This window comes from Leeuwenhoekiella marinoflava DSM 3653, assembly GCF_900129005.1.
In the GTDB taxonomy this organism is placed as follows: Bacteria; Bacteroidota; Bacteroidia; order Flavobacteriales; family Flavobacteriaceae; genus Leeuwenhoekiella; species Leeuwenhoekiella marinoflava.
Window position 1 is genome coordinate 115,344 of the sequence record NZ_FQUN01000004.1, and the last position, 57,671, is coordinate 173,014.

50 protein-coding genes (2 of these 50 cut by a window edge) are annotated in these 57,671 nt (G+C 39.1%); 32 read left to right on the forward strand and 18 right to left on the reverse strand.

What is annotated here, in order from left to right:
- On the forward strand, positions 1-600 hold the end of the coding sequence (gene gyrA / locus BUB91_RS02665; RefSeq protein ID WP_073096625.1) for a DNA gyrase subunit A. It extends 1,941 nt beyond the left edge of the window; 600 of the gene's 2,541 nt are visible here — the last part of the coding sequence; the start codon falls outside the window, past its left edge; the stop codon is at positions 598-600.
- Positions 601-628: 28 nt separating this feature from the next.
- Positions 629-1,894: a tetratricopeptide repeat protein gene (locus BUB91_RS02670; RefSeq protein ID WP_073096628.1), complete on the forward strand. Its 1,266-nt coding sequence runs from the start codon at positions 629-631 to the stop codon at positions 1,892-1,894.
- Between the two features lie 83 nt (positions 1,895-1,977).
- On the opposite strand, the gene BUB91_RS02675 is transcribed toward BUB91_RS02670, so the two are convergent.
- From BUB91_RS02675 to thrA, 8 genes are all read right to left on the reverse strand, one after another.
- Positions 1,978-3,276, reverse strand: a complete 1,299-nt coding sequence (locus BUB91_RS02675) for an amidohydrolase family protein (RefSeq protein ID WP_073096631.1) — start codon at positions 3,274-3,276, stop codon at positions 1,978-1,980.
- Between the two features lie 2 nt (positions 3,277-3,278).
- Complete coding sequence (locus tag BUB91_RS02680; protein ID WP_073096634.1) at positions 3,279-6,251, reverse strand: amidohydrolase family protein; 2,973 nt, start codon at positions 6,249-6,251, stop codon at positions 3,279-3,281.
- An 89-nt stretch (positions 6,252-6,340) separates the two neighbouring features.
- Positions 6,341-7,414: a DUF3810 domain-containing protein gene (locus BUB91_RS02685; RefSeq protein ID WP_073096636.1), complete on the reverse strand. Its 1,074-nt coding sequence runs from the start codon at positions 7,412-7,414 to the stop codon at positions 6,341-6,343.
- A 7-nt stretch (positions 7,415-7,421) separates the two neighbouring features.
- On the reverse strand, positions 7,422-8,231 hold the full coding sequence (locus tag BUB91_RS02690) for a sugar nucleotide-binding protein (protein WP_073096639.1): 810 nt from the start codon (positions 8,229-8,231) through the stop codon (positions 7,422-7,424).
- 37 nt (positions 8,232-8,268) lie between these two features.
- Positions 8,269-9,351 (reverse strand): glycine cleavage system aminomethyltransferase GcvT, encoded by a 1,083-nt coding sequence (gene gcvT, locus BUB91_RS02695; RefSeq protein WP_073096641.1) that lies wholly within the window; start codon positions 9,349-9,351, stop codon positions 8,269-8,271.
- Positions 9,352-9,405: 54 nt separating this feature from the next.
- On the reverse strand, positions 9,406-10,704 hold the full coding sequence (thrC, locus tag BUB91_RS02700) for a threonine synthase (protein ID WP_073096643.1): 1,299 nt from the start codon (positions 10,702-10,704) through the stop codon (positions 9,406-9,408).
- A gap of 87 nt (positions 10,705-10,791) precedes the next feature.
- The gene (locus BUB91_RS02705; RefSeq protein WP_073096646.1) at positions 10,792-11,721 is read right to left on the reverse strand and encodes a homoserine kinase; all 930 of its coding nucleotides are present in this window, start codon (positions 11,719-11,721) and stop codon (positions 10,792-10,794) included.
- Positions 11,722-11,732: 11 nt separating this feature from the next.
- Positions 11,733-14,171: a bifunctional aspartate kinase/homoserine dehydrogenase I gene (gene thrA, locus BUB91_RS02710; RefSeq protein WP_073096649.1), complete on the reverse strand. Its 2,439-nt coding sequence runs from the start codon at positions 14,169-14,171 to the stop codon at positions 11,733-11,735.
- Positions 14,172-14,500: 329 nt separating this feature from the next.
- Between thrA and BUB91_RS02715 the strand changes: the two genes are divergently transcribed.
- Positions 14,501-16,033 (forward strand): bifunctional ADP-dependent NAD(P)H-hydrate dehydratase/NAD(P)H-hydrate epimerase, encoded by a 1,533-nt coding sequence (locus BUB91_RS02715; protein ID WP_073096652.1) that lies wholly within the window; start codon positions 14,501-14,503, stop codon positions 16,031-16,033.
- A gap of 95 nt (positions 16,034-16,128) precedes the next feature.
- Here BUB91_RS02715 and BUB91_RS02720 read toward each other — a convergent pair whose 3' ends face one another.
- The 6 genes from BUB91_RS02720 to BUB91_RS02745 form a co-directional block, all read right to left on the reverse strand.
- Positions 16,129-16,644, reverse strand: coding sequence for a DUF6787 family protein (locus BUB91_RS02720; protein WP_073096655.1), 516 nt, complete (start codon positions 16,642-16,644; stop codon positions 16,129-16,131).
- Positions 16,645-16,688: 44 nt separating this feature from the next.
- Positions 16,689-17,120 carry a DUF6146 family protein gene (locus BUB91_RS02725; RefSeq protein WP_073096658.1) on the reverse strand — a complete coding sequence of 144 codons (432 nt, stop codon included), beginning with the start codon at positions 17,118-17,120 and terminating at the stop codon, positions 16,689-16,691.
- A 95-nt stretch (positions 17,121-17,215) separates the two neighbouring features.
- Positions 17,216-17,851 carry a DUF937 domain-containing protein gene (locus BUB91_RS02730; protein WP_073096661.1) on the reverse strand — a complete coding sequence of 212 codons (636 nt, stop codon included), beginning with the start codon at positions 17,849-17,851 and terminating at the stop codon, positions 17,216-17,218.
- Positions 17,852-17,969: 118 nt separating this feature from the next.
- Positions 17,970-18,923 (reverse strand): D-2-hydroxyacid dehydrogenase, encoded by a 954-nt coding sequence (locus BUB91_RS02735; RefSeq protein ID WP_073096664.1) that lies wholly within the window; start codon positions 18,921-18,923, stop codon positions 17,970-17,972.
- A gap of 31 nt (positions 18,924-18,954) precedes the next feature.
- Entirely contained in the window at positions 18,955-20,019 is a 1,065-nt protein-coding gene (gene serC / locus BUB91_RS02740; protein WP_073096667.1) for a 3-phosphoserine/phosphohydroxythreonine transaminase, read from the reverse strand.
- 277 nt (positions 20,020-20,296) lie between these two features.
- Positions 20,297-21,358, reverse strand: a complete 1,062-nt coding sequence (locus tag BUB91_RS02745) for an acyl-CoA reductase (RefSeq protein WP_073096670.1) — start codon at positions 21,356-21,358, stop codon at positions 20,297-20,299.
- Between the two features lie 140 nt (positions 21,359-21,498).
- Between BUB91_RS02745 and BUB91_RS02750 the strand changes: the two genes are divergently transcribed.
- From BUB91_RS02750 to BUB91_RS02765, 4 genes are all read left to right on the forward strand, one after another.
- Positions 21,499-21,849 carry a 4Fe-4S dicluster domain-containing protein gene (locus BUB91_RS02750; RefSeq protein ID WP_073096673.1) on the forward strand — a complete coding sequence of 117 codons (351 nt, stop codon included), beginning with the start codon at positions 21,499-21,501 and terminating at the stop codon, positions 21,847-21,849.
- Between the two features lie 162 nt (positions 21,850-22,011).
- A complete protein-coding gene (gene ychF / locus BUB91_RS02755) occupies positions 22,012-23,106 on the forward strand; it encodes a redox-regulated ATPase YchF (protein ID WP_073096676.1) in 1,095 nt (364 codons plus the stop codon).
- A gap of 1,807 nt (positions 23,107-24,913) precedes the next feature.
- A complete protein-coding gene (locus tag BUB91_RS20890) occupies positions 24,914-25,057 on the forward strand; it encodes a hypothetical protein (RefSeq protein WP_164917814.1) in 144 nt (47 codons plus the stop codon).
- A gap of 200 nt (positions 25,058-25,257) precedes the next feature.
- Entirely contained in the window at positions 25,258-26,208 is a 951-nt protein-coding gene (locus BUB91_RS02765) for a Fic family protein (RefSeq protein WP_073096681.1), read from the forward strand.
- Positions 26,209-26,304: 96 nt separating this feature from the next.
- Here the strand turns inward: BUB91_RS02765 and ltrA are convergent, their stop codons facing one another.
- Positions 26,305-27,576, reverse strand: coding sequence for a group II intron reverse transcriptase/maturase (ltrA, locus tag BUB91_RS02770; protein WP_073096684.1), 1,272 nt, complete (start codon positions 27,574-27,576; stop codon positions 26,305-26,307).
- 681 nt (positions 27,577-28,257) lie between these two features.
- Here ltrA and BUB91_RS02780 point away from each other — a divergent pair.
- The 4 genes from BUB91_RS02780 to BUB91_RS02795 all read left to right on the forward strand — a co-directional run bounded on the left by BUB91_RS02780 (position 28,258) and on the right by BUB91_RS02795 (position 30,440).
- Positions 28,258-28,509, forward strand: a complete 252-nt coding sequence (locus BUB91_RS02780) for a type II toxin-antitoxin system ParD family antitoxin (RefSeq protein ID WP_073096690.1) — start codon at positions 28,258-28,260, stop codon at positions 28,507-28,509.
- Positions 28,502-28,801: a type II toxin-antitoxin system RelE/ParE family toxin gene (locus BUB91_RS02785; RefSeq protein ID WP_073096693.1), complete on the forward strand. Its 300-nt coding sequence runs from the start codon at positions 28,502-28,504 to the stop codon at positions 28,799-28,801. The genes BUB91_RS02780 and BUB91_RS02785 overlap by 8 nt, the downstream gene beginning before the upstream one ends.
- Before the next feature lie 195 nt (positions 28,802-28,996).
- Positions 28,997-29,221: a helix-turn-helix domain-containing protein gene (locus BUB91_RS02790; RefSeq protein WP_073096695.1), complete on the forward strand. Its 225-nt coding sequence runs from the start codon at positions 28,997-28,999 to the stop codon at positions 29,219-29,221.
- 754 nt (positions 29,222-29,975) lie between these two features.
- Complete coding sequence (locus BUB91_RS02795) at positions 29,976-30,440, forward strand: hypothetical protein (protein WP_073096697.1); 465 nt, start codon at positions 29,976-29,978, stop codon at positions 30,438-30,440.
- A gap of 225 nt (positions 30,441-30,665) precedes the next feature.
- On the opposite strand, the gene BUB91_RS02800 is transcribed toward BUB91_RS02795, so the two are convergent.
- Positions 30,666-31,073, reverse strand: coding sequence for a glyoxalase (locus tag BUB91_RS02800; RefSeq protein WP_073096700.1), 408 nt, complete (start codon positions 31,071-31,073; stop codon positions 30,666-30,668).
- Between the two features lie 416 nt (positions 31,074-31,489).
- Between BUB91_RS02800 and BUB91_RS02805 the strand changes: the two genes are divergently transcribed.
- Both BUB91_RS02805 and BUB91_RS02810 read left to right on the forward strand, forming a co-directional pair.
- A complete protein-coding gene (locus BUB91_RS02805) occupies positions 31,490-32,848 on the forward strand; it encodes an NAD-dependent succinate-semialdehyde dehydrogenase (RefSeq protein WP_073096703.1) in 1,359 nt (452 codons plus the stop codon).
- Positions 32,849-32,944: 96 nt separating this feature from the next.
- Positions 32,945-33,415, forward strand: coding sequence for a GNAT family N-acetyltransferase (locus BUB91_RS02810; protein WP_073096706.1), 471 nt, complete (start codon positions 32,945-32,947; stop codon positions 33,413-33,415).
- 45 nt (positions 33,416-33,460) lie between these two features.
- Here the strand turns inward: BUB91_RS02810 and BUB91_RS02815 are convergent, their stop codons facing one another.
- A complete protein-coding gene (locus BUB91_RS02815) occupies positions 33,461-33,763 on the reverse strand; it encodes a DUF3861 domain-containing protein (protein ID WP_073096709.1) in 303 nt (100 codons plus the stop codon).
- A gap of 24 nt (positions 33,764-33,787) precedes the next feature.
- Positions 33,788-34,774, reverse strand: coding sequence for an aldo/keto reductase (locus tag BUB91_RS02820; protein ID WP_073096712.1), 987 nt, complete (start codon positions 34,772-34,774; stop codon positions 33,788-33,790).
- 462 nt (positions 34,775-35,236) lie between these two features.
- Here BUB91_RS02820 and ilvD point away from each other — a divergent pair, with 462 nt between their 5' ends.
- The 19 genes from ilvD to BUB91_RS02910 form a co-directional block, all read left to right on the forward strand.
- The gene (gene ilvD, locus BUB91_RS02825) at positions 35,237-36,919 is read left to right on the forward strand and encodes a dihydroxy-acid dehydratase (RefSeq protein ID WP_073096717.1); all 1,683 of its coding nucleotides are present in this window, start codon (positions 35,237-35,239) and stop codon (positions 36,917-36,919) included.
- 6 nt (positions 36,920-36,925) lie between these two features.
- Positions 36,926-38,662, forward strand: a complete 1,737-nt coding sequence (gene ilvB, locus BUB91_RS02830; RefSeq protein WP_073096720.1) for a biosynthetic-type acetolactate synthase large subunit — start codon at positions 36,926-36,928, stop codon at positions 38,660-38,662.
- A gap of 2 nt (positions 38,663-38,664) precedes the next feature.
- Positions 38,665-39,192 (forward strand): acetolactate synthase small subunit, encoded by a 528-nt coding sequence (gene ilvN, locus BUB91_RS02835; protein WP_073096723.1) that lies wholly within the window; start codon positions 38,665-38,667, stop codon positions 39,190-39,192.
- Positions 39,193-39,226: 34 nt separating this feature from the next.
- Entirely contained in the window at positions 39,227-40,726 is a 1,500-nt protein-coding gene (gene ilvC / locus BUB91_RS02840) for a ketol-acid reductoisomerase (RefSeq protein ID WP_073096726.1), read from the forward strand.
- Positions 40,727-40,844: 118 nt separating this feature from the next.
- Entirely contained in the window at positions 40,845-42,110 is a 1,266-nt protein-coding gene (ilvA, locus tag BUB91_RS02845) for a threonine ammonia-lyase IlvA (protein ID WP_073096729.1), read from the forward strand.
- Positions 42,111-42,192: 82 nt separating this feature from the next.
- Complete coding sequence (locus BUB91_RS02850) at positions 42,193-43,788, forward strand: NADP-dependent glyceraldehyde-3-phosphate dehydrogenase (protein WP_073096732.1); 1,596 nt, start codon at positions 42,193-42,195, stop codon at positions 43,786-43,788.
- 152 nt (positions 43,789-43,940) lie between these two features.
- Positions 43,941-44,078 (forward strand): hypothetical protein, encoded by a 138-nt coding sequence (locus BUB91_RS20895; protein ID WP_164917815.1) that lies wholly within the window; start codon positions 43,941-43,943, stop codon positions 44,076-44,078.
- Positions 44,079-44,173: 95 nt separating this feature from the next.
- A complete protein-coding gene (locus BUB91_RS02855; protein ID WP_073096735.1) occupies positions 44,174-44,824 on the forward strand; it encodes a GNAT family N-acetyltransferase in 651 nt (216 codons plus the stop codon).
- A gap of 46 nt (positions 44,825-44,870) precedes the next feature.
- Positions 44,871-46,058, forward strand: a complete 1,188-nt coding sequence (gene argG / locus BUB91_RS02860; RefSeq protein WP_073096739.1) for an argininosuccinate synthase — start codon at positions 44,871-44,873, stop codon at positions 46,056-46,058.
- The gene (gene argC / locus BUB91_RS02865; protein WP_073096742.1) at positions 46,055-47,032 is read left to right on the forward strand and encodes an N-acetyl-gamma-glutamyl-phosphate reductase; all 978 of its coding nucleotides are present in this window, start codon (positions 46,055-46,057) and stop codon (positions 47,030-47,032) included. The genes argG and argC overlap by 4 nt, the downstream gene beginning before the upstream one ends.
- Positions 47,033-47,196: 164 nt before the next feature.
- On the forward strand, positions 47,197-47,997 hold the full coding sequence (proC, locus tag BUB91_RS02870) for a pyrroline-5-carboxylate reductase (protein ID WP_073096745.1): 801 nt from the start codon (positions 47,197-47,199) through the stop codon (positions 47,995-47,997).
- On the forward strand, positions 47,997-49,130 hold the full coding sequence (locus BUB91_RS02875) for an aspartate aminotransferase family protein (RefSeq protein ID WP_073096750.1): 1,134 nt from the start codon (positions 47,997-47,999) through the stop codon (positions 49,128-49,130). The genes proC and BUB91_RS02875 overlap by 1 nt, the downstream gene beginning before the upstream one ends.
- Before the next feature lie 207 nt (positions 49,131-49,337).
- Positions 49,338-50,333, forward strand: coding sequence for an N-acetylornithine carbamoyltransferase (locus BUB91_RS02880; RefSeq protein WP_073096753.1), 996 nt, complete (start codon positions 49,338-49,340; stop codon positions 50,331-50,333).
- Positions 50,323-51,135 (forward strand): acetylglutamate kinase, encoded by an 813-nt coding sequence (argB, locus tag BUB91_RS02885; protein WP_073096756.1) that lies wholly within the window; start codon positions 50,323-50,325, stop codon positions 51,133-51,135. The genes BUB91_RS02880 and argB overlap by 11 nt, the downstream gene beginning before the upstream one ends.
- Positions 51,135-52,199 (forward strand): M20 family metallo-hydrolase, encoded by a 1,065-nt coding sequence (locus tag BUB91_RS02890; RefSeq protein WP_073096758.1) that lies wholly within the window; start codon positions 51,135-51,137, stop codon positions 52,197-52,199. Before argB ends, BUB91_RS02890 begins: the two co-directional genes overlap by 1 nt.
- A gap of 122 nt (positions 52,200-52,321) precedes the next feature.
- A complete protein-coding gene (gene argH, locus BUB91_RS02895) occupies positions 52,322-53,620 on the forward strand; it encodes an argininosuccinate lyase (RefSeq protein ID WP_073096763.1) in 1,299 nt (432 codons plus the stop codon).
- A 187-nt stretch (positions 53,621-53,807) separates the two neighbouring features.
- A complete protein-coding gene (locus tag BUB91_RS02900) occupies positions 53,808-54,185 on the forward strand; it encodes a hypothetical protein (protein ID WP_073096766.1) in 378 nt (125 codons plus the stop codon).
- A gap of 159 nt (positions 54,186-54,344) precedes the next feature.
- Complete coding sequence (locus BUB91_RS02905) at positions 54,345-55,427, forward strand: efflux RND transporter periplasmic adaptor subunit (protein WP_073096768.1); 1,083 nt, start codon at positions 54,345-54,347, stop codon at positions 55,425-55,427.
- Positions 55,428-55,452: 25 nt separating this feature from the next.
- Positions 55,453-57,671, forward strand: partial view of an efflux RND transporter permease subunit gene (locus tag BUB91_RS02910; protein ID WP_073096770.1) — the 5' portion only. 988 nt of this gene lie beyond the right edge of the window; 2,219 of the gene's 3,207 nt are visible here — the first part of the coding sequence; its start codon is at positions 55,453-55,455; its stop codon lies beyond the right edge, outside the window.

Below are 57,671 nucleotides of genomic sequence, written 5' to 3' on the forward strand. Positions count from 1 at the left end.
GATGAGTTACTTGCTGCTAAACTTACAACAGGAGATAGTCAAGTGATGCTAGCGGTTAAATCTGGTAAAGCTATTCGTTTTGAAGAAGAGAAGACCAGACCGATGGGTAGAAACGCATCTGGTGTGCGTGGCATAACTCTTGAGGATGATAATGATGAAGTGATAGGAATGGTAGCTGTGAATGATTCAGAGTCTAATGTTCTCGTTGTTTCAGAAAATGGTTATGGTAAGCGTTCTCTTGTTGAAGATTATAGAGTTACGAACCGTGGAGGTAAAGGAGTTAAAACAATTTCTATTACTGAAAAAACCGGAAATCTAGTTGCAATTAATAATGTGACAGATGAAGATGATTTGATGATCATCAATAAATCTGGTATCGCAATTAGAATGGCAGTTTCAGAATTAAGAGTTATGGGGCGTGCAACACAAGGTGTTCGTTTAATTAATCTTAAGAATGGAGATACCATTGCAGCAGTTACTAAAGTCAAGAAAGATGAAGATGATATCGAAGTTGATGAAGACGGAGAAGTAATTGTAAAAAGTACTGAGAATACAGACAATCCAAATATTGAAAAACCTTCTTCTGACGAGGAAGAATAATTAAAGTCGAATATAAATTTAACAAATAATGAAAACTAAATCTTTATTGCTTGCGGCACTATCGTTTAGCGCTGTTACTTTTGCGCAGAAAAGAGAGATAAAATCTGCCGAAAAAACAGTCGAATCTGGTAGTTATGCCGAGGCACAAACTGAAATTAATGGTCTTGAAAGTATGATGGGCCAAATGGATGAGAAAGAAAAAGAATACTACTATTTTGTAAAAGGTAGAGCATATTTAGGAGCAGAAGAGAATAAAAATGCTGATGATCTCCTTAAAGCGATGGAAGCTTTTTCAAAAGTTAGCGAATTCAATGATGGTGGTAAATATGGTGAGGAAGCTTTAACTTATAAGCAAACTGCTATGAACGCTGTTATTTCTTCTGCAGTAGATGATCAGAATGCTCAAAAATATGATGCAGCAGCTACTAAATTATATACACTTTACACGTTAACACCTAAGGATACGTCTTACCTTTATTTTGCAGCTTCTAACGCTGTTAACGGTCAGAACTTTGATACGGCATTAGACTACTACGGTCAATTAAAAGATTTAGGGTATACGGGTATCGAGACTAAATACACTGCTAAGAATAAAGAAAGTGGTGAAGTAGAGAGTTTTCCTTCTGAACAACAAAGAGATTTATTTGTAAAATCTGGTACCCACGAAGATCCTAAAACTGAAGTTACGGAGTCTCGTTCTGGTGAAATCGCAAAAAACATCGCCCTAATTTATATCCAAGAAGGTAAAAATGAAGAAGCTTTAGATGCAATTAAAGACGCGTTAGCAGAAAACCCTGATGATGATGCCTTATTGCGTTCTGCTGCTGATGTATACTTGAAAATGGGTATGACTGATGAGTATGAAGCTACTTTGAATAAGGTAATCGCTAAAGACCCTAACAATCCTGGTCTTTATTTCAACTTAGGTGTTGGTGCTGCAGATTCTGGTAACACAGAGAAGGCTTTAGGATATTATAAAAAAGCTCTAGAAATTGACCCTAACTATTCAGGTGCGAACTTAAACATAGCTGCATTAATGTTAGGTCAGGATAAAGAGATTATTGAGCAAATGAACTCTTTAGGAAACACTAAAGCAGATAATAAGAAGTACGAAGAACTTAAAGATAAGCGTTTGCAGCTTTATAAAGATGCTGTTCCTTATTTAGAAAAAGCAACTTCTGGGGAAACTCCAAATATCGAAGCTGTACGTACCTTATATAACATCCATGTTCAGTTAGGTAATGATGAGGAAGCTAAAGAATACAAAACTAAATTAGATGCTATGCAAGGCTAATAATTAGTTTAATAGCTTAAAATTTAAAAAGTCCGATTCAATGTTGAATCGGACTTTTTTTATGTTTGAAGTTTTAAAAGAATCTATTCTGTTCTTTCATACTTTTCCATATAGCGTTTCCAAAGTTCGGTTTGATGTGATTCAAGACTGATGCTTCTTCCGTTTATGAAGGCGTATGTAATATTGTTACCCATCATTTCTAAAGCGTTTCCGGTGCTTACAAAAAGTGTAGCATCTTTACCAGCTTCAAGTGTTCCCAATTTATCGCCTAGACCTAAAATAGTTGCTGGATTCTTTGTGATAAGTTGTAAGGCATCTTCAAAACTTAAACCGTGTGCAGTTGTTTGTCCGGCATAAAACGGAATGTTACGCGATTGCCAGTATTCACCACTATTACCTAAGGCTACTGTAACGCCTGCGTCAACTAATGTTTTAGCCATTTTAAATGAAATGTCATAAGCGTCATCTTCAGCTTCAGGAAGGCTGTGTACACGAGCTAAAATCACAGGGACATCAGCTGTTGCGATTTGATCGGCAACTTTGTATGCGCGGTAGGCACCAACTAAAACCACTTTATTCAAATTCATTTCTTTTTTGAATTTCAATACATCTAAAATTTCCTTTTCAGAATCTACATGCACATAAAGGTTTTGTGTTCCCTCTAAAACATCTTGCATTGCTGCAAACGGTAAGTTTTTAATAGAAGCATCACCAGATTTATAAGCAGTAGACTGCACCATAAAATCTTTCAACTCGGTGATGTCTGATGCATACTTTTTATTAGGGCTATAACCGGGGTCTTCACCTAACCACCAGCGACCACGACTGTAGCTGTTTGGCCAGTTAAGGTGAATACCATCCCCTCTTTTAACCGCAGCATCTTCCCAATTCCATGCATCTAATTGTACAACTGAAGATTCTCCGGAAATTGTTCCTCCTTGAGGGACAGCTTGCGCGATAAGCACTCCGTTAGGACGCATACTTTCAACAACCTTAGATTCTGCATTGTATGCAACGATAGCTTCGATATGTGGATTGTATTCGCCAATCTCGTCTTGATCTTCAGTAGCCCGTACCGCAGAAATTTCAACAAGACCTAATGTGGTATCAGGAGCTATAAAACCCGGGTAAACGTGTTGCCCGTCTATTTTTATGATTTCACCTTTTAAAGGGCGTTTTGTAGTCGTCGCATCATAAACACCTGTAATCTTTCCGTCGGTGATAAAAATGAGACTGTTTTCTATTACTTTACCATTACCTATGTGAGCGAAACCTCCGGTAAGCGTGATGTCTCCCCTTTGTTTAGGAGCTGGTGTTTGTTGTGCTTGCAGGCTAAAAGCTGCAAATAAGAACAGTATATATAGTTTTTGAGTTGTTTTCATAATCAGTTTAAGGTTTCTAATGTGTCACAATCTAAACGCTGTTTTTCTTCTTTTTTGGCAGGCTGCGTTTTTAAACCTTTGTTTTTAGCACCAAGCATCATCGTGGTCAATGTGTTCTTTTTCTCTGCTACTTCTTGCTTCAGTTCTTTGTCTTTCTCAATATCAAAATAAACAATACCTTCAACTAAAGTCTTCTCAGCTACAGCGCTTACAGACATTGGATGCGTAGACCATAGAACAAGATCTGCGTCTTTACCTTCTTTGATACTACCGGTGCGACCATCAATATGCAGCATTTTTGCTGGATTTAGTGTAACAAATTTCCAAGCTTCTTCTTCAGGTACGCCGCCATACTTCATTGTTTTTGCAGCTTCCTGATTCAATCTGCGACTCATTTCTGCGTCATCACTATTAATTCCTGTTAAGACACCTTGACTCCACATAATAGCAGCATTATAAGGTATCGCGTCATTTACTTCATATTTGTAAGCCCACCAATCACTAAACGTAGAACCGGCAACGCCATGCTCTGCCATTTTATCTGCAACTTTATAGCCTTCGAGAATGTGTGTAAACGTGTTGATTCTAAAATCAAAACTATCAGCAACTTTCATCAACATATTGATCTCACTTTGAACGTAAGAATGCGAGGTGATAAAGCGTTCTGCATTTAAGATTTCTGATAATGTTTCCAGCTCATAATCTTTACGGAAAGCTTCTCCACTGCTTTTCTTAGTTTGGTATTCTCGAGCCCGTTGAAAATAGTCTGTAAACATTTGTTGAACTCCCATTCGGGTCTGCGGAAATCTGCTATAGCTTCCCCAATTGGATTGTTTTACATTTTCACCTAAAGCAAATTTGATAAACTTGGCTTCGTCTAAAACCATTTCATCAATACTAGAACCCCATTTGAGCTTCATTACCGCAGATTGACCGCCTATTGGGTTGGCAGAACCATGAAGTAATTGTACGGTTGTAACACCGCCCGCAAGATCCCTGTAGATGTCTAAATCGTCAGGATTTACAGCATCTTTCATACGAACTTCAGCTGAAGAGTTTTGACCGGACTCATTAATTGAAAACGCAGCGATATGCGAATGTTCATCTATAATTCCGCTGGTTAAATGTTTTCCGGTTGCGTCAACGACCATAGCGCCACCGGCACTAAGATCTTTACCAACTTTTGTGATTTTACCATTTTTGACCAAAACATCTGTTTCTTCAAGAATACCTGCTTCTTCATTGGTCCAAACTGTAGCATTTTTAAATAGAATAGGTTGAGCTTTTGGTTTTTCTTCATAACCGTAAGCAACATTAGGATAGGTGAGGGGCATAACAACAGGAGGTATTTCTTCTTTCTCGTCGTCGTCTTTTTCGTCTTCCGTTTCTGAATCGGCTTTTTTAGTAGCTGTAAAAGTGGTTTCTGTTCCATTAGGAAGAATGGCTTTTCCGCTCCAGGGGGAAGTAGCGCTTGCTTGAGTGATGATGCGCGTGTATTCTTTTGCTTCGGAATCTGTTCCGGTAATCATAACATTCAACCATCCGTCAGCATAACTAATTTTAGAGCCTAATTTTGTGTCACCGCTTTTTACGGTTACCGAAGGTTTTTCGGTAGATTTAGAAATAGTCATCTCATAGGTTTTGCCGCTTAGGTTTAAGGTATAGCTTCCATCAATATCAATAACTGAAGCATCTTTAATGATGTTTTGAGAACCTTGAACCCAGTTTTCATAAACTATAGATTCTTCATCAAATAGATTTCCTGAAGTTATCAGGAGGTTTGCCCAAGCTCCTTGTTTTAAAGCTCCCAGAACGTCAGATTTCCCCAATAACTCAGCGGGTACAGTCGTTAATGCTTTTAAAGCTGTTTCTTCTTTTAAGCCATATTTAAATGCTTTGCGAAGCATTGGGAATAAATCATCTGGAGATTTAAGGTCATTTGTTGTAATTGCAAACTTCAATCCGGCATCTTGTAGTTTTGCAGGATTTGTAGGTTCTTGATTCCATTCAAGCATTTGGCTTAAACTAACATAATCTGCCTGATACGGGTCTTCTACATCATAAGCATCTTGAAAATTCACTGGGATAATATAAGAAGCTTCAGTAGCTTTAACTTCGTCTATGCGCTTGTACTCGTCACCACCACCTACGATGATAAACGGAACTCCGGTTTCTTTAGAAAGGCTGGCAATGCGCAAATCATCATAAAGGCCGTCGCCCACAAAGATCTGCGGCAGATCCATATTTGCGTTTAAAGCCTCGAGTGAAAGGTCACGTGTATCTACATTTCCTTTTGCATACCAATCTGCATCTACAAAGACCTGTCTTATAAGTGCTGTAGCTCCCATAATAGAACCTGGATACGATTGTGGCGACAAGTTGCTTTTATCAAAAGAAAAGAATTGAGCAGAGCGGGTGTCTATCAAACGCTCTGCTGTATTCCCGTCAGAATTTAAAGCTACAAGAATACCATTACCTCGTGCAAGCCCATCTGCTTTGTGCGAACTCACAACGCCAAAACCAGCTTTCAATAAATCTTCAGCGGCTTTGCTGTCGTATTCAAAATCATTCAGTGCATTTGTTTCAGCACGTATGTGGTCATTCCAGTAATAACCATCACGTGTCGGTTCGTATTGTGGACTGCGACCGCCACCTTGTCTTTTAGGAACTTCAATCCCAAAGGTGGAATATAGTTCTACAAATGATGGGTAAATGTGTTTGTCTTGAAGATCAATTACAACCGCATTTTTAGGTGCTTTTACAGATTTGCCTATCGAAACTATTTTGCCGTCTTTAATAAGAAGGCTTCCATCTTTAATAGTTTCTCCCGGAGAAGGATGCAAAGTTGCATTGTTGAAGAGTGTGTAGTTGGTGTTGATGGTTTTTACTCCATCATTTACCGGAAAATATTCTTGTGCTGAAACCAAACAGAACATGAATAATAACCATCCGGTGCAGAATAGTTTTTTGTTCATAATTTAACTTAATTTAAGAGTTTCTTCTAAATTAAGCGTTGGTCTGATTCTTTAAGGCTTTATAAGGGAAATTAGGATATTTTTAACGCTTAGAGGACTTGAGAATTTCCTTTGAAGTAGTTTACAAGTAAGGCCACAACATAGCTATAGCTCTGCATACCGGCAGGTTGATTGTTTGCCTTGAGATAACCGCCGTAAAATTTGGCTAAAAGTGGCTCTAAAGGATTTTGGTATTCAATCCAAAAATCTCTGGACTGCCGATAGTTTGCAATGATACCTGGTCGTATGTTTTTGGTGAGTAATTCGCCGGCATTTGGATTACGAACATACACGTCGTTTAAACAATAACGCAAAGCGAAAATACAACCCGAATATTGAAAATAGGGGTTGGGATTATTGGTAGTTGCCATTACTGCTATAAAGTTGGCTTCATTTTCCTTAGCAAATCCCAGTTGATGTGCTTCTTCGTGGCAACTCACTAAAGGCCAGCGATGAGCTGGTAAAAGTCCGTTTACTTGCCCTTCTTGGGAAATAGGATTGAGGTATCCGCCAAAACCCATATAGCTTAACGGAAGTCTAAAAAGGGAATTCTTAATGCTCTTAGGTGCGTAGTCTAACTTCGGGAAGTTGTTTTCCACGATTGCATACCCATTAGGCGTTTCTTTAAAAATTTCATTTAAAGTGTATGGAAATTCTACAGGCAGGCTGTCGTTTTCTTGTAGTTCCAGATGTAGTGTGTTAGATCTTTTGATGAGTCGTTGGGTAAGACTTATCAATTCTTCAGTGGTGTATTCTTTATCTAAATCCAGTGCCTGATGCAAAGGAAGGCGGTAATAATTTAAGCCCCAAAGCAAATGAAAACTGAAGTAAATAATGTTAGCAAAAAGAAGTCCTTCGGTTAGAAATTGAATTCCATTTCTGAAGCGTTTGTTGAACAATTTTATAACAGAAACAATGAGGTAGATTATGAGCACGGCATACATCACATCTCCAAAGGAAAACGGAATCCAACCCAGTACATACCGAAATAGTTTGGACGAATACTGGTAAAAACCATTGCTGTAATACGTTTCAATAAACTGCGGGAATTGGGCTACAACTTTTAAGCCTACTATTTGCAAGAGAAGCAGACCTGTGTAAAGAAGCAGTTTTTTGAGTTTCATATATTTTCTAATAAACCTGAGATTCGGCGACTACTTCTTCGTTTGTAATACTCAAATGACCGGGTAATTTGTTGTCTTTTGGTAAAACAGCCAGATATCTGTCAAAGTTAGAGGTGTAAACGAGTTTAAATTGAGGTTTGATTTTTAAATCAAGTTTTGCAATGATCTCGTTTATAAATTCTTGATGATGAATCAGGTCATTGCTTCCTAAATGAAAAATGCCAAAACACTTTCTGTTGATGATATAATGAATTTGCTGCCCCAGCTTTCGGTCTGTGGTGGTATTCATAATTAAATGCGGAAAAACTTCAACTTGTTCCTGAAGTAAAACTGCATTTTTAATCTGTCGAATCCGCGGAGAGTTTACTCCAAAAACCATCGGCAACCTGATGATTGCATAGTGTTCTTCCGGTAGGAAATTGAGGAAAAAGTTTTCACAGCGTATTTTTAATTTACCATATTTACTTTCAGAAAGGGTTTTGTCAAGCTCATAACTGGGGTAATTGGTAAAGGCATCAAATACATTAGCTGAAGACAAATAGATCACAAAAATACCGGTGCGCTGTGCAAAATCACACAAATCTTCATGAGCTTCTACCTGACCTTCAAAATCTCCTCTTAATGCTGAAATAACCAAAGTAGGTCTTACCTGATTCAACACTTCATAAATACTGTCTTGCGTGACATCAAAATGAATAAAATGCCGGTTGTCTGAATAAATCTTGCCGGTATGATACGTGCCATAGGTATCGTAGTACCGGTGTAATTCTTTATACAAGGCACCACCCAAGAAACCACTGGCTCCCAGAATTAATATTCTATGTGTATTTTGAGTAGGGATAAAATTTCAGTTTTTAGCCTTTATAAAAAGGCAGTTTTACAACTTTAGCCGGGATGCTTTTATTGCGCACTTTGATGAAAATCTCAGTATCAACCTTTGCTAAATCTCTTTTGACGTAACCCAGGCCAATACCTTTCGATAAGGAAGGAGACATTGTTCCGGAAGTGACTATGCCAATAACTGTATCATTTGCATCTGCGATCTCATAACCGTGACGTGGAATACCGCGTTCGGTCAATTCAAAACCAATTAACTTGCGTTCAGGTCCGTTTTCTTTTTGAGTTTTTAAAGCATCACTGTTTACAAAGTCTTTGGTGAATTTAGTAATCCATCCCAGACCCGCTTCGATAGGAGATGTGGTATCATCTATGTCATTTCCATACAAACAATATCCCATTTCCAGACGCAAGGTGTCGCGCGCAGCAAGACCTATAGGTTTGATTCCGAAATCCTTTCCTGCTTCAAAAACTTTTGCCCATAATTGTTCTGCATGGTCGTTGTGGCAATAGATTTCAAAACCGCCGCTTCCCGTATAGCCGGTTGCGCTGATGATCACGTGATCTATACCGGCAAAAGGGGCTACTTCAAAATTGTAGAATTTTATAGCAGAAAGATCGGTTTCTGTTAGCGACTGCATCGCTTCAATTGCCTTTGGTCCTTGAATAGCCAACAGCGAAAAATCATCAGAGATGTTCTTAAGCTCAACGCCAAATTCGTTATGGCTGCTGATCCACTCCCAGTCTTTTTCAATATTAGAAGCGTTAACTACCAATAAATATTCGTTTTCACGAATGTGATAAACGATAAGATCGTCTACAATTCCACCTTCATTATTGGGTAAGCAGTTGTATTGTGCGCCACCTATTTTTAATTTAGATACGTCATTGCTACACACTTTTTGAAGCAAATCGAGTGCTTTCTCGCCAATTGCCAGGAATTCGCCCATATGCGAGACGTCAAAAACCCCGACGCCGTTGCGCACGGTTTCGTGTTCAGCATTTACGCCTTCATAAGAAACAGGCATATTGTAACCGGCAAACGGAACCATTTTAGCTCCAAGATCTTCGTGTATTTTAGTAAGTGCAGTAGCTTTCATCTGTGATTTTTTAAGAGCACAAATGTATCAAAACTGCATGTAAAACGAGGGAGACTAGCCCAACAAAAAAGACTTAAATTCTTCGTAGTTTTTAATGGCCGTAGCTTGCTTTTCCTTATGCATAACTTCTTCAATTTGTGGGGGAATCGCAATTTCTGCATCAATCACCGGATTAACCACCGGTAAAAACTTCACCGGATGTGCGGTTTCTAAGAAGATTCCGTAGGCATCAGGATGGTCTTTGAGGTAGTTTTTAAGTCCTAAATAACCTACTGCACCGTGTGGATCTGCAATGTACCCGGTCTCTTTGTAGATGTGCTGCATCGCTTCTTTAGTCTGCTCATCATCATAGGAAAACGAAGAAAGTTTCTGCGAAAGCGCCTCCAAATCGTTATTGAATAATTGCTGAATACGAATGAAGTTTGAAGGATCACCTACATCCATGGCATTGCTTATGGTTGCTACTGAAGGTTTTGGTTTGTAAACTCCGGTTTTCAGGAACTCAGGAACGATGTCGTTTTGATTCACCGATGCGACAAAATGCTTCACAGGCATCCCCAATTTATGCGCAACCATTCCGGCACAAATATTACCGAAGTTTCCACTAGGGACCGAGAAAACCAGTTCTTTTCCCTTAGATTTTGCCTGTTTGTAAGCAAATAAGAAATAGAATAATTGCGGTAACCAGCGTGCGATATTAATAGAATTGGCTGAAGTCAATTTACGTTTAGTAGTGATTTCCTCATCCAAAAAGGCGGTTTTAACCATTGCCTGGCAATCGTCAAAAACACCATCCACTTCAAGAGCTGTTATATTTGCCCCTAGAGTTGTTAATTGCTTTTCTTGAATGTCACTCACCTTACCGGTAGGATAGAGGATGACCACATCTACACCTTCCACATTTAGAAAACCACGGGCAACTGCACCACCGGTATCTCCACTTGTCGCTACCAAAACCGTAACCGGTTCTTTAGTGTCTTTTTGAGCTGAAAAGTAGCCCAGGCAACGCGCCATAAAACGCGCACCAACATCTTTAAAAGCCATGGTTGGACCATGAAATAATTCAAGAGTCGCGATATTTTCTTCTAATTCTACAATTGGAAAATCAAAAGAAAGCACATCGGCAATGATGTCTTTTAGAGCTTCATCCGGGATGACGCCATCTACAAATTGATGAATCGCTTCAAAGGCAATTTCGTTGTTAGAAAGGTTTTCGATATTTTCAAAAAATGATGCAGGAAGTGGCTTGATTTCTTCCGGAAAGTATAAGCCTTTATCCGGAGCAATTCCGCGTACAATCGCTTCCTCTAAACCTACTTCTGGTGCTTTTCCGTTTAAACTGTAATAGTTCATTTTTTCTAGGTATTCGTATTGTTAAATTCGCTGATAATTCACTTTTCCTACAGCTAGGAATAGTTCCTAACCAGACAATTTCACCGTTTATTTTTGTTCTAAAATTCTATTTCCGTGCTTCGATACAGGAGATATGTAACTGTCGCTAAGCATGTTTTTCTCTTTCAAAGATTTTTTTAATGCAAATTCAACTGAACCAGCATTTTGTAGTCCTTTACTTAAGGTAAACATTGAAGGCCCGGAACCGCTAATCCCGAACGCTAAACCCCCATTTTCAAGTGCGGTTTGCTTGTAGAAATCAAAATCTGGTATCAGGTTTTTACGATACGGTTCTACCAAAACATCTTGCGTACTCGATGCAATTAAGTCGTAATCTGATTCGTATAATCCTGCGATCAAACCGGCTAGATTTCCGGTCTGTTTGATGGCGTTTTTAAGCGAAACATCCTTCGGTAAAATGGCTCGGGCTTCTTTTGTTTTGATGGTAATATGCGGATGGATAATCGTCACATATAATGCTTCAGGAACCGGAAGTGAAACGATCTTTAAAGGTTCGTATCCGGTGATCAGCGTGAAGCCTCCATAAAGGCACGGAGCAACATTATCTGCGTGCTCATTTCCACTTGCAACAGCTTCACCTTTCATCCCAAAAGCAGTAAGTTCCAAATTGCTTAACGGCGTTTCTAAAAACTGATTGATGCCGTAAACAATTCCGGCTGCACTTGCAGCACTACTTCCCACACCACTTCCTAAACGAATCTTTTTATGGATCTCAACCTCAAATCCAAAATCAAGATTTAAAGCTTCGACCATGGCCAAACCGGCAACGCCAACTACATTTTCTTTAGCTTCATAAGGCAATTCTGCACCGGTAATTTTGGTGATCTTAATTCCTTTTTCAGCAATCTTGCGAATGACCATCTCGTCACCAAGACCGTCAAGCGCAAAGCCCAAAACATCAAAACCACAATTTACGTTGGCAACTGTTGCCGGAGAAAAAACCCGTATCTCGTTCATCAGTTCAGAATTTAAAAAGTTGCTGTTCTGATGATGTCAGCAAAAAGACCTGAAGCGGTAACATCACCACCTGCACCTGCACCTTTAATTTGCATAGGCTGCTCCGGGTAACGATCTGTAAAGAACAAGACGATATTGTCAGAACCTTTCAATTCATAAAAAGGATGACCTTCAGGAACACTCTGTAACCCCACGCTTGCTTTACCGTTATCTAACTGTGCTACATATTTGAGACGGTGCTTTTTTGCTTCTGCATCAGCAACCAGTTTTTCAAAATGCGCAGCATCTTCTTTAAGAGTTTCAAAGAAATGAGGCACATCGCTACTATTTAGGTTTTTCTCAGTAAGGAAAGGCTCGTTGGTTATATCTTCCAAATTGATTTTTAGTCCGCTCTCCCGCGCTAAGATCAAAATCTTTCGGGCCACATCTACACCGCTTAAATCGATACGTGGATCGGGTTCTGTAAAACCTTCTGCTTTTGCAGCCTGAACCACATCATGAAAACTTTCACCTGATTTAAAGTTGTTGAATACAAAATTTAAACTTCCGGAAAGCACAGCCTGAATACGGTTAACTCGGTCTCCAGAGGCTATAAGGTTATTTAAAGTGTCTATAATGGGTAAACCGGCACCTACGTTCGTTTCAAATAATAAAGGTGCATTATACGCTTTACTCAAGCGTTTCAGTTCGCTGTATTTCTCAAAATCTGAAGAGGCAGCGATTTTATTACACGCAACTACGGCAACACTTTGTTTTAGATATTTACCGTACATATCAGCTACAGCTGCATTTGCGGTAATATCTACAAAGATGCTGTTACGCTGGTTCTGGTCAACCACAGCTTTGTGAAAACCTTCTAAAGTTGCAGGTTCTCCTGCTTCTAAAAGGTTTTTCCAGTTGTTGAGGTCGATCCCGTTTTCGTCAACAAGCATTTTGCGCGAGTTACTCAAGCCTAAGACACGCATATTGATGTTTAGGTTTTTCTTCAAATAGTCTTGTTGCTGCTCTATCTGATTCAGTAGTTTTTCACCTACATTACCTACACCGGTAATAAACAGGTTCAATTGTTTGCGTTGCGCCTCAAAGAAACGCTCGTGAAGACTGTTTAAAGCCTTTTTAACGTCTTTTTGAGCGATAACCGCAGAGATGTTCTTCTCGCTTGCTCCTTGAGCGATAGCGCGTATGTTTACGTTGTTTTTACCTAAGGTGCTAAACATTTTGCCACTGGTACCTTGGTGGCTTTTCATCTGATCGCCAACAAGCGCTATAATGCTTAAACCGATTTCTAAAGTCAACGGATCTATTTTGTTTAAAGAAATCTCGTATTCAAATTCTTCATCAATCGCGTTTTTAGCACGACCGGCATCTTCTTCCATCACCCCTAAACAAATACTGTGTTCGCTAGAAGCCTGCGTGATCAGGATGATATTGATTCCCTGATTGCTTAGGGTTTCAAACAAGCGTTTGCTGATTCCCGGTATTCCTACCATACCTCCGCCTTCTAAAGTAAGTAACGCGATATTGTTGATGTTGCTCAACCCTTTGATAGGATTGTCGCTTTTTCCTTCTTGATTGTGAATGAGTGTCCCTGCATCTTCAGGTTTTAACGTGTTTTTGATACGAATCGGGATGTTTTTACTCATCACCGGTACAATGGTTGGAGGGTATAATACTTTAGCTCCAAAGTGAGACAGCTCCATCGCTTCGTGATACGAGATGTTATCTATGGGTTTTGCTTGTTTTACAATCTTCGGATTTGCGGTGTACATACCACTAACATCGGTATAGATTTCTACTTGCTCAACTTCTAGAGCAGCAGCAAGTATTGCAGCGGTAAAGTCAGAACCACCACGACCTAAAGTTGTGGTTTCTCCGCTGGCAGAACTCGCAATAAAACCGGGTAGTACTGTGATTTGTTGTTTCGCTTTTGCAAAATAGTATTCCAACTGGCTGTTGGTTACTTTGTAATTGACACCGGCTTTGGTGTGCTTGTCATTCGTGGTGATAAGATCACGACTGTCTTTTCTGGCAGCATCAAGACCTTTAGCATACATCGCACGTGCAATGATTGTGGAAGATAAAATCTCGCCGAAGGCAAGAAGTTTATCTATCGTTTTGGGCGAAAGTTCGTTGATGAGATAAATGCCCTGTAAAAGAGACTTTAAGTCATTTAATAAGCCTTCTATTTCAGAAACAGCTTCTTGGTCATTAGGAACAAGTGCCTTGATGAACGTACGGTGCTTAGACTCTAATTCTTCAAAAACTGAAGTGTAATCCTCTTTTGTGCTGGCAAGAATACCGCTTTGCATCAATAAATCTGTAACTCCACCCAGGGCAGAAACGACTACAGATATCTTTTGGTTTTCGGCGCCTTTAGCGACGATGTTGATGACTTGATTTATGTTTGCAACACTTCCTACAGAAGTACCGCCAAATTTTAAAACACGCATGGCTTTTGTGTTTGAAATGATTTAAATATGTGTTGTTTTCGTGTAAACACGAGCAGTTGCGAAGTTATATGTTTATACAATACCCCAAAGGGGTAATAATGAAAGCAATCACGATACGAGTAGTCGTGATAGGAGATAAAAAGATGTTCGTATTTGCTTTCATTGCTTGAAACTGTTGCATTCAAAAGTATTATTTTTACGCTTAAGCGCAAGCCTGACTGGGCATTTTTAAGGAATTATCAAGGATATGTTGTTTTACCGAAAATTCACTAATTAAACACGTTCATCTCGCTTTTCCTTACGAATTATCTAATTAACAGACATTTCTTATGAAAATTCTTAGCAAAGATCAAATATATGCAGCTGATAAAGCTACTGAACAAGTAGAAGCCATCCCATCTTTTAATTTAATGGAGCGTGCGGGCGGTTATGCATTTCAATACATACACCAGCGTTTGCAAGGTCAGCCGGTAACTATCAAAATCTTTTGTGGAATAGGAAACAATGGAGGTGATGGCCTTGTTATTGCGCGTAACCTTGTGGAGAACGGGTATTCGGTTAAAACCTATATCGTAAGTTATAGTGAAAATCGAAGTAAAGATTTTCTGGATGCGTTGGAAGAACTTAAGAAGAAAGCATCAAAATGGCCAGAAGTATTAAAGTCTGCAGCTGATTTCCCGGAGATTGCTCCGGAGGATTTGGTAGTCGATTGTATTTTTGGAATAGGTCTCAATCGTCCTGCTGATACTTGGGTTCAGCACTTGTTTAAGTTGATTAATGAAAGTAGAGCGTATACACTGGCGATAGATGTTCCTTCAGGGATGGCAATCGATCAGATCATTCCGGACTCTGAAGTTATACGTGCCACAGTTGTGCTCACTTTTCAAACACCTAAACTGGCTTTTTTTCTTCCGCAAAGCGGAAGATTTATCAATAACTGGGAGGTTTTAGATATTGGTTTAGATCGCAATTATTTGAATTCAGTAAAGACTAAAGCCCAACTTATAGGAAAAACGGAAGCCCAACAAATGTATCGACCACGTCCGAAGTTTAGTCATAAAGGGACTTATGGTCACGCATTATTGGTTGCTGGTAGCTATGGTAAAATGGGTGCTGCAATTTTAAGCAATAAAGCTTGTTTAAGTGCCGGTGCTGGTCTGGTAACGGCGTATAGCACCAGACAAGGTTTGCCTATTTTACAGACTTCTGTCCCGGAAGTAATGGTGGTTGCTGATCGACATAACGGAGATTTTATTGAAGAAATACAGTTTGACATAGAGCCTAATATAATTGGAATAGGCCCGGGATTAGGTATGCATAAGGCTACTCAAAAAGCTTTTGAAGACTTTTTAAAAATAAATAAAACGCCTCTTGTTTTGGATGCTGATGCATTGAATATGCTTTCGGAAAATAAAGCCTTACTCGATTTGTTGCCAAAATATTCTATTCTTACTCCGCATCCTAAAGAGCTAGAGCGTTTGATCGGGGAGTGGAAGGATGATTTTGATAAGCTGGAAAAAGCAGAAGCTTTTTCGTCAAAATACGATTGCGTTCTGGTTTGTAAAGATGCCCACACCATCGTGGTCTTCGAAGGGAATTATTATGTGAATAATAGCGGTAATCCGGGTATGGCAACAGGCGGTAGTGGTGATGTGCTCACAGGGGTACTTACAGGATTGGTTGCTCAGGGCTATGATCCGCTAACGGCTGCAATTTTTGGTTCATTCATCCACGGAAGAGCAGCTGATATTGCGATTAATCATACGGGATATGAAGGTTTAACTGCCGGAGTGATTATAGAATTTTTAGGTCAGGCCTTTTTAGATTTATTCAATGAACCCGAGAAACAAGCGCAAAAGTAATGTATAGTCTTAGAAGTAAAATGTAAAGTATATAAGGGTATTGGTGTTTAGCTGTGTTGAAGTGCAGTCGAGAAACCACACTGTTTGATAAATACTCATCGTGTAAACAAAAAACCCAGCCCCATTCTGGAAAGCATTTTCTTTTCGAAAGTATAGAAGAATTGATATTGCCCAAAAATCCAGGCTACGATTAGTAATAAAAGCTGATAAAGCGGAAATATTATCAGGATGCGTAGCGGCCAGTAAATCCATCCGGAAATAGAATCACCACCTACACCAATGGCATTCATCACAGGGCTTGATATTCTACCGGCAGTTGAGCCGGTAATTGCAAATACCATAAATACCGCTATAAATTGCCAGCGGTATTCTAAAATCCACCGATTCTTCAATTTTTTAAAACAAAATAAGCTGATTTTGATTATCAGATAGGTGATAAGTATGGTTAACGCAACTAAGTAAACTGTATGTTGCAATGTGCCCGATTCAAAAAAGAAATCGAGTCTTGCAGCAATTAGATAGCCGCAGCCTAAAGATAATAGGATGCCTAGAGCAGGATAAATGAGTTGCCAGTTCTGGGTGATTTCCCAGTTGTCTTTAAATTTTTTCACGCGGTAAATATAAGACTACACTTTAGAAAAAATATAGAATTTTGTCAGATACGCGTAGGCACGCTAAAGCGTTGCTGGTATTTTCTGCTGAAATATACAAAGTAGTAGTATAATTTGTAGTTCACCTCATAACCATAATCCACAGAACTGTTGTAATCTATTTGCTGCGGGTATAAATTGTTATTGTATTGAAAAGGCTGGCTTACGCGTTGATTATACTCCGGAACCAAAAATCTATTTTTGTTTTCAAGATAATTCTGAGAGTAAAAGCCTTCGGGACGAGCGATAGAATTTAAAAAGGTGTTGTAGCCGGGTTCTATAATGAGGATCTCATATTCAAGACTATCGTTAGCAATTCGTACGGTGTCGTTATCAGTGACGGTGGGGTCTGTTTGTGTCATTGGTTTATCGTTTTGTGTACTTGCACAACCGTAAACCAAAGCCAGAGCGAACAAGAAGTATATAACTGTTTTCATAATATCTTTTCTTTTAAAGCTACAAAACTCCTGCCACATCTTATTTATTGGTACGGCCAAAGGGTTTAATAAACCGAGGCTTGCCCAGAAGTGATTTACTTTCCAAAAAGACCGCCTAGCATACCACCAAGACCGCCTTTTTGTTTGTTTGATCCCAGTACCATATCTGCTACATCATCCAGAACACTTCCGTCACCGTCAGCATCAATAAGACTTGCTATAAGGCTTTGGTTTTCTTTAGGCTGACCTCCCAGCATGCTTCCTAATATCCCGGTTAAACCATCAGAATCATTAATTCCGTTTTCTTTTGTCTGTTTTCCAATAATACCTAAAAGCACAGGAGCAGCGATTTTTAGAATTTGTGCAATCGTACCTGCATCTAAACCTGTTTTTTGACTCAAGGTATTTTCAACAACCGGTTGTTTTCCACCTAAAACATGACTTAAAATTCCGGCACCGTCACTCATTACACTTTGGTCAACACTTCCGCCTCCCAGAAGACTCCCTAAATTATCCAGAATACCACCGTCGTGTTTTCCTGATAATGCACCCATTAATCCTGAAGCGCCTTCAGGGCTTGATGCGTTCTTTTTCATTGCACCAAGGAGTACTGGCATTGCCATGCTCAACACGTCTGCGGTCTTGCTTTCTGAAGCTCCGGTTTGAGCACTCGCACCGCTGATTAGTTGTTTTCCTAAGTCGCTATTTAATAGATCTGATAACCCTGCCATTTTTTGTTGGTTTTACGTTTATCCTTTAAAGATACATACTTGTGTTAAAAATTTTAATCTTTAGGTATAAAAAAAGCCGAATAAAAATATTCGACTTTTTAATTTTTTAAATGGATTCTTAACCTTTTAAGATTGAAGAAATCTGATCTGCTAATTCAATACCAATGCGGTCCTGAGCTTCATTAGTCGCAGCACCAATGTGCGGAGACAAGGAAATCTTAGGATGCATTAGGATTTTGATCTCAGGTTTTGGTTCGCTTTCAAAAACGTCAAGCGCTGCAAAAGCAAGTTTACCAGAGTCTAAAGCATCAATTAATGCAATCTCATCTACAACTCCACCACGAGCAGCGTTTACAAGAGCAGCACCAGCTTTCATCTTTTCTAATTCAGGCTTACCAATAACATATTCCTTCTGAGCAGGAACGTGTAAGGTGATAAAATCTGCTTCTTGTAAAACGTCATCTTTAGACTTGCTTTCAAATTTGAAAGACACTTCCTGGCCGTCAAAGAAATCAACTTTTACTTCAGCTTTCTCCATATACGGGTCAGAGTAGATCACTTTCATACCTGCACCCAATGCCACTTTAGCGGTAGCCTGACCAATACGACCAAAACCAATCACGCCTAAAGTTTTTCCGCGAAGCTCAACACCTTTAGCGTATGCTTTTTTAAGCGCACCAAATTTAGCTTCACCTTCTAACGGCATATTGCGGTTTGCGTCATACAAAAAACGCACACCACCATATAAGTGAGCAAAAACCAATTCTGCAACTGAAGCAGAAGAAGAGGCCGGTGTATTGATCACGCTGAGACCTTTGTCTTTTGCATATTGAACATCAATATTATCCATACCAACACCACCACGACCTATTAATTTAAGGTCCGGGCAAGCGTCAATAAGTTCTTTGCGCACTTTTGTAGCACTACGTACTAAAAGGGCATCAACGTTGTTTTCGTTTATATACGTCTCCAGTTGCTCTTGAGCAACTTTTGTGGTAATCACTTCAAAACCGGCTGCTTCTAAGGCATCAACACCAGATTGAGAAATACCATCATTTGCTAAAACTTTCATGTTTTAAATTTTAGAATTTTATTTTGGTTTGTTAAGCTTTACGCTCTAGTTCGCTCATTACGTCAACTAAAACACCTACGCTGTGCAATGGAAGTGCGTTGTACATAGAAGCACGGTAACCACCTACACTACGGTGACCATTAACGCCGCTAATACCTGCCTCTTTAAGCATCGTGTCAAAGGTTTCTTTCAGGTTATCTTCGGTTAAGTTAAAAGTAGCGTTCATTGTAGAACGGTCTTCTTGAGCTGCAAAACCGGTGAATAATGGGTTAAGATCTATTTCAGAATAAATAAGTGTTGCTTTTTTCTCATTTTCATCTGCAGCTCCACTAATACCCCCTTTAGCTTTTAACCAACGTAAGGTTAATAAAGAGGTGTAAACAGCAAATACAGGAGGTGTGTTGTACATACTTCCTTTTGAGATGTGTTGCTCGTAGCTTAAGATATTAGGGATCTGGCGTGTTACCTTACCTAAAACATCTTCTTTTACCACAACAAGCGTTGTACCTGCAGGTCCCATATTTTTCTGAGCCCCCGCATAGATGATACTGAATTTTGAAAAGTCTAATTCTCTAGAAAAGATATCACTGCTCATATCTGCGATAAGCGGCGCATCTGTAACCGGAATTTCTTTTAATTGGGTACCAAAAATGGTGTTGTTTGTAGTAAGGTGTAAATAATCTAAACCTTTAGGAATGTCAAATCCTTTAGGAATGTAGTTGAAGTTTTTATCTTTAGAACTTGCAACTTCTACAACTTCTCCAAAAACTTTAGCTTCTTTAATGGCTTTATCACTCCAGGTACCAGTATTTAAATAACCCGCTTTATTCTCAAGCAAGTTGTAAGCTGCCATCACAAATTGTTGACTGGCACCGCCTTGTAAAAAGAGTGCTTTATATCCTTTTCCTTCTAGGCCCAAAAGTTCAAGAGCAAGTTCACGTGCTTCTTCCATCACGTCAACAAAATCTTTACTACGATGTGAAATTTCTAAAAGAGAAAGATCAAGATTGTTGAAATTTAATACTGCGTCAGAGGCCTGCTTTAGTACTTCCTGCGGAAGAATACTTGGTCCGGCACTGAAATTATGTTTTTTCATGGATTGAATATTTGGTCTGCTAATTTTGGTTTTATTGGCACCGCCAAAGGGTTTAATACCCGAGGCTTGCCTCGAAATAGTAAATTTGTTTTTAACGAATGCCTCGCGGGCTTGCCCCGAGGTATTTTATTCCGTTGGAAAATTACAGCTTTTAGAACAGAATACATAAGATTCCACGCTTATATATGCTGCTGAAACAGCATTGTCAAAAAGCCATGCAAAGATGCTTAAAAGGGAGCCAATTGAGTCTGATAAATCAATAAATTATTGATAAATTCTAGCTAATTTTTAATAAAAACGCAACAGTATCTACACCGTCTGCATAATCATTAAGTTTTGGCTGTTGTGCTTGTCCAAAAGGAATCTCGTTTTCTGAAAAATCGTCTGCAACAACACATTGAATTTCTGCTTCGCGCTCGCTTAAAAACGTTTGGAGTTCTGTCTTAGTATTGTAGCGCTCATAAAATACAACCGAAATAGGAGAGGAGAAGTTCTCATCTTCTTTTAAAATCATAAATTCATTATCCAGAATAGGGAAGAGGCTCATCAAATAGACCGCCTTGTTGTAATCGTAATTATTGGCATATTTATGATGGTTGATGATATCTTTATACTCAAACAGCGCTTTAAAGAACGCGTCAAAGTTATACGCTTTGGGTACAAAAAGTTTAGAAACACTGCGACATCCCATCCCAAAATAACCGAAGATATCAGCACCTAGAGCAACCAACTGTTCGTGGGTTTCGTTGCCGGTTAGAACAGACACCGCGTTGCGGTTTTTACGAATGATGTTCGGTTTGTTTTTAAAATAGAATTCAAAATAACGCGCAGTATTGTTACTACCGGTAGCGATTACAGCGTCAAATTTTGGAAGGCGCTCCTGAGTAAAGGTGATCCTGTCTTTAAATTGCGGTTCAAGCTGTATCAGCACTTTTGCCAGAAACGGAAGTAACAATTGATCATCACTAGATAATTTTGCAATGACTTTGTGGCCGGTAATCAAAACACTTAAAAAATCGTGAAACCCAACTAACGGTAAATTACCCGCCATAATCACGGCTACCTCTTTAGCTTCGGTTTGAGTTATAGCATAAGGCGATAACCAGGTGTGAAGTGATTCTTCTTCAAGATTCTTAGACCAGCTTTGTAATGCCTGTAATGTATTTTCAGTAGAGAACCAGGCATTTTGTCGTTTTGAAGTTTCAATAACTGCGTGTAACTTTTCTTTTAAAATTTCAAAATCAACTAACTGTAAATCGGTTTTTTCGGCGTTAGCCATAAAATCCTTTAAAAATTGTCCGAGGTTTGCGAATGCAGTAATTCTTTGGTTTAAATCCATAAATGGTTTGGTAGAGTTATACTCAGGTCTTAATTTTACACCTTAAAAGTTTTAAAGCCTATGTAATTACTAGGATTTATTGTATACTTTTAAAAGGCGCTTTGAAGCGCCAAAATTACGGATAAGAAAACGATTATACTATGGCAATTATAATAACTGACGAATGCATTAACTGTGGGGCTTGTGAACCAGAATGCCCTAACACAGCGATCTATGAAGGAGCAGATGACTGGCGCTATTCTGACGGGACTGATCTTGAAGGTAAAGTAGTTTTACCTAACGGAAAAGAAGTGGATGCAGATGAGACTCAAGAGCCCATAAGCGACGAGGTCTACTACATCGCACCAGATAAATGTACAGAATGTATGGGCTTTCATGAGGAGCCGCAATGTGCTGCTGTATGTCCTGTAGATTGTTGTGTACCTGATGAAGATCACGTAGAAAGCGAAGAAGAACTTCTGGGCAAACAAGCATTTATGCATCACAACTAGATTTCTAAGTTAAAATATAACTACTAGAGCCCGGTTTTACCGGGCTTTTTTTATGCAAAACAGGGTGTCAATATGCTATAAACTTGCTATATATAATGTTTTCTTTTAAAGTGTTTTGTTTTAGATAAGCTTACTATATTTGCGCCTCAAAATTCTGAAGCCATGAAAGCAGGTATTGTAGGATTGCCTAACGTAGGTAAATCAACTCTTTTTAATTGTTTGTCTAATGCTAAGGCACAAAGCGCAAACTTTCCGTTTTGTACGATAGAGCCTAACGTAGGTGTGGTAAATGTACCCGACCCGCGTTTATCTAAATTAGAAGAACTGGTAAATCCTGAGCGTGTAGTTCCTGCTACGGTAGATATCGTAGATATTGCCGGTCTGGTAAAAGGAGCGAGTAAAGGGGAAGGTCTGGGAAATCAGTTTTTAGCAAACATAAGAGAAACCGACGCTATTCTGCATGTGTTGCGTTGTTTTGATAACGACAATATCGTACACGTTGATAACAGTGTAAACCCTGTTAGAGATAAGGAAACTATAGATATTGAGTTGCAGTTAAAAGACCTGGAAACAGTAGAGAAGAAGCTTGAGAAAGTAAAAAAAGCATCGCGTACCGGAAATAAAGACGCTCAGAAAGAAGAGACGGTTTTAGTAAAAATAAAAGAAGCTTTAGAGCAGGGAATCTCCATTCGTGCTATTGAGTTTTCTGAAGAAGATTATGCTGAATTTGTAAAGCCTTTGCAGTTTATTACCGATAAGCCGGTAATGTACGTGTGTAACGTAGATGAAGGAGCAGCGGTAAGCGGAAACGAATATGTAGAACAAGTACGGGAGGCTGTAAAAGACGAGAACGCAGAAGTTTTGGTGCTAGCTGTAGGTACTGAAGCAGATATTAACGAACTGGACGATTATGAAGAACGTCAGCTATTTTTGCAAGACATCGGTTTGGATGAGCCGGGTTCTGCAAAACTCATTCGTGCAGCGTATAAATTATTAAAACAACAAACCTATTTTACAGCTGGCGTAAAAGAAGTACGCGCCTGGACGATCAACATAGGTTCTACCGCACCACAAGCGGCCGGTGTGATCCATACGGATTTTGAAAAAGGTTTTATTCGTGCTGAGGTTATCGGGTATGAAGATTTTGTAAAATTTGGTAGTGAAGCTAAAGTCAAAGAAGCCGGTAAAATGGGGGTAGAAGGGAAGAACTATATTGTTAAAGACGGCGATGTGATGCACTTCTTGTTTAACGTATAAGGACTTGGCAGGCTGCAATGCAGTTAGCAGTTTATAAAAAATCCCTCTAGATTTCGTTTAGAGGGATTTTATTTTGGTACGTATTAGACCTTGGTTATCGCTTTGTACCTGTGCGAGATCTTGCGTAAGTATCGCGAATTTGTAGTACGATCTACTAAACAGCTTATGCTTTTGATAGCAGGTTCCTGTTTGCTTTTAAGCATTAAAAGATTATTGTTTTCCCCTATAAAAACTGCGATATTTGCTTGTTTTACTACAGATCTAAAAAGTAGGCCGTTACGGACGTTAATATAGACAGGAGATTTTAGATGTAAGACTATAGATAAAAAAATACCTATCCAAAAGGTGTCTTTTCTTTTCTGCATCCGACAACCGTAGGGAGCCAAATGCACTGTTCTAGAGAGTCTTTAAGCCTTAAAACGACGTAGGAGTCTCTTGAGCTAAATCGACGTTAGGAGATTCACGAGCTCCCGTAAAATAGAAATCACGCGAGCTAAACCGAGGTACGAGGTTCACGAGCTCCCGTAAAATAGAAATCACGCGAGCTAAACCGAGGTACGAGGTTCACGAGCTCCCGTAAAATAGAAATCACGCGAGCTAAATAAAATGAACAAAACATGATATAAAAAGTATCGTTTCTATTCGTGTTCCTGTTTTTTTGTCTTGATAGGCAAAGAACCAACCCGTCTGGTCAGCTGGGCAGGAAGATCAAGGCTCACAAGACGATATCTAAATTTTTCGTTCACTGCACTGCATGCGCTTAACTCGGCCGGCACACCGGCCTCAAACAGAACCGCCTGCGACGTTTCGCTCACTTCAAATTTGACGATACCTTCTTGTAGTCCGTTTTAAAAATGTATTGCATAAGAGATTTTAGAAAAAAGAAAGTATTCATACCCGAAGGGTTTAGTTTCCTTTTGGTCAGTATAGTAAGAGTATCCCGTTAAAATTATCCTCATCCCCAACCCTTCTCCCAAGAAAAAGAGAGTTTGATTTTAACTCAAATGGAAGTTCTGCTATATTCATACCCAAAGGGTAAAACGAATGCCCTTCCCTCGGTTCAGAATAGGCGAAGGAAGCTCCGAAGGACAGGAGTGATAGCGACGCGGAACGTACAAGACGGTTTTCGGTCGTACAACGACTTTGTAAAGCGAGTGCCTTATACCACAAGACTAAATCCAGGATTCAAGACCAACTCTTGAAAATTTAATCTCGATTATCGAGCGAAAAATTTCGAAGCGAGGGTGTCTTTTCTTTTGTTACTTTTTTTTGGACAAGACAAACCGAGGGCACGAGGTTCACGAGCACCCGTGAAATAATAATCACGCGAGTAAAGAAAAGTAAAGAATATGAATAGAAGTGAAAATTATCAAAATCGATGTTAGGAGGTTCACGAGCTCCCGAGATAATGAGAATGACGCGAGCTAAAGAAAATGAACAGAACATCCTATAAGCATACAAACCTACATCAGGAGGCCCACGATGCATTCATTAGAAACAAATTTTCAATTTCGCGGCAAGTCTCAGGGTATTAAACCCTTTGGCGGTGCTGATAAAAAAGCTCCGTGGTGTGGGGCTTTTTTAATCCTATTTGTTCACCTCTTGCCTCAAGATTATTCAATCTCAAAGCAGGTGATGCGAACCTTGAAACAGAACCCCGGTTATCTGATACCTAGAACCTAAATAAAACCAGAATACGTATAGATTCAACTAAAGTATAACCACAATAATACCATAATCACCCACAATTTCTGTGGCAAAGTGTGGTTGCACTGTGGTAGGAGTGTGGTTGCAGTGTGGTAGCACTATGTATCTATCAAGAAGAGAAGTAGGAAATGCCGGGGAGTTTGCAGGACGGGTTTTTAGTTTAAAAAAGGGAGGTTTTAATCCTGGCAGCGTGATACACCTGGTTTCTAAAGCTGCAAAGGACGATAGCGTTTTAGGAGATTAGGGAATTCTGTAAACTACTTCTGAGATAAATAGCTATTTTTATAAACACCACTTTAAAGTGTTGATATCCCGTAAATTTTGAGGGGATAGGTATATATTTAGTGTTGATATAACAAGTTGTACCCAATTATAAAAACAACATTTTTCTTTCAATTGGAAAAAAATGAGCTTACTTTTGATAATATCAAATGATAGTATCAAATGAAACCACCATACGAGATTACTCCTACTATTCTAAAATCCATTACTTCAATTTCAGAAAAAATTGGTGCTATTAATGCCAATTATCTTAATAAACCTTCTCCTAAGCTTAGAAAAGAAAATAAGATTAAAACAATTCATTCCTCTTTAAAAATAGAAGGAAATACCCTTACTGAAGAACAAATAACTGCGCTTCTAGAACATAAAAGAATAATTGGTCCTAAAAAGGATGTGAAAGAAGTTCTCAATGCAATAGAAATTTACGAACATCTAGAAAATTACAATGCCTTTGATGAGAAATCATTTTTAAAATGTCATAAGCATTTAATGAAAAACCTAATTGAAGATGCCGGTAAATATAGAAAACAAGGAGTTGGCATTATGAAAGGTTCAGAGGTAGAGCATTTCGCTCCTCCGCATCAAAATGTTCCTTTTTTAATGAAAGATTTATTTGAGTATTTAAAGAAATCAGAAGAAATAGAACTTATTAAATGTTGTGTTTTTCATTATGAAATGGAATTCATTCATCCTTTCTTAGATGGTAATGGTAGAATGGGACGGCTATGGCAAACCTTAATTTTAATGGAGAAATATCCAATTTTTGAATATATCCCTTTTGAAACTTTAATAAGCAAAGACCAAGAAAAATACTATGCGGCCTTATCAAAAAGTGACAAAGCAGGAAATTCTACACCATTTATTGAATATATGCTTGATGTGATTGAAAAATCATTAAATGAGCTATTGGATTTTAACCAACGTACATTTACAGAAAAAGATAGGCTGGAATATTTTGTTTCATTAAATAAAAGAGAGTTTACAAGAAAAGATTATATGGAAATATTCAAGGATATTTCAGGAGCCACTGCTAGTAGAGACCTTAAAAAAGGAGTAGAATTAAACTTATTTCAAAAAATAGGCGAGAAAAATAAAACAAAATATAAATTATAACTGGGTACAATCGAGTAGGCGGCCGTGAGCGGTAAGCCCACGGTGCACCTCTCACACCACCGTACGTACGGGTCTCGTATACGGTGGTTCGTTAAATCAAAACTTTACTTTGAGGTAATACTCCAGCATACTCTCAAAACCTCGTTTTCTTAAACGTTTTTGAGTGATCGTAGTCCTCAGTATAGGGCTTTGGGCTACCGCCCAACCTCCCATACGGGTTCTACTCCAGGCATAGGTCTGATCCTGTCTCACGCCTAATCTTATGAGGTTTTTACGTTTGCGTTCCGGTTTCTTCCAATCGTGCCATATACAATAGCGTAGGCGATTGCGTAGCCATTCATCTACTTTCTTAAGTTTTGACTGTATAGCTCCCAATCGGAAGTTGTTCAGCCATCCTTTATAGATAGATTTCAGACCTTGTAAGCGCTCTGCCAATGTCAAAGGCAGGGTTTTTCTGGTGAGATACCTGAGCTTGCGTTTGAGTGTCTGCCAAGCCGATTTTCCTACTACTAACTGATAAGTACCTTTCACACCTTTCTTGTAAATAGGTGTGAATCTATAGCCCAACACTTTCAAGCTGGAAGGTCTGCGGATACCACTCTTAGAATGATTAACAGGCAGATCGAGCTTCTCTTTTAGAAAAAGATAAACTGCATTGCCTATACTTCGTGCTGCCGCTTTTGATTTTGTGTAAATACTAAAATCATCAGCATAGCGGATAAACCTTAGCCCCCTTGCTTTTAAATGCTTGTCCAGTTGATCCAATAAAATATTGGACAGTAAGGGACTCAACGGGCTGCCCTGCGGCAGTCCTTTCCTGCGCTTGTGTAAGCGACCATTCTTTAAAATGGGCGCTCGAAGCCATTTACGGATTAGCCATAAGGTAGTCTGGCACTTAACCTTGTGATGGATAAGCTGAAGTAGTTTGTAGTGCTGGACTTCATCAAAGAAACTTTTTAAATCGATATCTACTACGTCCTGATACTCATCATTGATGAACTCCTGACTTTTCAGTACCGCTTGTTGCAAGTTCTTCCTCGGACGGAATCCATAGCTTTCTGCTTCGAATTTTAATTCAAAGTGAATCGCCAGCTGTTGGCTTACCGCCTGTTGAAGCCATCTGTCCACTACAGTAGGGACACCCAGTAATCGGGTTTTCCCATTAGGCTTGGGTATTGCTACCCCCTTGATAGCTTGAGGTCTGTAGCTTTTAGAAATAAGTTGGTGTACCACCTCGCTGCGGTGAGCATCTATAAATGCCTTTAACGCTGTGGTGGGCATCCCGTCTATTCCTGCAGAGCCTTTATTACGCACTACCCGTTTACAGGCATCGCTAAGGTTTCTGGCTGCTACTACTTTTGCTATCATTTCTAATGTTCCTGTCCTTCTAAGTATGGGCTATCAGTTAAACTGATTCCCGTACGAATCCAGACGTGATTTAACGTTTGGTCCTTCCCTAATTGTGAGGCCTCTGGAGTTCTGCCCCAGCTCGTTTCCTTTAGGTACTACTACCTCTGCTGACTTCTCCTGTACCAACACGTGGTACTGGAGATCTCCCCAGGTAAGAACATCTTCTTTCACTCGATTCCTGCCGTATCTACATACCTACCCTTTTGGTAATCGTTGGGCGTTACAATGATGTGCTTGCTTACCCAAGTAAATATGCCTCTGTATACGGTTCCTGTTCGTCAGTACCGGTCCCGATAGGTATCGGGATTGTAGTCTCGCTTCCTTCAGATGTAACTTCGCAGTTACCACCCTTGCGACTTACTAATGGTTCGAGGCGTTACCCCCGCCCATAAGGGACTTGCACCCTCTAGATTAATATTTTACCTTTTGGTAAAACAAAAGATGCCCATACTGGGCACACACATTGGGTATAGCAAATGCCTCTTCTCCGGTTCCAAAAGGCAGATTTTGGAAAATTTGTTAAATTAGGTTTCAAAAGAAGTTGTTGGAATAAACCCGGCACTTGCCATACCCGAGACCGTTGGGTGTAATTTGGAAATATTACCAATTTTTGGTATTTTTGAGTATAAAATTGAAATTATGAGTAAAAACACATCAATATCACTCGGAAATTATTTTGACCAATTTGTCAGCAGTCAAGTTTCTGCTGGAAGATATAAAAATGTCAGCGAAGTAATAAGAGCTGGACTTAGATTATTAGAAAATGAGGAAAGTAAAGTTATTGCCCTTAGAAATGCAATTCAACAAGGCTTGAATAGTCCTATTGTTGAGGATTTTGACTTTGATGAAAATCTGAAAAAATTAAAAGCGGAAAGAAGAAAAAATGGCTAAAGTTGTATTAAGACAAGAAGCCATTGACGATTTAAATACTATTTGGCTTTATACTTTCGAAACTTGGTCTGAATCTCAAGCGGACAAATATTACGCAACGATAAAAATGGCGTGTAATGGAATCGCTAATAGTCCATACGTTGGTAAAGAATATGAAGGAATAAACAAAAACCTTTTAGGATTGAAATCTGAAAAGCATATAATTTTCTATCAAATAATTAATCCCGAAAGAATTGAAATTATTAGAATTTTACACGAAAGAATGGATTTGAAAAACAGAATAACCGAATAAAAAACTACACCCAGTCGAGTAGGTAAAGGGGAGTTTCACCCCTAAACCTCTCTCAGAACCGTACGTGAACCTCTCGATTCATACGGCTCTTGTTATGCAAGTCGGTTTGGTCTATTTGTTTAGACCAATTTATAACCCAATTCCCAATGGTAGAACAGGTTTGGATAGGACTTTGTAATAAATCAAAGCCATTTAATGGCTTTGATCTTACTTCCCTTGAAGCCTTTATACTTGTTCAATATCCATCTGATCATACGGTTGTGCAGTAAATTGACTCAAGAACAATTAGGAGAATTAGTTGGAGTAAAAAAAGCTCAAATTTCTCGACTTGAAAATAGTACAGGAAATGTGACTTTTGAAACTGTAATGCGGATTTTTAATGCTTTAGGAGCAAAACTGAATTTAAACCTTCAAATGTAAAAATAACGATTTGCCAACAAGCCAGTAACCGTTCCACAAGTCTTTTAAACATAAAATCATCAACTCAAATAAGCCGCTCTAAGCGGTTTTTCTTTTTTTGATCATCTGTATTTAGATCGAATTCAGAATCGTTAAAACGGATTTATCAATAGTTGTCAGTCTGTTTTTTGGATAAAAATATGAGGCTGAGCATTCCTGCCCTGCTTTTTACCCGTTTTTGAGTGAATTTGAGCTACTTTTTGAGGTTGTAGGTGATGGCGGAGAGTTGCATACATGTGTTAGCCTGTTTTAATTCTAGGGTATTTAACCCTGCATTAACTAAACATTTCATGAGCTTCTAGAATACCACGGTAAGCATAACCTTAGTGATAGTCGGAAGAAAAATTCACACACACAAGCATACGATTCTTAGTTAAAGACCCCCATATCTCAAAACAAACTAATTATACGTATTCAAGAAAACGATCTGTAAAATTGCTTGTGTAATTTTGAATATTTATTATTTTCGGCGTTCAATTTTTACAGAGAAATAAGTTCCCTTACATTTTTTTAATCAATAGTTTTATTCCCTTTATATGCGCAATGCTATTTCCCAATCACTGCTTCTAGCACTCATCTTTTCAGTACTTTCATGTCAGCAAGACGATTCCCTTCCTGAAACAGATTACGCTATTGAATCGGATTCTTATTTGAAAGTAATAAGTAAACATTCAAATCGGTAATAGAGCAGTATCCTGTAACGGAAGATGAGGTGTTGCTGGTAAATTTCAGATACTTAGATCGTAAAGGTGTTTATAGACCACCTTTTGAAGAAAAGCGTGTGCTAGATAAAGAAATGCAGGAAAATCCTGAACTTTTTGAATTGAAATACGGCAATGAATATGTGGAGAGCATACATATAGGAAAACAGTTTTTTATCATTGGCGCTATGAGAAATATGCCAACAGATGTTTATGCTGCGAGCGAAATAAAGAAATTGGCAGAAAAGCATATGCATACGCTATTAGGCGGAGATAATAAACTAAGCCTAGAAGAAATGGAGGTTTTAAACAAAGTATGGTTTGAAGTGAAGTCCTTCTCAACATTGAAAGTCCATCATAACGGTATAGTTCTAAATACGCCTGAGGATTATGCTGCTGCTGTGCAAGATTTTAATGATGCCGAAGCTTCAGCGATACATTTAGAATATATTCCGTTTGATCATATGATTCAGAACTGATTTCAATTTTCAGTCTGTAAAAGCAGTTTTTAATCTACTGAAAAATCTCTCTAAAGCAAGTTTAGCGGGATTTTTTTTGGGAATCGTGGTCTTGTTTCTTGTGTTATTTTTAATTCCGCATTTCTGATTTTTCTTCTTCGGAATGAGGATACTCGTAAAGATTAAATCAGATTCTTAAAATAGTATAGTCTTTGATCAATAAAATAAATTCCTGCTAACTGAAACCTAAACCGTCATCTCTTTTTCCAGCAATTGAATAGTATTTTGAATGCGTTCGCGTACCAAATTCATCATCCGCTTATTAAGTGCTGAAGAATTGAGAATATACGTGCGGTATTCATCAACCGTGAACTGACCAATAACCATCCCTTTTAAGCTGTTTCTAAACTTAATATCTTTCTGAATCGCATTGGCGATATAATCCATCCTGCGCTCAATAGTCAGGTTGTAAAACACATTTTTGTGCTTAGTGATATAATTGCGAAAAGCTTCAATTAGCAAATCATTTTGCAGTTTAACAACCGGTCTCAAGGTTCCGTTTTGAAACTGCTCATCTGCACTCATGCTATCGTTAACACGTGCAGAAGGAATTTCGGGTCTTAAAGCAATTAATTGGGCGTCTCTGGTGTCCATAATGGGAAGTTTTTTAAAATTACAATTATATAACTAGTTTCAATAAGGAGACCAAAAGAGTTGTAAACGACTTATAAACATTCTTTTCTTAACCGATAGCTGAGCCCCCTTTTTGTTGAGGTAAGGCTTATAAAAGAGTCTTCCAGTTACAAAAGTAGTATTCAATAGAAGGTGGAACGGGCCTACTTTTTATCCGTAGTGAAACTAACGAACGCCGCAGCTCTGGAGGTGGACGGTGGCCTGACGTTTTTTGTATCTTTTACTTGTCCTGAGCATTTGTCGAAGGATGGGCGATGCAAAAGATAATGATAAAATCAAATAAAACACCTAGCGTTAAAGTGCTCTTAATCGCCACACCGCTTTGCCTCTGCATTCTTAAATTTAAGTTTATTCAGAATTTAAACATGTAATCGAAGATGATTCAATCTATAAACCCATACAATCAGCAGGTTGTATTTGAAACCAAAGAACTTACCAAAAAAGAAACCGAAGCAGCTATTGATGCTGCTCACAAACGTTTTTTGTCTTGGCGGAAAACTCCGTATTCAGAACGCAGTAAATTGATGCACGCAGCAGCAGCCGAACTCAAAAAGAACAAGCAAGAATATGCAGAGACGATGACTTTAGAAATGGGAAAACCCATTGCGCAGTCCATCGCAGAGATTGAAAAATGCGCTTGGGTTTGTGAATATTATGCAGAACACGCAGAACAGCATTTGGCAAATAAACCAATAGACACCGATGCGGCAGAAAGTTATGTGAGCTACGAGCCGATAGGTGTCGTGCTTGCTGTAATGCCTTGGAATTACCCGTTTTGGCAAGTCTTTCGCTTTGCGGCTCCGGCATTGATGGCAGGGAACATTGGTATTTTAAAACACGCCAGTAATGTGATGCAGAGTGCGGCTAATATTCAAAAGGTTTTTGAACGTGCCGGTTTTCCTAAAGCTTGCTTTACCCATTTACCACTGAGCAGTTCTAAGATTGAAGCGATTATTAAAAATCCAAAAGTAAAAGCTGTGACCCTTACCGGTAGCAAACCAGCGGGTAGTGCTGTGGCTTCAACTGCCGGAAGCGAAATCAAGAAATCGGTTTTAGAATTAGGCGGAAGCAATGCGCTTGTGGTTTTTGAAGATTGTAACCTCGAAGAAACTCTTAAAACTGCTGTGCAAGCACGTTTTCAGAATACGGGGCAAAGTTGTATCGCCGGTAAGCGTTTGATTGTACATAAAAATATCGCTAAAGAATTTACCGATAACTATGTAAAGGCTGTTCGCGAACTCAAGAGCGGGGACCCGATGGATGAAGATACGTTTATAGGTGTGATGGCGCGTCCTGATCTTGCTGAAGAGTTAGCAGCACAATTAGAAGCCAGTGTAAAAGCAGGTGCCGAAATTTTAATAGGAGGGAAACGTGACAAAGCCTATTTTGAACCAACTGTGGTGACGGGTGTAACTTCGGAAATGTCTTTGTTTAAAGAGGAGACTTTTGGACCTGTAATTGGCATCACCACTTTTGAGACTGAAGAAGAGGCGGTTGATTTGGTTAATCAATCTGATTTTGGTCTTGGGGTTTCTGTTTTTACAGAAGATATGCAGCGTGCTAAAAAGCTCGTTCCCTTATTTGATGATGGGGCTGTTTTCGTAAACGAGTTGGTTAAGAGTGATCCGCGATTACCTTTTGGGGGAACGAAGATTTCGGGATATGGTCGCGAACTTTCAGCAGACGGGATTCTGGAATTTGTAAATCGAAAAACTGTTTATTTCAATAAATACTAATCGTTTCAGGTTTCATCGAAAACCATAAAATGTGAATTTTGACGCTTGAATTTTAAATAACTCAGTATTTTTAAAAAATAACGAATAACCCAATCCATGCCCGAAATTAATATACGTCTTGTCACCAAAGAAGATACCGACTTTATTTTAAACTTATTGCCAAGTCTTACCGATCCGGAGTTGCCCCATTGGAGAGATCCTGATGTGATGCTTGATATTGATCAACGTATCTTAAAATCTGAAATTCACGATGGGAGTGAAAACAATGCCATTTTTATAGCTGAAGATAATGAGACAAAAAAACAACTCGGTTTTATTTTTCTGGAAATAGGTACTGACTACTATCACAGAGAGCCACACGGTCATATAGCAGACATTATTGTTGCTCCTGACGCACGCGGCCGTGGAATAGGCAAACTACTAATGAATAAAGCAGAAGAGTGGACAAAAAAGAGCGGTTATAATTTATTGACGCTAAATGTTTTTGACGACAATAAAAAAGCCCGGAAACTCTACCAGTCTTTAGGATTCACTCCAGACTTGACGAAGTATGGTAAGATATTATAGTCTTAACTAAAAACTCCCGTTTGTACTACAGACGGGAGTTTTTAGTTAAGATTTTTTGAGTTTGGTCATAAACTCAAAAATATGCGGTTGCAATTCTTCAAATAGCGGATGATTCTTATTTCTAAGCATAACTTCGGTAAAGAGTTTAAGGCCTATAGCAAATTCTGTAGATTCTTCTGAGGAATTAAAAAGTTCTTTTGACTTTACCTTCTCTACAATTTCAAAAAGTTCATCGTGGTTGACGACTTCTAATTCTAGCTTTTGATCTACTTTCTTTTCTTCTTTTAAAACGGCAACTTGTTCTAAGGTGAGTTTGTAGCGATTTCCTTTTTTAGTTGGGGTACTCATAATATTTTTTTTGGAACTCTAAGATTACCATTTTTGGTGAACCTGAGCTTTTAATTTTTTGTTATAGATGGCATTCATTTTTTCGATCTGATCTTTCGTTAGATTCGGTTTTGCTACTGCAGATAGATTAGACAATACATGTGCTTCCTTGGAGGCTCCCGGAATAATTGTACTTACTGTTTTATGAGATAGGATCCATTGTAAAGCGATAGGAGCAAGATTTTCTGCATCAGGGAATAAGTTTTTAAGTTCGTTTACCGCTTTAAGACCGGTTTCATAGTCAACTCCAGAGAAGGTTTCTCCTTTGTCAAAAGCTTCTCCATCTCGATTGAAGTTTCGATGGTCTTCTTGGTCAAAAGAGGTATTTTGATTAAACTTTCCGGTAAGTAATCCGCTGGCTAAAGGAACACGCACAATCACCCCGATGTCATTCTTTTCCGCTTCGCGAAAAAATAATTCAGCAGGGCGTTGCCTGAACAAATTGAAGATGATTTGTACGGTGGTTACGTTATCATATTCCATCGCTTTAATTCCTTCTTCAACTTTTTCCACGCTCACACCCAGATTAGCAATTTTCCCCTCTTGTTTTAAATCATCAAAAAGTCCGAAAATTTCTGGTCTGTAATAGGTATCCGTCGGTGGACAATGCAATTGAATGAGGTCAAGACGCTCTAAGCCGGTATTCTTTAAACTAGCTTCTACATATTGACGGAGTGCCTTAACCGTATACCCAGCATCAACATGTGGATTGATCTGCCTCCCGCATTTTGTAGCGATATAAATTTCTTCAGAACGGCTGCGCAATACACGACCCACAGCCGCCTCACTCAATCCGTTTTCGTAGACATCTGCTGTATCAATAAAATTAATGCCGTTATCAATTGCGGTATTGATGATTTTTTCAGCAGTGGCATCGTCAAAACCAGAACCCCATTTGCCGCCTACTTGCCAGGTTCCTAATGAGATTTCTGATATATTGAGATTCGTTTTACCTAATTTTCGGTAATTCATTATAAATGTGTTTGAGAATTTTCACTAAAAATACAAAACCGCTTATTTTCTGCTAATGGAAAGTTCATAAAGCGGTCTTAAAATAGTGTATTTTGAAAAATTGAGGTTTGGTTAAGATTTTCTATAAATGTGCAATGCTGCCCGACATATAATAAATAATTTTACTCTTATGAGAAACTAACTGATTAGTGTTCGTTCAATTCGTGTCATCAAACTATTTTGATGCGGAATGCTATATACTATAAATAGACCTTCCGTTAAACTGGAAGGTTTTTTTTTGGAGTTGATTTTTCAATTCAAAAAGGTTTTTTTTAACCTATTGAACATAGTAGTATTTACACTTTAAAACACTGATTTACAGAAATTTGAAATGTTTTTAAGTTTTTTTGGTATATCCAAAGAATTTTAAGAGAATAATTGATAAAAAGAAGGAATAGCTAATTTCGATATAGATTTATAACAATGGAATTAAATAAATACAGTAAAACTGTAACTCAAGACCCAACATTGCCGGCAGCTCAGGCCATGTTACATGCAATTGGTCTAACAGACGACGACTTAAAAAAACCGCTAATTGGTATTGCAAGTACCGGTTATGAGGGGAATCCGTGTAATATGCACCTTAATGATCTGGCTACTCACGTAAAAAAGGGAGCAGCTAATGCAGATCTGGTAGGACTTATTTTTAACACGATTGGTGTTAGTGACGGTATTTCTAACGGAACACCGGGAATGCGTTTCTCTTTGCCTTCGCGTGATATTATTGCAGATTCTATGGAGACTGTCGTGCAAGCGATGAGTTATGACGGACTGGTAACTGTGGTGGGTTGTGATAAAAATATGCCGGGAGCTTTGATGGCGCAATTACGTCTAAACAGGCCTTCTATTTTAGTTTACGGAGGTACGATAGCTTCAGGATGTCATAACGGCAAAAAACTAGATATCATTTCTGCTTTTGAAGCATACGGACAAAAAGTAGCCGGTACGATTGATGAGTCAGAATTTAAAGAGGTGGTTCATAAGGCATGTCCTGGAGCAGGAGCTTGTGGAGGTATGTATACAGCAAACACCATGGCTTCAGCGATTGAAGCTTTAGGGATGTCGTTGCCTTTCAACTCTTCAAATCCGGCAGTTACAGATTCTAATATTAAAGAAACTGAATGTGTAAAAGCAGGTGAAGCGCTGAGATACTTATTAGAGCACGATATTAAGCCTTCTGATATTGTTACTAAAGAATCATTAGAAAATGCATTCAGACTGGTAACCGTTTTAGGTGGATCAACAAATGCAGTATTGCACTTTTTAGCAATTGCTAAATCGGCTCAGCTAGAGTTTACCCTTAAAGATTTTCAGAAAATAAGTGACAACACACCGCTACTTGCAGACTTAAAGCCTAGTGGTAAATATTCTATGGAAGATTTACACGGTGTAGGTGGTATTCCGGGAGTATTGAAGTATATGCTAGACAACGATATGCTTCACGGGGATTGTTTAACGGTAACGGGTAAAACACTTGCTGAAAACTTAAAAGACGTGCCGAATTTAATAGACGGTCAGGACATTATTAGAACGCTTGATAAACCTATTAAAGATAGTGGTCACATCAGAATTCTTTTTGGAAACTTGGCTACAGAAGGTGCTGTTGCAAAAATCACCGGTAAAGAAGGTTTAGAGTTCAGAGGTACTGCTAACGTATTTGATAGCGAAGCTGCGGTTAATGAAGGTATCAAAACCGGAAAAGTTAAAAAAGGGGATGTGGTGATTATTCGTTATGAGGGACCAAAAGGTGGACCGGGAATGCCTGAAATGCTTAAACCTACTTCTTCTATTATGGGAGCTGGATTGGGTAAAGATGTAGCATTGATAACAGATGGTCGTTTCTCAGGAGGTTCTCACGGTTTTGTAGTGGGGCACGTTTCGCCAGAGGCGCAAGTAGGTGGTAACATCGCACTTGTTGAAAATGGCGACATCATCGCAATTGATGCGGTAAAGAATACCATCAATATTGAAATTTCCGATGAAGAGTTGGATAAAAGAAGAGAAAAATGGACCGCTCCTGCGCTTAGATTTCAGCGTGGAGCACTTTATAAATATGCTAAAACCGTCTCGTCAGCATCTAAAGGTTGTGTGACAGACGAAATGTAAAAGGCTATGGATACTATTCAAACAATCAAATTGCAAGACACTGCTGTAGAAGCTACGCAGCGTTTAACGGGTAAAGAAGCAATAATAAAATGCTTGCTTGCAGAAGGTGTAGATACACTTTATGGCTATCCGGGAGGGGCTATTATGCCTGTTTATGATGAGTTGTATAAATATCAAGACAAACTACATCATGTCTTAACCCGTCACGAGCAAGGTGCAACGCATGCTGCTCAGGGGTATGCACGTGTGAGTGGTAGAGTAGGAGTCGCAATTGCAACATCGGGACCGGGTGCAACTAACCTTATAACGGGTATTGCTGATGCACAAATAGACTCAACTCCTATGGTATGTATTACCGGTCAGGTAGCTTCTCATTTGTTAGGCAGTGATGCTTTTCAGGAAACGGATATCATCGGTATCTCTACTCCGGTAACCAAATGGAATTACCAGATCACCAAAGCTTCAGAAATTCCTGAAGTGATGGCAAAGGCTTTTTATATCGCAAAAAGCGGTCGTCCGGGGCCGGTTTTGATCGATATCACTAAAGATGCTCAGTTTGAGGAATTTGACTTCGCCTATAAAAAATGTAAGGCTGTTCGCAGTTACAAACCGGTACCTAAATTAAATCCTGACTCCGTAAAAGCTGCTGCAGATTTAATAAATAATGCTGAAAAACCTATGATCGTTTGGGGGCAGGGTGTAATTCTTGGCGGAGCCGAAGAAGAATTTAAAGCAGTAATAGAGAAATCAGGTATTCCCGCAGCATGGACTATTCTTGGTGTTTCTGCGATTCCTACAGCTCATCCTTTAAATGTGGGTATGGTGGGAATGCACGGGAATTATGGTCCTAATGTATTGACTAATGAATGTGATGTTTTAATCGCAATCGGGATGCGTTTTGATGACCGGGTTACGGGTAATTTAGAGACCTATGCGAAGCAGGCAAAAGTGATTCACTTTGAGATTGATCCTGCTGAGGTGAATAAAAATGTAGATGCTGATGTTGCTGTTTTAGGTAATAGTAAAGAAACGCTTGCTGCATTGCTTCCCTTATTAGAGGAAAAGCAACACACAGCATGGCACAATCGTTTTAAAGAATTGTATCAGATTGAATATGATAAAATCATCAAAGATGATATAACTCCGGAGAAAGAAGGTCTGACGATGGGTGAGGTTCTTGAAGGAATCAACAAGGTTTCTAAAGGTGAAGCTGTTATTGTTTCCGATGTAGGTCAGCATCAGATGATCGCGTGTCGTTATGCTAAATTCAATAAATCAAAGAGTAACGTTACTTCTGGTGGTTTAGGTACAATGGGATTTGCGCTTCCGGCAGCAATAGGTGCAAAAATGGGAGCTCCGGAACGACCTGTAGTAGCAATTATAGGTGATGGTGGTTACCAAATGACCATTCAAGAATTGGGAACTATTTTTCAAACTAAAGTTCCTGTCAAAATTGTTGTACTTAATAATGATTTCTTAGGAATGGTACGCCAATGGCAACAGCTGTTCTTTGATCGTCGTTATGCTTCAACAGAAATGGTGAATCCTGATTTTGTAGCAATCGCAAAAGGATATTATATAGAGGCGCAACGTGTTTCAAAACGAGAGGATCTTGCAGGAGCTATAGAAGAAATGCTTGCGGCTGAAGGTCCGTATTTTTTAGAAGTGAAAGTAGAGAAAGAAGATAATGTATTCCCAATGATTCCAACAGGAGCTTCTGTTTCAGATATTAGATTAGAATAGTTATGAGCGAGACAAAAACATATACCGTATCTATATATACCGAAAATAATGTAGGGTTGTTGAACCGTATTTCGGCAATATTTCAACGTAGAAAAATAAATATTGAAAGCCTGAACACTTCGATTTCTGAAATAGAAGGTGTTTCAAAATTCACAATCGTAATCAATCTGACTGAAGAACGCGTTAAGAAAGTGATTGGTCAGTTAGAGAAACAGGTTGAGGTGATTAAGGCCTATTACCATACTGATGAAGAGACCATTTTTTTAGAAACCTGTCTGTTTAAAATAAAATCAGATTTGCTTTTTGAAGAGCGTCAGATTCAAAATATTATAAAAGAAAGCAGCGCACGCATTGTGACGGTAAATAAAGAATTTTTTGTTCTTGAAAAAGCCGGACGTCGCAGCGAGATAGACTTATTATATCGTGAGTTGAGCGCTTTTGGGATTATGCAGTTTACCCGTTCGGGACGTATTTCGGTTTCTAAAGAAGAAATGAAAATCTCATCCATGCTTGCAGAATTTGCAGAATAAAACAAACTAATCAACATCAATAAAAATTAATAAAATGTCAAATTACTTTAATACGCTATCTCTAAGAGAACAATTGGCACAATTAGCCAAATGTCGCTTTATGGAATCTGAAGAATTTTCAAACGGGATAGAAGCATTACGCGGAAAAAAAGTAGTCATCGTAGGTTGCGGTGCACAAGGTTTAAATCAAGGTTTAAATATGCGTGACAGCGGCTTAGCTATTTCTTACGCTTTGCGTGAAGGCGCGATTAAAGAAAAGAGAGCTTCTTATAAAAATGCTGTAGATAATGGCTTTACTGTAGGGACTTACGAAGAGTTGATCCCAACTGCAGACCTGGTTTGTAACCTTACACCAGACAAGCAGCATACAGCAGTAGTTAACACGGTGATGCCTTTGATGAAAAAAGGGGCGACTTTGGCGTATAGCCATGGTTTCAATATCGTAGAAGAAGGGATGCAAATCCGTGAAGACTTAACGGTTATTATGTGTGCGCCTAAATGTCCGGGTTCTGAAGTACGTGAAGAATACAAGCGTGGTTTTGGTGTTCCTACTTTGATCGCTGTGCACCCTGAGAACGATCCTGAAGGAAAAGGTTTGGATCAGGCAAAAGCATATGCTGTTGGGACTGGTGGTCACAGAGCAGGTGTACTGGAATCTTCATTTGTTGCTGAAGTAAAAAGTGATTTGATGGGGGAGCAAACCATTCTTTGTGGTATGCTTCAAACAGGATCTATTCTTTGTTTTGATAAAATGATTGAAAAAGGAATCGATGCAGGATATGCTTCTAAATTGATTCAATACGGTTGGGAAACAATTACCGAAGCCTTAAAGCACGGTGGTATTACCAATATGATGGATCGTTTGAACAATCCTTCGAAAATCAAAGCTTTTGAATTAGCTGAAGAAATTAAAGACATTACGCGTCCATTATTCCACAAGCATATGGATGATATTATCTCTGGTCATTTCTCAAAAACAATGATGGAAGACTGGGCTAACGATGATGCTAATTTATTAAAATGGCGTGCTGCAACTGGAGAGACTGCTTTTGAAAAGACTCCGGCAGGAAGTCAGGAGATCAGCGAGCAAGAATTCTTTGATCACGGTGTATTGATGGTTGCAATGGTGAAAGCTGGTGTAGAGCTTGCTTTTGAAACGATGACCGAGGCCGGAATCATTGAAGAATCTGCTTACTACGAATCCTTACACGAGACTCCACTTATCGCTAACACAATTGCCCGTAAGAAATTATTTGAAATGAACCGTGTGATTTCTGATACTGCAGAATACGGATGTTATTTATTTGACCATGCGTGTAAGCCAATGCTAACCGAATTTATGAAGAAGATAGATACGGATGTTATCGGTAAAGCGTACGCTACAGATAATGGCGTAGATAATAAGACGTTGATCGCTGTAAACGATGCAATACGTGCTCACGAAGTTGAAGCAGTAGGCGCATGGTTGCGTGAGTCTATGACGGCAATGAAAGAAATTAAAACAGTTGCTTCAGAAGAAGCAGTGACTGCTTAATTTATTATAAGTTCTCTTGAGGAAACCTCAGAGTAAAACCTCACATATTGAGTTAACTGAATACACTAAATGTGCATCAAATCTTGATGCACATTTAGTCAATCAAAATATTTAGATTTTGAGCGACTTAAAAACAACATTTTTTCCGGACTTAGAGAATGTAAAAAAGGCTGCAAAAACCTTAGAGGGAGTTGCAGCCTTAACTCCTTTATTACCTAGTTTAAATTATTCCCGCAAGTTTGAAGCTAATATTATGCTGAAGCGTGAAGATTTACAGCAGGTGCGTTCTTATAAAATACGCGGAGCGTTTAATAAGATAAATTCGTTAACAGAAGAAGAGCGTGCTAAGGGTATTGTTTGCGCCAGTGCAGGTAATCACGCACAGGGAGTAGCTTTTGCGTGTGCAAAACTCAAAATCAACGGGACTATTTTTATGCCGGCTCCTACGCCTAAGCAGAAGATTGAACAGGTTGAGATGTTTGGAGGAGATTTTGTGAATATTCAACTTACAGGAGATACCTTCGATGATGCGTATAAGGCTTCTAAAATAGAATGCGATGCGCTGGGTAAAATTTTTGTTCATCCTTTTGATGACGAAAAAATAATTGAAGGTCAGGCGACTGTAGGTCTTGAGATTATAGAGCAGGCGACTTCAGAAATAGACTATGTTTTTGTTCCGGTAGGCGGCGGCGGACTAGCATCAGGCTTGAGCACAGTTTTTCATTTGTTATCTCCCAATACCAAGGTTATTGGTGTTGAGCCAGAAGGAGCGCCTTCTATGAGTACGTCTATTTTTAATAAAGAAAACACGACGTTATCTCTTATTGAAAAGTTTGTAGATGGAGCAGCAGTTCAGCGCGTAGGGGAACGCACTTTTGCTATTTGTAAAGAATATCTTGAACAAATGGTAACGGTTCCTGAGGGAAAAGTGTGTCAAACCATTCTGGATCTGTATAATAAAGAAGCGATTGTAGTAGAGCCTGCTGGTGCTTTGACGCTATCGGTTTTAGACCAGTTTGCAGATGAGATTAAAGGAAAAAACGTAGTGTGTATCGTGAGCGGTAGCAATAACGATATTACGCGTACTGCAGAAATCAAAGAACGTGCGTTATTGTATCACGGTTTAAAACACTATTTCATTATCAGATTCCCGCAGCGCGCTGGTGCTTTACGTGAATTTTTAAATGAGATATTAGGACCGGAAGATGATATCACTTTCTTTGAGTATAAGAAAAAGACATCTAGAGAAGACGGTCCTGCGGTAGTAGGAATCGAACTTAAAGACCGTTCTGATCTTAAGCCTTTAATAACACGTATGAAGAGTCGTAAATTCTTTGGAGAGTATTTAAATGATAAGCCAGACTTGTTTGAATTCCTGATTTAATATTCTCTTAATCTGAAATTTAATAAATTAGGGAATATGTATTTGACAAATTCTCAAGCATTGTGTAAAATCAACTAACCAAATGAAACAATTAACTTCAGAAATACCAAACGAGTTTAGAGTAGAACCTATTGAGCAGCGTAATTATCTAATTAACGGAAAGCTGTTTAACTGGAAAGGAGAAACGGCAGATGTTTTCTCTAGTATTCAAACCGAAGTAAATGGGGAGCGCAAGCCGACACGTCTGGGTTCTATACCCAGTCTCGGAGAAGAAGAATCTCTTGCTGCGGTAGATGCTGCACATCAAGCTTATGAGAGAGGTCAGGGACTTTGGCCAACTATGAACGTAGCAGCCCGTATCAAGTGTATGGAAACTTTCGTTGAGAAAATGAAAGAAAAGCGAGAGCTTATCGTAAAGTTATTGATGTGGGAGATTGGCAAGAATTATCCTGATTCTCAGAAGGAATTTGATCGTACTGTAGAATACATCATCGATACGATTGAAGATTATAAGACTATGGATCGTGAGAGCGCCAAATTCTATAAAGAAGGTGGTATTCATGCACACATACGCAGAGGGCCTTTAGGTGTTGTTTTATGTTTGGGACCTTACAACTATCCACTAAACGAAACATTTTGTTTGTTGATTCCTGCTTTAATTATGGGAAACACAGCCGTTTTTAAACCGGCAAAACACGGTGTTTTATTAATAACACCTTTGCTCGAAGCATTTCAGGAAAGTTTTCCTGCAGGAGTCGTAAACATTTTATTTGGTCGCGGTAGAGCAGTGGCTACACCCATTATGAAAACCGGTAAGGTTGATGTTCTGGCTTTAATTGGTCACAGTTCTTCAGCAAATGCATTGCAGGCCTTGCACCCTAAACAAAACCGTTTGCGCTTGGTTCTAGGTTTAGAGGCTAAGAATCCGGCTATTATTTTACCGGATGCAGATCTGGATCTTGCTGTATCAGAATGTATAGCAGGAACGCTTTCTTTCAATGGGCAACGTTGTACAGCGCTTAAAGTGATTTACGTTCATGAAAATATCGCAGAAACCTTCAACAGAAAATATGCTGAAGCTGTAGATGCTTTGAAGTTTGGTTTACCTTGGGAAGATGGTGTGAATTTGACGCCGTTGCCAGAACCTTCAAAACCAGATTATATACAAGCTCTCATTGATGATGCGCAAGCAAAAGGCGCAGAAATCCTCAATGAAAAAGGAGGAGAGCGCTATGAGAATTTCATCTGGCCTGCGGTATTATTTCCGGTGACTAAAGATATGAATGTGTATAAGGAAGAGCAGTTTGGTCCTGTGGTACCTGTGCTTACGTTTAAGCATATTGATGAGCCCCTAGACGATATGGCAGAATCAAATTATGGACAGCAAGTAAGTCTCTTTGGTAAAGATGTAAAAACACTTGCGCCTTTGATTGATACCTTGGTTAACTTGGTTTGTCGTGTGAATTTGAATAGTTCGTGTCAGCGGGGTCCAGATGTATATCCATTTACCGGTAGAAAAGATTCTGCGGTAAGTACATTGAGTGTTCATGATGCATTACGATCCTTCTCAATACGTACATTTGTTGCTTCAAAAGACAATGCGTACAACAATGCGATACTTCAAGAATTGCTGGATACTAAAAAATCTAACTTTGTAAGTACCGATTACTTATTATAAAAGAACTCATAACCATAATTGATTAAAAATTAATCAGTGAGATTTTATTTTTGGGTTGAATTCTGAAGAAATCATAAAAAAGTAGATTTAATTGATATTTCTAAGTATTTATAGAGGTTCATTTAAATCTACTTTGTATTTTAGCAGCTCTAATGAAAGGAATAAAACAACATATTAAAGATCTGAAGCAGGCGGTAAACGCAGTGCTTACTTCTTTGTATTCCGTTAATGAAACCAGAACTGCTTTGGTTTATATTCCTGTACGCCGCCGTGAGCGCCGCCGCCCCTAGTGGGTGCAGTTTTATTGGGAACTTAGGTGAGTCCGGTTCCGTCTTCAATTCAAATTATTATTTCATTTTTTTTCAAACTTCCAATTCAACAGAATATGGAAATTATTATTGCTAACAAATCCCATGCGGGATATGCACAATATATTTGCGATACTATCGCAGAATCTGCTAAAGTGCGCGGTACAGGAATCGCTAAGCGTACTCCGGAATATGTCATCACCAAAATGGAAAACGGTAATGCTGTGATCGCCCTTGACGGCGAAAAGTTTGCCGGTTTTTGCTATATCGAGGCTTGGGGCCACGGTAAGTTTGTGGCAAATAGCGGACTCATTGTGCATCCTGATTTTCGGGGAAGTGGTTTGGCACGCCAGATTAAGGAAGCCATTTTTAAACATTCACGTGAGAAATATCCTGATGCTAAAGTATTTGGCATTACTACCGGACCTGCAGTGATGAAAATCAACTCTGATCTGGGTTACAGACCGGTTACCTTCTCAGATCTTACTGATGATCCTAATTTTTGGAAAGGTTGTCAGACGTGTCGTAACTACGATATTCTACAACGTACCGAACAAAAAATGTGTTTGTGTACCGGGATGTTGTATGATCCGGCTAAAGAAGAAAAAAAGAAAGCAGCAGGAGCAGTTAAGGAGGAAGAAAAGAAAATGAATCCTAAAGCCTTTACGCGATTGAAGAGTATTAAGGAGCACTTGTTTTTAAAAAAGGATAAAAAAAAAGACGAATAAAGAAATTATTATCAGTTAAAGGAGTATTTCAGAATAAATAAGTACAATGAAAAAATTAGTTCTCGCCTACAGTGGCGGATTAGACACCAGCTATTGCGCAAAATACCTTTCAGAAGAAAAAGGTTTTGAAGTTCACGCAGTGAGTATCAATACCGGTGGATTTTCTCAGGAAGAAATCAAAGAGATTGAAACAAAGGCATTAAAGATTGGTGCAAAAACCTATAAGAATGTTCAGGCTGTTGAACGCTTTTACGACAAGGTGGTTAAGTATCTAATCTTTGGTAATGTTTTAAAGAATAATACCTATCCACTTTCAGTAAGTGCAGAGCGTATCATTCAGGCGGTTGAGATCATCAATTATGCAAAATCTATAGGCGCAGATTATGTGGCTCACGGAAGTACCGGTGCCGGAAATGATCAAGTGCGTTTTGATATGATCTTTCAAACTTTAGCTCCTGAAATTGAAATTATTACACCGATTCGTGATTTAAAACTTTCGCGTCAGGAAGAGATCGATTATTTAAAAAGTCACGGTGTTGAGATGTCTTGGGAAAAGGCACAATATTCAATCAATCGCGGACTTTGGGGAACTTCTGTAGGCGGTAGTGAGACTCTGACTTCTCATAAAGGCTTGCCGGAATCAGCTTTCCCATCTCAGGTAGAAAAATCTGAAGCAGAACAAGTGACGCTGACTTTTGATAAAGGAGAACTTACTGCTATAAACGGAAAATCAGGTACACCTGTTGAAACTATTGAAGCCCTTCAAAAATTAGCGGCTCCTTTTGGAATCGGTCGGGATATTCACGTGGGAGATACCATTATAGGGATCAAAGGGCGTGTAGGTTTTGAGGCTGCTGCTCCGGTTATTATTTTAAAAGCACATCATTTGCTAGAGAAGCATACGCTTACCAAATGGCAAATGCAGCATAAAGATTATTTGTCTAATTTCTACGGAATGCACCTGCACGAAGGTCAATATTTAGATCCGGCAATGCGTAACCTGGAGGCGTTCTTAACCGATAGTCAAAAGAATGTAACCGGTGAGGTTTATGTAACGCTTCAACCGTACCGTTTTACGTTGGAAGGAATTAAATCTGATCACGATCTGATGAATGCATCTTTTGGAGCCTACGGTGAAATGAACAAAGGCTGGACGGCTGATGATGCAAAAGGATTTATCAAGATCACCGGGAATCAGAATAAGATTTACAACCACGTAAACGGAGACTCATGATCAAGGCAGGAATTGTAGGAGGAGCCGGTTATACCGCAGGTGAATTGATTAGAATACTACTGAATCACAATTATGTTGATTTAAGTTTTGTGTTCAGTACGTCTAATGCCGGAAACCTGTTGAGCGATGTGCATCAGGATTTATTAGGAAGCACGGATATTCGGTTTGCTGATGCAGTAGACTTTTCAGTAGATGTGGTTTTTCTGTGTTTAGGACATGGGAATTCAACTGCTTTTTTAGATAAAAATACGTTTGACGAAAGTACGATCATCATTGATTTGAGTAATGATTTTCGATTAAAACCGGATGCAGAATTTCAGGGGCGGGAGTTTGTTTACGGTTTACCGGAATTGAATAGAAGTGCCATTAAAGAAGCTGGATCAATCGCAAATCCGGGATGTTTTGCAACAGCAATTCAGTTGGCATTATTGCCTCTGGCAGATTCTGGTAAAATAGAATCAGATATTCACATCAATGCAGTAACCGGTGCAACCGGAGCAGGAACTTCGCTTTCGACAACTACCCATTACCCGTGGAGAGATAATAATTTTTCGTATTACAAGCCTTTTACGCACCAGCATATGGGCGAAATCAACCAATCGGTTAAAGGTTTACAAAACGGATTTGACAAGGAGATTTTTTTTCTTCCTAATCGCGGTAACTTTTCCCGCGGAATTTTCGCGACAGCGTATACCAAATTTGACGGAGATCTCGCAGAGATCAAAAAGATCTACCGGGATTTTTATGCGGATGCGCCTTTTACATGTGTTTCAGATAGTGATATTCATATGAAACAGGTTGTAAATACAAATAAGTGTCTGATTCATTTACACAAACACGAGAATCAATTGTTGATCACCAGCTGTATCGACAACCTCTTAAAAGGAGCATCGGGACAAGCTGTAGAAAATATGAATCTCATTTTTGGACTTCCCCAAACTGAAGGGTTGAATTTAAAAGGAAGTTATTTTTAACCTCTAAAGAGGCATTAAAACATGCTGTTATCCCGAAATGGATAATAAAAAGAATTCCGTCCGCAATTTACCCTGAACAGAAGTCGAGGAGCGGAAATGAAATAATTAATAGTAAAATAAATCCAACTGCCCTCTCCTAAGGAGAGGGGCTGGGGGTGAGGATTATGAAAATAGCAATCATAGGTACCGGTAACTTAGGCCTTTCTATCGCAAAAGGATTGATTACAAATAATGCAATCACAACCTTGTATTTGACGCGCCGTAATCCGGAAGGAATCGAGTCGTATGCTGAGTATAAGAATGTGTTTGTGACTTCAGATAACGTTGAGGCGGTCAAAAAGTCTGACATCATCATTTTTGCAGTGCAGCCGGCACAGTTGGGGAATATTCTACATGATATTAAAGAGGAGCTGACCGATAAACATGTGTTGATTTCAACCATTACCGGCTATCAGATTTCGCAGATAGAAGATATTGTGGGTACAGACCAATTCATTATCAGAGCGATGCCAAATACGGCAATAGCTGTTGGAGCTTCGATGACCTGTTTGGCGAGTAATGAAAAGGGAATGAAGCGCATTAAAATTGCTGAAGCTATTTTCAACCGCTTAGGAAACAGTCTGATAATCCCAGAAAAGCAGATGCAGGCAGCAACAGTAGTTTGTGCCAGCGGTATAGCCTTTTGGATGCGTTTAATACGTGCTTCAACTCAGGCGGCTATTCAGCTTGGTTTTGATGCTAAAGAAGCTCAGGAGCTGGCTATGCACACCTGTAACGGTGCATCGAAGTTGCTTATCGATTCAGGGAATCATCCTGAAGAAGAAATAGACCGAGTAACCACACCAAGAGGTTGTACCATAGAAGGTTTGAATGAGATGGAACACAAAGGACTGAGTTCGTCTTTAATCCAAGGTATGGTTGCTTCTTTCAATAAAATTAATGTTATAAAAACAGATCAGAAATAATGAGTTTATTTGATGTTTATCCACTTTATGATGTGACACCTATTAAAGCTCAGGACGTCTGGGTTTATGATGCCACACCTACAAAGTATTTAGATTTATACGGAGGTCACGCAGTGATTTCTATCGGTCATTCGCATCCAAAATATGTAGAAAACCTGACCAAACAATTGGGCGATATTGGCTTTTACAGCAACGCGGTTAAAAATCCGTTGCAGGAAGCTTTAGGTGAAAAATTGCCGATTCAGGCAAATTGTCCGGGGTACCAATTGTTCATGTGTAGCAGTGGGGCAGAAGCGAATGAGAACGCGTTGAAAATGGCTTCTTTCGTTACCGGAAGAAAAAAGGTTGTAGCCTTTCATAACAGTTTCCACGGAAGAACTTCTGCAGCAGTAGCAGCTACCGATAACCCTAAAATTGTTGCGCCAATTAACGCCCAACAAGAAGTTGAGTTTTTGCCATTAGGTGATTTAGATGCTTTGGCAGGAGTTTTAGCTAAAGGCGATGTGTGTGCTGTAATTGTAGAATTCATTCAAGGTGTAGGCGGTTTAGATATCAGTACTGCTGAATTTTACGAAGGTGTAGATAAACTTTGTAAAGAAACAGGAACGTGTTTAATCGCAGACGAAGTTCAGGCTGGTTTTGGACGTACAGGAAATTTCTTTGCGTTTCAGGAATACAATGTGAAGCCTGAATTGATCTCAATGGCAAAAGGAATGGGTAACGGTTTCCCCGTTGGTGGAATTTTAATTCATCCCTCTATAAAAGCAGAATACGGAATGTTGGGAACCACTTTTGGTGGAAATCACTTGGCTTGTACTGCAGCGCTAACCGTTTTGGAAGTTTTAGAAGAGCAAGATTTAATGGCTCACGCGCTAAGGGTGTCTGATCACTTTAAAGCAAAAACCACTGAAATTCCACAGATAAAAGCTGTAAAAGGTCGCGGATTGATGTTGGGAATCGAATTTGATTTTGATACCGCAGCCTTGCGTAAGAAACTCATTTATGATCAGCATATTTTTACAGGAAGTGCAAAAAATAAAAATCTGATCCGTATTCTTCCGCCGTTAACGGTAGAGAATGAACATGTCGATCAGTTTTTTGATGCACTAAAAATTGAATTAGATAAATTATAAACCAAAGAATTTTAATTAAAATACTACTCAAGTTCCCCTCCCCATTTGGGGAGGGGTTAGGGGTGGGGAGAAGCAGAGATTTCGGCTGCTGAATATAAACTTGACAGGAATCAACTAATGAAATGAGCCGTAATAAACTCTTGATGATTATTTTGATTATCAATGGCGAATTACATCTGACCATTAAAAAACAATGAACATTACCAGATGAAAAAATACACCAGTTTAGACGACATTACAGATCTAAAAGAACTCATCGCGGAAGCTCGCGAACTTAAAAAAAATCCATATGCTTTTGAAGAATTAGGAAAGCGTAAGCGTTTAGTAATGTTGTTTTTTAACTCCAGTTTGCGTACGCGTCTGAGCACTGAAAAAGCAGCTTGTAATCTGGGAATGGACGTTACCGTAATGAATTTTAACAGTGATGCCTGGAAACTGGAATTTGAAGATGGCACCGTGATGGATGCTGACACTTCAGAACATATTAAAGAAGCCGCAAAGGTTATTTCACAATACGGCGATGTGATTGCCGTGCGTGCATTTCCAACGCTTACCGATAAGGCAAAAGATGAATCAGAATATGTGATTTCCAATTTTGTAAAATATGCTTCGGTACCCGTTGTTAATATGGAAAGTGCAACTGCACATCCGCTTCAGGCATTGGCAGATGCAATCACCATTACAGAGCTTTCGCAAAAGAAAAAGCCAAAAGTGGTGTTGAGTTGGGCGCCGCATCCTAAAGCTTTGCCACATGCAGTAGCGAATTCCTTTATAGGGATGATGCAAAAAATGGATGTAGAGTTTACGGTGACCCATCCGGAAGGGTACGAATTGAGCGATACTACAATTCAAGATACTTCAGTAGAATACAATCAGGATAAAGCGCTTGAAGATGCCGATTTTGTGTATGTCAAAAACTGGAGCAGTTATAAAGACTACGGAAAGGTTTCGGCTACGCCGGAAACCCATAAAGACTGGACCATTACACCAAAAAAATTAGGCAGTGCTAAATTTATGCATTGTCTTCCTGTGCGTCGTAATGTTATTGTTGCTGATGAAGTGCTTGATGGCGAAAATTCTATTGTGATTGAGCAAGCGAATAACCGTACGTTTTCTGCACAGGTGGTTTTGAAGAAGATACTGGAGAATGCATCCCCCCAATCCCTAAAGGATGAGTTAAAAACCACCAGTTATGAAAACTAAATCAGTTCCCCCTTCGGGGGCTAGGGGGCTAAAGCTCAATATTGTTAAAGTTGGCGGAAATATTATTGAGAAGGAGGAAGATCTTCAGAATTTTTTGGATGCTTTTGCAGCCTTACCAGAACCTAAAATTTTGGTTCACGGTGGCGGAAAATTAGCGAGTCAGTTGGCAGAGCGCCTGAATATTCCTGTGAATATGGTTAACGGACGTAGAATTACCGATGCGGAAACGGTTGAAGTCATAACGATGGTCTACGGTGGAAAAGTAAATAAGAGCATTGTTGCAGGCCTTCAGGCTCGTGATTGTAATGCCATTGGATTTTCAGGGGCTGATGGGAATGCGATTCTATCCGTAAAGCGACCTGTGAAGGATATTGATTTTGGCTTTGTAGGCGATGTTGTCGCGGTAGATGCAGCAATGATCCATAACTTGTTGAGCATTGGGATTACGCCTGCGTTTTGTGCAATCACGCACGATGGTAAGGGACAACTGCTGAATACTAACGCAGATACGATTGCTTGTGAATTGGCGATTGGTCTTTCAGAAAAGTATGAGGTGACTTTAAACTACTGTTTTGAGAAAGCCGGAGTTTTGCTGGATATTAATAACGATAATTCCGTAGTAAAAGACATCAATTCTGATAAATATGCAGAATTGCTCAATGAAAAAATTATAGCTGACGGGATGCTTCCTAAGATGGAAAATTGTTTTTATGCCTTAAAAGGCGGAGTACACAAAGTACACTTAGGAAAGCCGGAAATGCTACACCATACAAATGCTAATTTTACAACCTTACGACTGTGATGAGTAGAGAACAACTTACCCAAGAGGCCATAGAATTACTAAAGAATTTAATTGCAACCCAGTCTTTTTCTTCAGAAGAAGAAGGTACGGCTGTATGGATTGAGAATTGGTTTAAAGCACACGACATTCCGTTTAAGCGACAAGCCAATAACATTTGGGCAACCAATAAAAACTTTGAAGAGGGCAAAACCACTTTATTGCTGAATAGTCATCATGATACGGTTCAGCCTAATAATGGATATACGCGAGATCCGTATAGTCCGGATATTGAAGATGGAAAATTGTTTGGTTTAGGAAGCAATGATGCCGGGGGATGTCTGGTTTCGTTGATTGCTACGTTTACCTATTTCTACGCTCAGGAAAACCCAAACTACAATTTGGTTATTGTAGCAAGCGGGGAAGAAGAGAGCAGCGGACCAGACGGATTGAATAGTATGCTGAAGGTGATTCCACCGATCGATGTAGCAATCGTAGGCGAACCAACGCTGATGAATCTTGCCGTTGCCGAGAAAGGGCTTGTAGTCTTCGATGCAAAAGTAAAAGGTACTCCTTCTCACGCTGCACATCCTAATGATAACAACGCCATTTATAACTGTATAGATGTCTTGCAGTGGTTTAAAGATTTTAAGTTTGAAAAAACTTCTGAAGCTTTGGGAGAAGTAAAAATGACGGTTACGCAAATTAAAGGAGGTAAGCAACACAATGCGGTTCCGGCAGATGTGGATCTCGTTGTGGATGTGCGGGTTAATGATAAATATTCTAATCAGGAAATTGCAGCTATGTTGCAAGCCCAAGCACCTTGTGATGCAATCATTCCGCGTAGTTTACGCTTGAATTCGTCTTCTATTCCGGTAGATCACGATTTAGTAAAAGCCGGTATTGCATTAGGGAGAAGCACATATGGTTCGCCTACGTTGAGCGATCAGGCGGTGTTGACCTGTCCGTCACTCAAATTAGGACCTGGTGACAGCACGCGTTCACACAGTGCAGACGAATTTATTTACGTTAAGGAAATAGAAGAAGGAATACAGATTTACATAGATTTGCTGGAGCGTATTCTTTAATCCCCTAACCCTCGAAGGGGGAATTGATATCGGGGATAAAAATATTAGTAACACAGGTTCAATCACCGGCGATTGAACATTAAATAAAAGTTCCCCTCCTTGGGAGGGGTCAGGGGAGGATTATGAAACTTTGGGATAAAGGTGCCAATATAGATAATAAGATTATCAATTTTACGGTGGGTAACGACCGGGAGATTGATACGCATATTGCAAAATATGATGTGCAGGCAACGCGCGCACATATTAAGATGTTGCATAAAATAGGCATTCTTACTGATAAAGAATTGAAGAGTTTGTTGCCGCAATTAGATATTCTAGAAGCACATACTCAAAACCCTGATTTCTTTATCGAGGAAGAATATGAAGATATTCACTCTAAATTAGAGTCCGAATTAACGCTTATTCTGGGCGAAACCGGAAAGAAAGTACACACCGCCCGCTCGCGTAACGATCAAGTGTTGGTGGCGTTGCACTTGTATTACAAAGAGCAGTTGCAACAAATCAAAGCACGCACGGTTTCTCTTTTTGAAACCTTGATGCATTTAGGCGAAACTCATAAAAATAAATTGCTTCCCGGTTATACACACTTACAGGTAGCTATGCCCAGTAGTTTCGGACTTTGGTTTACGGCTTATGCTGAGTTGTTGATAGATGATGTGATCTTAATCAATGCCACTCAGGATATTGTTGATCAGAATCCATTAGGTTCTGCTGCCGGTTACGGGAGTTCGTTTCCCATTGATCGGGAGATGACCACAAAAGAATTGGGCTTCGCAACGATGAAGTATAATGTGGTAGCCGCGCAAATGGCTCGTGGAAAAAGTGAACGTACGTTAGCTTCCACTTTAGGAAGTTTAGCAAACACCCTTTCGCGCTTTGCTATGGATGTGTGTTTGTATATGAGTCAGAATTTTGGTTTTGTAAGCTTTCCGGAGCAGTTGACAACCGGAAGCAGTATTATGCCGCATAAAAAGAATCCTGATGTTTTTGAGTTGATACGCGGAAAGTGTAATAAAATACAGGCGCTAAGTACCGAGATGATTATGATCACCAATAATTTGCCTAGTGGTTATCACCGCGATTATCAGTTGCTCAAAGAGAATACCATCAACGCCGTAGAGACCATAAAAGATATTCTGGAGATTTTTGATTATGCTATCGGGCAGGTACAGGTGAAGGAAATTGACCTGCAGGATGAGAAATATAAATACTTGTTTACTGTGGATAGTATCAATGACTTAGTTGTTGAAGGAAAATCATTTAGAGAAGCCTATCAGCAAATTGGCAGTCAGGTTCAAGACGGTACCTATAAGCCCGAAGCCGGAAAAAATCATACCCACATTGGGAGTATTCACAATCCCGGTTTTGCGGAGATTAAAGCTAAAATGCGAAAAGTTTCAACTGCTTTAGATATTAAATAGATAAAACTTAATATTTTGATTAAAAACCTGCTTAAATGATAATTTGAGCAGGTTTTTTTGATTTTAGGGGTTGTATTGTGGAATACTATTGAGAATAAAATTATTCGTAAAAACTTTCCGCTTACAAATTTGGTTCTTTGCTTGTTGTTCTTTTAATTTTGTATCGTCTTAGAATAAAAAGGACTTTATGAAGTTTCTATATTCATTTATTATTTTCTTAGCTGGTTTTGTGCAGCTGTCAGGTGGATCTATTCTTCCTGCTCAGGCAAATACAGCTGTAGCATATAATGCAGAAGCTTCTTTATACAGTCAGCAATTTTTTCATTTTGATGTATGTCATAAACACAGCCCTGAAATTAGAATGGCTGAGTTCGAAATCGAGGAAAGCAGCGACTCTATTTCTAAAGACAAGCAGGTACAAAGCTTAAACACTTCAATTTTAGCTAGCCAGACATCTGTTCCCAGATGTTTTTACTTTAAATACAAGCATTTAAAATCTAAAGCACGATCTTCTATTAGTGCTTCAGTCAAGCCTTACCTATTGTTTCAGGTTTTCAGACTTTGATTTAAAATTTTTTCACGCCCAATTTAGTTGGGCTAAACGCATTTTTCGCAATTAGTTTACCTCACACTTAGATTCTAAAACTAAGCGGAAAATCCTGTGTTTTTTCAATCCGAAAAAACATCAAATCCATTTTAATTTTTAAAGTAAAATTCACATCACATGAAAAAGATTCTCATGATGTTTGGCTTAGGTGCGCTGTTGCTGCACGTGAGCTGTAAGTCAGAACACAAAGAACACGAAGAAGAAACAAGCTTTTTGGTTACTAATCCTGTTGTTAAAGACACGGTCGTTACCAAAGATTATGTATCCCAGATTCACTCTAGCCGGCATATTGAATTGCGTGCGCAGGAGCGTGGGTATCTTCAAAAGATATTTGTAGATGAAGGGCAATCTGTAAAAAAAGGACAGTTGTTGTTTCAGATTATGCCAAAACTTTATGAGGCAGAAATGCAAAAGGCAAAAGCCGAAGCGCGTTTTGCAGAAATTGAATACGAAAACACAAAAAAACTTGCAGACAGTAATGTTGTTGCCCCTAACGAATTGGCAATGGCTAAAGCCAAGCTTGAAAAAGCAAATGCAGAATTGTCTTTATCTCAGGTACATTTAGAATTCACACAAATCAGAGCACCCTTTGACGGTATCGTTGACCGTTTTCACGTACGTCTGGGAAGTCTTGTAGACGAAGGGGAGTTACTTACGAACCTTTCTGATAATAACATTATGTGGGTGTACTACAATGTTCCTGAAGCTGAATACTTAGATTATAAAGCTACACTGAAAGATTCTACCAAGCCTCAAGTACAGTTGCTGATGGCTAACAACAAATACTTTGGTTATCCCGGTATTGTAGAAACTATAGAAGCAGACTTTAATAACGAGACCGGTAATATTCCGTTTAGAGCTACTTTTCCTAACCCTGACGGATTGTTAAGACACGGGGAGACCGGTAATGTACACGTTACAATTCCATTAGATCAAGCACTTTTAATTCCTCAGAAAGCAACTTTTGAGGTATTAGATAAAAAGTATGTTTATGTAATAGATGACGAAGGTATCGTTCATTCTAAGCAAATTGTTATTGCTGAAGAAATGCCGCATTTATATGCAGTAAGTGAAGGTCTTAGCACTAATGATAAAATTCTTTTAGAAGGTTTACGCCTGGTTAGAGAGAATGATAAAATAGAATATGAAGTAGAAGATGCTGATGAGGTTATGGCTGATTTAGCGCTTTATGCCGAGTAATCAAGCTTTCTAAAAAAGAGAAATAATGTTTAGTAGATTTATTCACAGACCCGTATTTGCGATAGTAATTTCTATTATTATCGTTTTTATAGGTTCGCTCGCGATCAAGCAGCTACCTATATCACAGTTCCCGCAAATCGCACCCACCACGGTCAATATATTTATAGCCTATCCCGGAGCAAGTGCAGATGTATTAGTAAAATCAACCTTAGTAACTCTTGAGAACTCCATTAACGGGGTACAAGGGATGCGCTATATGGCCACCGATGCGACCAGTGCCGGTGAAGCAACCCTGAGAATTATTTTTGAACCCGGTACAGACCCCAACCAAGCGGTTGTACGGGTTAAGACCAGGGTTGACCAGGTTATGCCCCTCTTGCCCGAATTGGTTCAGCGAGAAGGGGTAGTTATTACACCCATACAGCCTAGTATGTTGATGTATGTGAACCTGTATTCTAAGGAAAAAAGTATGGATGAAAAATTTCTGTACAATTATGCCAACGTAAAAATGATACCAGAGATCAACCGTCTTAAAGGGGTTGCACGATCTCAGATTTTAGGTAGCCGCAGATATGCCATGCGTGTGTGGTTAAATCCAGACCGTATGCGTGCTTACAACATTTCGGTAGACGAAGTAATGGAAGCGATGCAGGAGCAAAGTATCGTAGGTAGACCGGGACGTCTGGGACGAAGTTCAGGTATTGAGGCACAGTCCTTAGAATATGTATTGACTTATAAAGGAAGGTATAATGAGCCTTCACAGTATGAGAATATCATCATCAGAGCGAATTCTGAAGGTGAAAGCATCAAGCTTAAAGATATTGGTAAAGTAGAATTGGGTAGTGAATTTTTTGATATTTATTCCAACTTAGACGGTCATCCTTCCGCAGCTATTGTATTGAAACAAAACTATGGTAGTAATGCAAGTGAGGTAATTGAAGAGGTGAAAGAAAAGCTTGAAGAAATGAAAGCTGATTTCCCTCCCGGAATGGATTATAAGATTAGTTATGACGTTTCTAAATTCTTAGACTCTTCGATAGAGCAAGTTATAGATACACTTCGAGATGCCTTTATATTAGTGGCTCTGGTAGTATTTATTTTCTTAGGAGACTGGCGTTCTACATTGATCCCAATTATTGCGGTGCCGGTTTCTTTGATCGGGGCATTCTTTGTCATTCAATTCTTCGGGATATCAATAAATATGGTGACGCTCTTTGCACTCGTACTCGCCATTGGTATTGTGGTGGATGATGCGATTGTCGTCGTTGAGGCGGTGCATGCCAAGTTTGAAGAGCATCCGCATATATCACCGTATAAAGCAGTACAGCAGGTTCTTGGTGAAATAAGTGGTGCGATTATCGCGATCACCGGGGTTATGGTTTCGGTGTTCCTGCCTATTTCCTTTATGTCAGGACCGGTAGGTACCTTCTATAGACAGTTCTCGATCACTATGGCAAGTTCTATTGTGATTTCAGCATTAATCGCGCTTACCCTTACGCCGGTACTGTGTGCTATGCTCTTGAAAAACAATCATGGTAAAGAGAAAAAACGCAATATTTTAACCCGTTCATTGGATAAATTCAATAGTGTTTTTGACAAGCTTACTGGTAAATATGTGATTCTTCTTAAGAAAATTGTTAGCAGACGCTGGTTGACTTTTGGAATTTTAATCGCCTTTTGTATTGGTATTTTTGTGCAAAGTCAATATCTGCCTTCCGGGTTTATACCTAGTGAAGATCAGGGTACTATTTATGCGATTATTCAGACGCCTCCGGGTGCAACATTAGAGCGTACCAATAAAGTTTCTTTGGAGCTTCAGAAAATTGCTGAGCACGTAGACGGTGTAGAATCTGTTTCGTCACTAGCGGGTTATGAGATCATGACTGAAGGGCGTGGTTCTAACGCAGGTACGTGTTTGATCAACTTAAAAACCTGGTCAGAGCGTGAGCATTCGGTTACCGAAATTATGGAAGAGCTTGAGGAAAAATCTAAAGGTCTTGGAGCAGTAATCGAGTTTTTTGAACCGCCTGCAATCCCAGGTTTTGGTTCTTCTGGTGGTTTCTCTATGCGTTTATTAGATGAAAATACTGAAACTGATTATCAGGATTTTGATAAGATCAATCAAGAGTTTATAGAACACTTAAAAGAGCGTAAAGAACTTACGGGTGTGTTTACCTTTTTTGCAGCAAATTATCCGCAGTACGAGTTAGAAATTAATAACGATTTGGCTATGCAAAAAGGAGT

Excerpts from the sequence above, each read along its gene's own strand:
- BUB91_RS02670 (WP_073096628.1), top strand. The coding sequence starts at position 629 with ATGAAAACTAAATCTTTATTGCTTGCGGCACTATCGTTTAGCGCTGTT.
- BUB91_RS02675 (WP_073096631.1), bottom strand. The coding sequence starts at position 3,276 with ATGAAAACAACTCAAAAACTATATATACTGTTCTTATTTGCAGCTTTT.
- BUB91_RS02680 (WP_073096634.1), bottom strand. The coding sequence starts at position 6,251 with ATGAACAAAAAACTATTCTGCACCGGATGGTTATTATTCATGTTCTGT.
- BUB91_RS02685 (WP_073096636.1), bottom strand. The coding sequence starts at position 7,414 with ATGAAACTCAAAAAACTGCTTCTTTACACAGGTCTGCTTCTCTTGCAA.
- gcvT (WP_073096641.1), bottom strand. The coding sequence starts at position 9,351 with ATGAAAGCTACTGCACTTACTAAAATACACGAAGATCTTGGAGCTAAA.
- thrC (WP_073096643.1), bottom strand. The coding sequence starts at position 10,704 with ATGAACTATTACAGTTTAAACGGAAAAGCACCAGAAGTAGGTTTAGAG.
- BUB91_RS02705 (WP_073096646.1), bottom strand. The coding sequence starts at position 11,721 with ATGAACGAGATACGGGTTTTTTCTCCGGCAACAGTTGCCAACGTAAAT.
- thrA (WP_073096649.1), bottom strand. The coding sequence starts at position 14,171 with ATGCGTGTTTTAAAATTTGGCGGTACTTCTGTAGGAAGTGTTGCAAAC.
- BUB91_RS02715 (WP_073096652.1), top strand. The coding sequence starts at position 14,501 with ATGAAAATTCTTAGCAAAGATCAAATATATGCAGCTGATAAAGCTACT.
- BUB91_RS02725 (WP_073096658.1), bottom strand. The coding sequence starts at position 17,120 with ATGAAAACAGTTATATACTTCTTGTTCGCTCTGGCTTTGGTTTACGGT.
- BUB91_RS02730 (WP_073096661.1), bottom strand. The coding sequence starts at position 17,851 with ATGGCAGGGTTATCAGATCTATTAAATAGCGACTTAGGAAAACAACTA.
- BUB91_RS02735 (WP_073096664.1), bottom strand. The coding sequence starts at position 18,923 with ATGAAAGTTTTAGCAAATGATGGTATTTCTCAATCTGGTGTTGATGCC.
- serC (WP_073096667.1), bottom strand. The coding sequence starts at position 20,019 with ATGAAAAAACATAATTTCAGTGCCGGACCAAGTATTCTTCCGCAGGAA.
- BUB91_RS02745 (WP_073096670.1), bottom strand. The coding sequence starts at position 21,358 with ATGGATTTAAACCAAAGAATTACTGCATTCGCAAACCTCGGACAATTT.
- BUB91_RS02750 (WP_073096673.1), top strand. The coding sequence starts at position 21,499 with ATGGCAATTATAATAACTGACGAATGCATTAACTGTGGGGCTTGTGAA.
- ychF (WP_073096676.1), top strand. The coding sequence starts at position 22,012 with ATGAAAGCAGGTATTGTAGGATTGCCTAACGTAGGTAAATCAACTCTT.
- BUB91_RS20890 (WP_164917814.1), top strand. The coding sequence starts at position 24,914 with ATGTATCTATCAAGAAGAGAAGTAGGAAATGCCGGGGAGTTTGCAGGA.
- BUB91_RS02765 (WP_073096681.1), top strand. The coding sequence starts at position 25,258 with ATGAAACCACCATACGAGATTACTCCTACTATTCTAAAATCCATTACT.
- ltrA (WP_073096684.1), bottom strand. The coding sequence starts at position 27,576 with ATGATAGCAAAAGTAGTAGCAGCCAGAAACCTTAGCGATGCCTGTAAA.
- BUB91_RS02780 (WP_073096690.1), top strand. The coding sequence starts at position 28,258 with ATGAGTAAAAACACATCAATATCACTCGGAAATTATTTTGACCAATTT.
- BUB91_RS02785 (WP_073096693.1), top strand. The coding sequence starts at position 28,502 with ATGGCTAAAGTTGTATTAAGACAAGAAGCCATTGACGATTTAAATACT.
- BUB91_RS02790 (WP_073096695.1), top strand. The coding sequence starts at position 28,997 with ATGGCTTTGATCTTACTTCCCTTGAAGCCTTTATACTTGTTCAATATC.
- BUB91_RS02800 (WP_073096700.1), bottom strand. The coding sequence starts at position 31,073 with ATGGACACCAGAGACGCCCAATTAATTGCTTTAAGACCCGAAATTCCT.
- BUB91_RS02805 (WP_073096703.1), top strand. The coding sequence starts at position 31,490 with ATGATTCAATCTATAAACCCATACAATCAGCAGGTTGTATTTGAAACC.
- BUB91_RS02810 (WP_073096706.1), top strand. The coding sequence starts at position 32,945 with ATGCCCGAAATTAATATACGTCTTGTCACCAAAGAAGATACCGACTTT.
- BUB91_RS02815 (WP_073096709.1), bottom strand. The coding sequence starts at position 33,763 with ATGAGTACCCCAACTAAAAAAGGAAATCGCTACAAACTCACCTTAGAA.
- BUB91_RS02820 (WP_073096712.1), bottom strand. The coding sequence starts at position 34,774 with ATGAATTACCGAAAATTAGGTAAAACGAATCTCAATATATCAGAAATC.
- ilvD (WP_073096717.1), top strand. The coding sequence starts at position 35,237 with ATGGAATTAAATAAATACAGTAAAACTGTAACTCAAGACCCAACATTG.
- ilvB (WP_073096720.1), top strand. The coding sequence starts at position 36,926 with ATGGATACTATTCAAACAATCAAATTGCAAGACACTGCTGTAGAAGCT.
- ilvN (WP_073096723.1), top strand. The coding sequence starts at position 38,665 with ATGAGCGAGACAAAAACATATACCGTATCTATATATACCGAAAATAAT.
- ilvC (WP_073096726.1), top strand. The coding sequence starts at position 39,227 with ATGTCAAATTACTTTAATACGCTATCTCTAAGAGAACAATTGGCACAA.
- BUB91_RS02850 (WP_073096732.1), top strand. The coding sequence starts at position 42,193 with ATGAAACAATTAACTTCAGAAATACCAAACGAGTTTAGAGTAGAACCT.
- BUB91_RS20895 (WP_164917815.1), top strand. The coding sequence starts at position 43,941 with ATGAAAGGAATAAAACAACATATTAAAGATCTGAAGCAGGCGGTAAAC.
- BUB91_RS02855 (WP_073096735.1), top strand. The coding sequence starts at position 44,174 with ATGGAAATTATTATTGCTAACAAATCCCATGCGGGATATGCACAATAT.
- argG (WP_073096739.1), top strand. The coding sequence starts at position 44,871 with ATGAAAAAATTAGTTCTCGCCTACAGTGGCGGATTAGACACCAGCTAT.
- argC (WP_073096742.1), top strand. The coding sequence starts at position 46,055 with ATGATCAAGGCAGGAATTGTAGGAGGAGCCGGTTATACCGCAGGTGAA.
- proC (WP_073096745.1), top strand. The coding sequence starts at position 47,197 with ATGAAAATAGCAATCATAGGTACCGGTAACTTAGGCCTTTCTATCGCA.
- BUB91_RS02875 (WP_073096750.1), top strand. The coding sequence starts at position 47,997 with ATGAGTTTATTTGATGTTTATCCACTTTATGATGTGACACCTATTAAA.
- BUB91_RS02880 (WP_073096753.1), top strand. The coding sequence starts at position 49,338 with ATGAAAAAATACACCAGTTTAGACGACATTACAGATCTAAAAGAACTC.
- argB (WP_073096756.1), top strand. The coding sequence starts at position 50,323 with ATGAAAACTAAATCAGTTCCCCCTTCGGGGGCTAGGGGGCTAAAGCTC.
- BUB91_RS02890 (WP_073096758.1), top strand. The coding sequence starts at position 51,135 with ATGAGTAGAGAACAACTTACCCAAGAGGCCATAGAATTACTAAAGAAT.
- argH (WP_073096763.1), top strand. The coding sequence starts at position 52,322 with ATGAAACTTTGGGATAAAGGTGCCAATATAGATAATAAGATTATCAAT.
- BUB91_RS02900 (WP_073096766.1), top strand. The coding sequence starts at position 53,808 with ATGAAGTTTCTATATTCATTTATTATTTTCTTAGCTGGTTTTGTGCAG.
- BUB91_RS02905 (WP_073096768.1), top strand. The coding sequence starts at position 54,345 with ATGAAAAAGATTCTCATGATGTTTGGCTTAGGTGCGCTGTTGCTGCAC.